56 protein-coding genes and 2 pseudogenes are annotated in these 55,604 nt (G+C 67.8%); 31 read left to right on the top strand and 27 right to left on the bottom strand.

Going from position 1 to position 55,604, the window contains the following annotated elements:
- The first annotated feature begins 384 nt into the window (after positions 1 to 384).
- The 5 genes from ACIBL3_RS39910 to ACIBL3_RS39890 all read left to right on the top strand — a co-directional run bounded on the left by ACIBL3_RS39910 (position 385) and on the right by ACIBL3_RS39890 (position 4,827).
- Complete coding sequence (locus ACIBL3_RS39910) at positions 385 to 1,158, top strand: hypothetical protein (RefSeq protein ID WP_396359176.1); 774 nt, start codon at positions 385 to 387, stop codon at positions 1,156 to 1,158.
- Positions 1,159 to 1,209: 51 nt separating this feature from the next.
- Complete coding sequence (locus ACIBL3_RS39905) at positions 1,210 to 2,184, top strand: alpha/beta fold hydrolase (protein WP_396359175.1); 975 nt, start codon at positions 1,210 to 1,212, stop codon at positions 2,182 to 2,184.
- 197 nt (positions 2,185 to 2,381) lie between these two features.
- Positions 2,382 to 3,011, top strand: coding sequence for a redoxin domain-containing protein (locus ACIBL3_RS39900; RefSeq protein ID WP_396359174.1), 630 nt, complete (start codon positions 2,382 to 2,384; stop codon positions 3,009 to 3,011).
- A gap of 15 nt (positions 3,012 to 3,026) precedes the next feature.
- Positions 3,027 to 3,923 carry a cytochrome c biogenesis CcdA family protein gene (locus ACIBL3_RS39895; protein ID WP_396359173.1) on the top strand — a complete coding sequence of 299 codons (897 nt, stop codon included), beginning with the start codon at positions 3,027 to 3,029 and terminating at the stop codon, positions 3,921 to 3,923.
- A gap of 94 nt (positions 3,924 to 4,017) precedes the next feature.
- Positions 4,018 to 4,827, top strand: coding sequence for an alpha/beta fold hydrolase (locus ACIBL3_RS39890; protein ID WP_396359172.1), 810 nt, complete (start codon positions 4,018 to 4,020; stop codon positions 4,825 to 4,827).
- A gap of 84 nt (positions 4,828 to 4,911) precedes the next feature.
- On the opposite strand, the gene ACIBL3_RS39885 is transcribed toward ACIBL3_RS39890, so the two are convergent.
- Positions 4,912 to 5,370 (bottom strand): SRPBCC family protein, encoded by a 459-nt coding sequence (locus ACIBL3_RS39885; protein WP_396359171.1) that lies wholly within the window; start codon positions 5,368 to 5,370, stop codon positions 4,912 to 4,914.
- A gap of 22 nt (positions 5,371 to 5,392) precedes the next feature.
- Complete coding sequence (locus tag ACIBL3_RS39880) at positions 5,393 to 5,824, bottom strand: SRPBCC domain-containing protein (RefSeq protein ID WP_396359170.1); 432 nt, start codon at positions 5,822 to 5,824, stop codon at positions 5,393 to 5,395.
- Between the two features lie 88 nt (positions 5,825 to 5,912).
- Here ACIBL3_RS39880 and ACIBL3_RS39875 point away from each other — a divergent pair, with 88 nt between their 5' ends.
- The 3 genes from ACIBL3_RS39875 (at position 5,913) to ACIBL3_RS39865 (ending at position 7,320) form a co-directional block, all read left to right on the top strand.
- Positions 5,913 to 6,239, top strand: a complete 327-nt coding sequence (locus ACIBL3_RS39875; protein ID WP_396359169.1) for an ArsR/SmtB family transcription factor — start codon at positions 5,913 to 5,915, stop codon at positions 6,237 to 6,239.
- Positions 6,236 to 6,685, top strand: a complete 450-nt coding sequence (locus tag ACIBL3_RS39870; RefSeq protein WP_396359168.1) for an SRPBCC domain-containing protein — start codon at positions 6,236 to 6,238, stop codon at positions 6,683 to 6,685. Before ACIBL3_RS39875 ends, ACIBL3_RS39870 begins: the two co-directional genes overlap by 4 nt.
- A 110-nt stretch (positions 6,686 to 6,795) precedes the next feature.
- Positions 6,796 to 7,320 (top strand): hypothetical protein, encoded by a 525-nt coding sequence (locus ACIBL3_RS39865; protein WP_396359167.1) that lies wholly within the window; start codon positions 6,796 to 6,798, stop codon positions 7,318 to 7,320.
- 277 nt (positions 7,321 to 7,597) lie between these two features.
- On the opposite strand, the gene ACIBL3_RS39860 is transcribed toward ACIBL3_RS39865, so the two are convergent.
- From ACIBL3_RS39860 to ACIBL3_RS39830, 7 genes are all read right to left on the bottom strand, one after another.
- A complete protein-coding gene (locus tag ACIBL3_RS39860; protein ID WP_396359166.1) occupies positions 7,598 to 8,200 on the bottom strand; it encodes a hypothetical protein in 603 nt (200 codons plus the stop codon).
- 337 nt (positions 8,201 to 8,537) lie between these two features.
- Positions 8,538 to 10,058, bottom strand: a complete 1,521-nt coding sequence (locus tag ACIBL3_RS39855; protein ID WP_396359165.1) for an ATP-binding cassette domain-containing protein — start codon at positions 10,056 to 10,058, stop codon at positions 8,538 to 8,540.
- On the bottom strand, positions 10,055 to 11,749 hold the full coding sequence (locus tag ACIBL3_RS39850; RefSeq protein ID WP_396359164.1) for an ATP-binding cassette domain-containing protein: 1,695 nt from the start codon (positions 11,747 to 11,749) through the stop codon (positions 10,055 to 10,057). Before ACIBL3_RS39850 ends, ACIBL3_RS39855 begins: the two co-directional genes overlap by 4 nt.
- Positions 11,739 to 11,972, bottom strand: coding sequence for a hypothetical protein (locus tag ACIBL3_RS39845; protein ID WP_396359163.1), 234 nt, complete (start codon positions 11,970 to 11,972; stop codon positions 11,739 to 11,741). Before ACIBL3_RS39845 ends, ACIBL3_RS39850 begins: the two co-directional genes overlap by 11 nt.
- Positions 11,969 to 12,961: a cytochrome d ubiquinol oxidase subunit II gene (locus ACIBL3_RS39840; protein ID WP_396359162.1), complete on the bottom strand. Its 993-nt coding sequence runs from the start codon at positions 12,959 to 12,961 to the stop codon at positions 11,969 to 11,971. Before ACIBL3_RS39840 ends, ACIBL3_RS39845 begins: the two co-directional genes overlap by 4 nt.
- Positions 12,961 to 14,337 (bottom strand): cytochrome ubiquinol oxidase subunit I, encoded by a 1,377-nt coding sequence (locus ACIBL3_RS39835; RefSeq protein ID WP_396359161.1) that lies wholly within the window; start codon positions 14,335 to 14,337, stop codon positions 12,961 to 12,963. Before ACIBL3_RS39835 ends, ACIBL3_RS39840 begins: the two co-directional genes overlap by 1 nt.
- Before the next feature lie 11 nt (positions 14,338 to 14,348).
- A complete protein-coding gene (locus ACIBL3_RS39830; RefSeq protein WP_396359160.1) occupies positions 14,349 to 15,818 on the bottom strand; it encodes an MFS transporter in 1,470 nt (489 codons plus the stop codon).
- A gap of 91 nt (positions 15,819 to 15,909) precedes the next feature.
- Here ACIBL3_RS39830 and ACIBL3_RS39825 point away from each other — a divergent pair, with 91 nt between their 5' ends.
- From ACIBL3_RS39825 to ACIBL3_RS39800, 6 genes are all read left to right on the top strand, one after another.
- Positions 15,910 to 16,422, top strand: a complete 513-nt coding sequence (locus ACIBL3_RS39825) for a MarR family winged helix-turn-helix transcriptional regulator (protein WP_396359159.1) — start codon at positions 15,910 to 15,912, stop codon at positions 16,420 to 16,422.
- Between the two features lie 124 nt (positions 16,423 to 16,546).
- On the top strand, positions 16,547 to 17,263 hold the full coding sequence (locus tag ACIBL3_RS39820) for a GntR family transcriptional regulator (RefSeq protein WP_396359158.1): 717 nt from the start codon (positions 16,547 to 16,549) through the stop codon (positions 17,261 to 17,263).
- 126 nt (positions 17,264 to 17,389) lie between these two features.
- A complete protein-coding gene (locus ACIBL3_RS39815; protein WP_396359157.1) occupies positions 17,390 to 18,859 on the top strand; it encodes an MFS transporter in 1,470 nt (489 codons plus the stop codon).
- Positions 18,856 to 20,292, top strand: a complete 1,437-nt coding sequence (locus ACIBL3_RS39810; RefSeq protein WP_396359156.1) for a four-carbon acid sugar kinase family protein — start codon at positions 18,856 to 18,858, stop codon at positions 20,290 to 20,292. Before ACIBL3_RS39815 ends, ACIBL3_RS39810 begins: the two co-directional genes overlap by 4 nt.
- The gene (locus ACIBL3_RS39805; RefSeq protein WP_396359155.1) at positions 20,292 to 21,137 is read left to right on the top strand and encodes a class II fructose-bisphosphate aldolase; all 846 of its coding nucleotides are present in this window, start codon (positions 20,292 to 20,294) and stop codon (positions 21,135 to 21,137) included. The genes ACIBL3_RS39810 and ACIBL3_RS39805 overlap by 1 nt, the downstream gene beginning before the upstream one ends.
- Complete coding sequence (locus ACIBL3_RS39800; RefSeq protein ID WP_396359154.1) at positions 21,134 to 22,009, top strand: NAD(P)-dependent oxidoreductase; 876 nt, start codon at positions 21,134 to 21,136, stop codon at positions 22,007 to 22,009. The genes ACIBL3_RS39805 and ACIBL3_RS39800 overlap by 4 nt, the downstream gene beginning before the upstream one ends.
- A gap of 116 nt (positions 22,010 to 22,125) precedes the next feature.
- On the opposite strand, the gene ACIBL3_RS39795 is transcribed toward ACIBL3_RS39800, so the two are convergent.
- The 3 genes from ACIBL3_RS39795 to ACIBL3_RS39785 form a co-directional block, all read right to left on the bottom strand.
- Positions 22,126 to 22,896, bottom strand: a complete 771-nt coding sequence (locus ACIBL3_RS39795; RefSeq protein ID WP_396359153.1) for an alpha/beta hydrolase family protein — start codon at positions 22,894 to 22,896, stop codon at positions 22,126 to 22,128.
- A gap of 181 nt (positions 22,897 to 23,077) precedes the next feature.
- A complete protein-coding gene (locus tag ACIBL3_RS39790) occupies positions 23,078 to 24,133 on the bottom strand; it encodes a molybdopterin-dependent oxidoreductase (protein WP_396359152.1) in 1,056 nt (351 codons plus the stop codon).
- Positions 24,134 to 24,235: 102 nt separating this feature from the next.
- Positions 24,236 to 24,841 (bottom strand): TetR/AcrR family transcriptional regulator, encoded by a 606-nt coding sequence (locus ACIBL3_RS39785; protein ID WP_396359151.1) that lies wholly within the window; start codon positions 24,839 to 24,841, stop codon positions 24,236 to 24,238.
- A 287-nt stretch (positions 24,842 to 25,128) separates the two neighbouring features.
- Between ACIBL3_RS39785 and ACIBL3_RS39780 the strand changes: the two genes are divergently transcribed.
- Positions 25,129 to 26,223: an alpha/beta hydrolase gene (locus tag ACIBL3_RS39780; protein ID WP_396359150.1), complete on the top strand. Its 1,095-nt coding sequence runs from the start codon at positions 25,129 to 25,131 to the stop codon at positions 26,221 to 26,223.
- Between the two features lie 528 nt (positions 26,224 to 26,751).
- On the opposite strand, the pseudogene ACIBL3_RS39775 reads toward ACIBL3_RS39780, so the two are convergent.
- Positions 26,752 to 27,078, bottom strand: a pseudogene (locus tag ACIBL3_RS39775) (aldehyde dehydrogenase family protein); the annotation flags it as partial.
- A 29-nt stretch (positions 27,079 to 27,107) separates the two neighbouring features.
- Between ACIBL3_RS39775 and ACIBL3_RS39770 the strand changes: the two are divergent.
- A complete protein-coding gene (locus tag ACIBL3_RS39770) occupies positions 27,108 to 27,818 on the top strand; it encodes a LysR substrate-binding domain-containing protein (protein ID WP_396359149.1) in 711 nt (236 codons plus the stop codon).
- Between the two features lie 33 nt (positions 27,819 to 27,851).
- Here the strand turns inward: ACIBL3_RS39770 and ACIBL3_RS39765 are convergent, their stop codons facing one another.
- Positions 27,852 to 29,276 carry an amidohydrolase family protein gene (locus tag ACIBL3_RS39765; protein WP_396359148.1) on the bottom strand — a complete coding sequence of 475 codons (1,425 nt, stop codon included), beginning with the start codon at positions 29,274 to 29,276 and terminating at the stop codon, positions 27,852 to 27,854.
- Between the two features lie 124 nt (positions 29,277 to 29,400).
- Between ACIBL3_RS39765 and ACIBL3_RS39760 the strand changes: the two genes are divergently transcribed.
- Both ACIBL3_RS39760 and ACIBL3_RS39755 read left to right on the top strand, forming a co-directional pair.
- Positions 29,401 to 30,294, top strand: coding sequence for a carboxymuconolactone decarboxylase family protein (locus ACIBL3_RS39760; protein WP_396359147.1), 894 nt, complete (start codon positions 29,401 to 29,403; stop codon positions 30,292 to 30,294).
- Between the two features lie 35 nt (positions 30,295 to 30,329).
- A complete protein-coding gene (locus ACIBL3_RS39755; RefSeq protein ID WP_396359146.1) occupies positions 30,330 to 31,406 on the top strand; it encodes an SDR family oxidoreductase in 1,077 nt (358 codons plus the stop codon).
- On the opposite strand, the gene ACIBL3_RS39750 is transcribed toward ACIBL3_RS39755, so the two are convergent.
- The 4 genes from ACIBL3_RS39750 to ACIBL3_RS39735 form a co-directional block, all read right to left on the bottom strand.
- A complete protein-coding gene (locus ACIBL3_RS39750) occupies positions 31,400 to 34,219 on the bottom strand; it encodes an FAD-binding and (Fe-S)-binding domain-containing protein (RefSeq protein WP_396359145.1) in 2,820 nt (939 codons plus the stop codon). The genes ACIBL3_RS39755 and ACIBL3_RS39750 overlap by 7 nt on opposite strands.
- Before the next feature lie 34 nt (positions 34,220 to 34,253).
- Positions 34,254 to 35,042 (bottom strand): IclR family transcriptional regulator, encoded by a 789-nt coding sequence (locus ACIBL3_RS39745; protein ID WP_396359144.1) that lies wholly within the window; start codon positions 35,040 to 35,042, stop codon positions 34,254 to 34,256.
- Between the two features lie 81 nt (positions 35,043 to 35,123).
- A complete protein-coding gene (locus ACIBL3_RS39740; RefSeq protein WP_396359143.1) occupies positions 35,124 to 36,017 on the bottom strand; it encodes a 3-keto-5-aminohexanoate cleavage protein in 894 nt (297 codons plus the stop codon).
- 82 nt (positions 36,018 to 36,099) lie between these two features.
- Positions 36,100 to 37,035, bottom strand: coding sequence for a fumarylacetoacetate hydrolase family protein (locus tag ACIBL3_RS39735; protein ID WP_396359142.1), 936 nt, complete (start codon positions 37,033 to 37,035; stop codon positions 36,100 to 36,102).
- A gap of 123 nt (positions 37,036 to 37,158) precedes the next feature.
- Between ACIBL3_RS39735 and ACIBL3_RS39730 the strand changes: the two genes are divergently transcribed.
- The 7 genes from ACIBL3_RS39730 to ACIBL3_RS39700 all read left to right on the top strand — a co-directional run bounded on the left by ACIBL3_RS39730 (position 37,159) and on the right by ACIBL3_RS39700 (position 42,654).
- Positions 37,159 to 38,253, top strand: a complete 1,095-nt coding sequence (locus ACIBL3_RS39730; protein ID WP_396359141.1) for an ABC transporter substrate-binding protein — start codon at positions 37,159 to 37,161, stop codon at positions 38,251 to 38,253.
- Positions 38,254 to 38,267: 14 nt separating this feature from the next.
- Complete coding sequence (locus ACIBL3_RS39725; protein ID WP_396359140.1) at positions 38,268 to 39,143, top strand: ABC transporter ATP-binding protein; 876 nt, start codon at positions 38,268 to 38,270, stop codon at positions 39,141 to 39,143.
- Complete coding sequence (locus ACIBL3_RS39720; RefSeq protein WP_396359139.1) at positions 39,140 to 39,973, top strand: ABC transporter permease; 834 nt, start codon at positions 39,140 to 39,142, stop codon at positions 39,971 to 39,973. Before ACIBL3_RS39725 ends, ACIBL3_RS39720 begins: the two co-directional genes overlap by 4 nt.
- A 14-nt stretch (positions 39,974 to 39,987) precedes the next feature.
- Positions 39,988 to 40,809, top strand: coding sequence for an ABC transporter permease (locus ACIBL3_RS39715; protein WP_396359138.1), 822 nt, complete (start codon positions 39,988 to 39,990; stop codon positions 40,807 to 40,809).
- A complete protein-coding gene (locus ACIBL3_RS39710) occupies positions 40,806 to 41,135 on the top strand; it encodes a hypothetical protein (protein ID WP_396359137.1) in 330 nt (109 codons plus the stop codon). The genes ACIBL3_RS39715 and ACIBL3_RS39710 overlap by 4 nt, the downstream gene beginning before the upstream one ends.
- Positions 41,129 to 42,121: a cyclase family protein gene (locus ACIBL3_RS39705; protein WP_396359136.1), complete on the top strand. Its 993-nt coding sequence runs from the start codon at positions 41,129 to 41,131 to the stop codon at positions 42,119 to 42,121. Before ACIBL3_RS39710 ends, ACIBL3_RS39705 begins: the two co-directional genes overlap by 7 nt.
- A gap of 284 nt (positions 42,122 to 42,405) precedes the next feature.
- The gene (locus ACIBL3_RS39700; RefSeq protein ID WP_396359135.1) at positions 42,406 to 42,654 is read left to right on the top strand and encodes a hypothetical protein; all 249 of its coding nucleotides are present in this window, start codon (positions 42,406 to 42,408) and stop codon (positions 42,652 to 42,654) included.
- A 211-nt stretch (positions 42,655 to 42,865) separates the two neighbouring features.
- Here ACIBL3_RS39700 and ACIBL3_RS39695 read toward each other — a convergent pair whose 3' ends face one another.
- Positions 42,866 to 43,426: a TIGR03086 family metal-binding protein gene (locus ACIBL3_RS39695; protein WP_396359134.1), complete on the bottom strand. Its 561-nt coding sequence runs from the start codon at positions 43,424 to 43,426 to the stop codon at positions 42,866 to 42,868.
- Positions 43,427 to 43,549: 123 nt separating this feature from the next.
- On the opposite strand from ACIBL3_RS39695, the gene ACIBL3_RS39690 reads away from it, so the two are divergent.
- Positions 43,550 to 44,293 carry a helix-turn-helix domain-containing protein gene (locus ACIBL3_RS39690; protein ID WP_396359133.1) on the top strand — a complete coding sequence of 248 codons (744 nt, stop codon included), beginning with the start codon at positions 43,550 to 43,552 and terminating at the stop codon, positions 44,291 to 44,293.
- A gap of 379 nt (positions 44,294 to 44,672) precedes the next feature.
- On the opposite strand, the gene ACIBL3_RS39685 is transcribed toward ACIBL3_RS39690, so the two are convergent.
- The gene (locus ACIBL3_RS39685) at positions 44,673 to 45,059 is read right to left on the bottom strand and encodes a VOC family protein (protein WP_396359132.1); all 387 of its coding nucleotides are present in this window, start codon (positions 45,057 to 45,059) and stop codon (positions 44,673 to 44,675) included.
- Positions 45,060 to 45,137: 78 nt separating this feature from the next.
- Between ACIBL3_RS39685 and ACIBL3_RS39680 the strand changes: the two genes are divergently transcribed.
- The 3 genes from ACIBL3_RS39680 to ACIBL3_RS39670 all read left to right on the top strand — a co-directional run bounded on the left by ACIBL3_RS39680 (position 45,138) and on the right by ACIBL3_RS39670 (position 46,482).
- Positions 45,138 to 45,494: a PadR family transcriptional regulator gene (locus ACIBL3_RS39680; RefSeq protein ID WP_396359131.1), complete on the top strand. Its 357-nt coding sequence runs from the start codon at positions 45,138 to 45,140 to the stop codon at positions 45,492 to 45,494.
- Positions 45,495 to 45,501: 7 nt separating this feature from the next.
- Entirely contained in the window at positions 45,502 to 45,936 is a 435-nt protein-coding gene (locus ACIBL3_RS39675) for a VOC family protein (RefSeq protein WP_396359130.1), read from the top strand.
- A gap of 345 nt (positions 45,937 to 46,281) precedes the next feature.
- Positions 46,282 to 46,482, top strand: coding sequence for a hypothetical protein (locus ACIBL3_RS39670; protein ID WP_396359129.1), 201 nt, complete (start codon positions 46,282 to 46,284; stop codon positions 46,480 to 46,482).
- Positions 46,483 to 46,624: 142 nt separating this feature from the next.
- Here the strand turns inward: ACIBL3_RS39670 and ACIBL3_RS39665 are convergent, their stop codons facing one another.
- The 5 genes and pseudogenes from ACIBL3_RS39665 to ACIBL3_RS39645 all read right to left on the bottom strand — a co-directional run bounded on the left by ACIBL3_RS39665 (position 46,625) and on the right by ACIBL3_RS39645 (position 51,866).
- Positions 46,625 to 48,796, bottom strand: a complete 2,172-nt coding sequence (locus ACIBL3_RS39665) for an MMPL family transporter (protein ID WP_396359128.1) — start codon at positions 48,794 to 48,796, stop codon at positions 46,625 to 46,627.
- 199 nt (positions 48,797 to 48,995) lie between these two features.
- Positions 48,996 to 49,877 (bottom strand): RNA polymerase sigma factor SigJ, encoded by an 882-nt coding sequence (sigJ, locus tag ACIBL3_RS39660; protein ID WP_396359127.1) that lies wholly within the window; start codon positions 49,875 to 49,877, stop codon positions 48,996 to 48,998.
- A 300-nt stretch (positions 49,878 to 50,177) separates the two neighbouring features.
- Positions 50,178 to 50,645, bottom strand: a complete 468-nt coding sequence (locus ACIBL3_RS39655; RefSeq protein WP_396359199.1) for a sigma factor-like helix-turn-helix DNA-binding protein — start codon at positions 50,643 to 50,645, stop codon at positions 50,178 to 50,180.
- Positions 50,646 to 50,877: 232 nt separating this feature from the next.
- Positions 50,878 to 50,955: pseudogene (locus ACIBL3_RS39650) on the bottom strand (hypothetical protein); the annotation flags it as partial.
- A complete protein-coding gene (locus tag ACIBL3_RS39645; protein WP_396359126.1) occupies positions 50,952 to 51,866 on the bottom strand; it encodes an NAD-dependent epimerase/dehydratase family protein in 915 nt (304 codons plus the stop codon). The gene ACIBL3_RS39645 and the pseudogene ACIBL3_RS39650, both read right to left, overlap by 4 nt.
- A gap of 364 nt (positions 51,867 to 52,230) precedes the next feature.
- Between ACIBL3_RS39645 and ACIBL3_RS39640 the strand changes: the two genes are divergently transcribed.
- Entirely contained in the window at positions 52,231 to 52,473 is a 243-nt protein-coding gene (locus tag ACIBL3_RS39640) for a hypothetical protein (protein ID WP_396359125.1), read from the top strand.
- A 92-nt stretch (positions 52,474 to 52,565) separates the two neighbouring features.
- Here ACIBL3_RS39640 and ACIBL3_RS39635 read toward each other — a convergent pair whose 3' ends face one another.
- Entirely contained in the window at positions 52,566 to 53,570 is a 1,005-nt protein-coding gene (locus ACIBL3_RS39635; RefSeq protein ID WP_396359123.1) for a sigma-70 family RNA polymerase sigma factor, read from the bottom strand.
- A gap of 165 nt (positions 53,571 to 53,735) precedes the next feature.
- On the opposite strand from ACIBL3_RS39635, the gene ACIBL3_RS39630 reads away from it, so the two are divergent.
- Positions 53,736 to 54,527, top strand: coding sequence for an SDR family NAD(P)-dependent oxidoreductase (locus ACIBL3_RS39630; RefSeq protein ID WP_396359122.1), 792 nt, complete (start codon positions 53,736 to 53,738; stop codon positions 54,525 to 54,527).
- Between the two features lie 477 nt (positions 54,528 to 55,004).
- Here ACIBL3_RS39630 and ACIBL3_RS39625 read toward each other — a convergent pair whose 3' ends face one another.
- Positions 55,005 to 55,592, bottom strand: coding sequence for a GNAT family N-acetyltransferase (locus ACIBL3_RS39625; RefSeq protein ID WP_396359121.1), 588 nt, complete (start codon positions 55,590 to 55,592; stop codon positions 55,005 to 55,007).
- Positions 55,593 to 55,604: the final 12 nt, after the last annotated feature.

Raw genomic sequence — 55,604 nt, 5'->3', positions numbered from 1 at the left:
TGTCGTCGGCGGCGAGCAGGGTCGTCACGGTCTCGTCCCGATTGATCGGGTCGAAGAGTTGGCCGATCCACCGGTTCACCGCCGACGTAACGAGGTCCTCACGGAGGTAGACCTGGGGTGGGTGTGCCAGCGCGGTAGCCGAACCGGGCACGAGGGTCACCTGACCACGCTCGCGCGTGGGCTGCATCCGCCGTAACACCCGCGTCGCCGGGACGATGTAGTCAATGCATGCGATCCTGGCGGTCCCCGAGCCGCCTGGATCGCGTGTTGTGGAGGTGCAGTGCCTGATGGCTCGGCATCCTCGCGTCAGCGATCCGTTGTTCTGGTGTGCCGGGAAGTCTGGTCGGCAACGCCTGACCCATGCCCGCACACCAGGAGAATCGCATGACCAAGTCCCTCCGTGCCGCCGCTTGCGTTGCTGTCGTGATGCTCGTGCTCAGCGCCTGCTCCGGCGGCTCTGACACTGCGACATCGGCACCCTCGACCGCGGCCTCGTCGACGCCGGCTCCGACCACCACGACCCCGTCGGCGACCACACCGAGCGCCGTACCATCGGCGCCGCCTGCCAAGCCGGCGCGGACGGCGGCGCAGCTCGCCAAGGCGCTGCTCGCGCTGGCCGATCTGCCGCCGGGATTCTCCGTCGAAAAGGACGAGGGCGGTGACGACTCCGATGTCACGGTCTCGTCGAAGGACGCCCGCTGCGCGAAGCTCGTCGCCTTCTCCAACGCGGACAACCCGCCCGGCTCGAAGGCGTCGGCCGGCCAGTCGTACTCCGGCGGCGCACAGGGCCCGTGGATCGACGAGAGCATCGACGCGATGGGGTCGCCCGCAGCCGTCCTGGCACTGCAGAAATCCTTCAAGCAAGCCGTCACCGCCTGCCGCACGATGACCCTGAAGGTCCCCGGCGAGGGCAGCTCGCCGATCAGCGTCCGCGAGGTTGCAGCCCCCGACGCCGGCACCGACCCCGTCGCCGTACGCTTCACCGCCACCGCCGGGCCCCTAGAGGGCTTCGAGGTCACCATGATCACCACCGGCGTCGACGACGTCGTCCTCGCCATCACAGTGATCAACGGCCTCCCCGAAGACATCGACGGCGCCACCGCCACCGCGGTCGAGAAAGCCCAAGACGCCCTCGGCGCCACCAAGTCCGGAACCTGACCAGCCATGGGCTTCGGGCAAAGCCCCTGCCGACGGGCATAGCCTGGGGTGGTGCAATACACCGACTGGGGTGAGCGCGCCGCTCGCTGGTCGGGAATTCGCAGCGAGACAGTGGATGTGCACGGCACGAAGGTGCACTACCTGGCAACTGATCAGAAGCGCACGTCGGAAGTGCCGGTTCACCTGCTCGTTCCCAACCCGGCCAACAGCGCCTCGAACTGGCTCGACGTGCTCGCGGAACTGCGACCATACGCGCACGCGATCGCGGTAGACCTGCCGGGCACGATCGCCGGGCACACCGCGTTGCCGAACCGGCGCGCGGCAAGCATCGAAGCGAACGCGCTGTGCCTGCGCGATTTCGCTGACGCGCTCGAGCTCGATCGGGTCACGGTTCACGGCTGGTCGGCGGGCGGGACGATTGCGTTGCTGTTCGCCGACCAGGCACCCGAACGCGTTGACAGGCTCGTGTTGGTGGCGCCGGCGCTTCCTCCCCCGCTGAGCGACGGTGAGGCGCGCAGGTGGCGAACCCTCGGCAGGGCGGGGTTGGCCATCGTCGCACCGGTCGCCCGCGTGCTGTTCCGAGTTTCGGGGCGGCGCATCGTTGCTGCGAAGCTGCGGGCCCTGGGCGATCCCGCGTCGGTTGCGGGCAGCAAGTGGAACTTCGGCGGTGACCTGACAAGAATGTCGCCGGAACTCGCCGGTCTGCTGCGGGACGAGATGTCGGCGGTCGAGTCGACGCGTTTGGGCAGCGCGGTCACGGTGTATGCCTCGCTGATATCGCTGATGTTCGTCCGGCGGCGACCCGTGCTCGACGCGATGCGCCAGGTCGCATCGCCGACTCTCTTTGTCTGCGGCGACGAGGATCGCCTCACTCCCCGTGCGTCGATCGATGACTGGATGGCGCGGCGGCCAGACTGGAACCTGGTGGTCCTCGACCACGTTGGCCACGCCCCGCCGTTCGAAGTCCCCGCCGAGTACGCTCGCACGGTCATCGACTGGTGTGGCCCACCGGTTCACGACCGGTAGAGCGACGCGGCACCGCATCCGGTGGCGTGCACGGCGGATCGACCGCGCTTTGAGGCTCTGTGACGGTCTGGCGCAGGCGGCCATGGATGGCGGGGATCGCTCAGTCCGGCGAAAAGGTTAGCGCACCGTAAGGCTGTTGGGGATCCACCCGGGGAGCGGCGAACTAGGGTGAGAATCCCCGCCTCCTGGAGTACTCGATGCCCGTACGACGACTCACGTCGGCCACCGCCCTTGTCGCTCTCCTCCCCCTGACCGCCTGTGGAGCCGACGCCGCGGAACCGTCCGGCCAGGCGGGACAGCCGGCCGCCACCAGCCCGAGCCGGGCCGGGCAGGCGTCTGCGACCACTCCGTCAGCAGTGGCGACCGCCTCCGTGCCGCGCTCCCCCGCCGGGTCGGCGTCGGCGTCGGCGTCGGCCGCCGTACCAGAAGCGCTGAGATTCAGCGGTACGACGTTGGACGGCATGACGTTCGACGGAGCGACGTTGGCGGGGAAGCCGGCCGTCTTGTGGTTCTGGGCGCCGTGGTGTCCCAAGTGCCGCGCTCAGGCCGCTGAGACCGCCAAGGTCGCGCAGGAATACCAGGGAAAGGCCACCATCGTCGGCGTCGCCGGACTTGACGACCCCGAGGCCATGCGGGGATTCGTCGTCGATCAGAACGTGGGCGGCTTCGCGCACCTGTCCGACGAGGCCGGCGACGTCTGGGAGCGGTTCGCGGTGACCGAGCAGAGCACGTACGTCGTTCTGGATGCTGCCGGCAACAAGGTCTTCGCCGGGAACCTGCCGGCCGGCAAGGGCCTGTCCGACAAGCTCGCCGAGTTGGTCGGCTGAGGGGTCCACGACCGGATGAGCGACGTACCCCTGGCGTTGGCACTCGCGGCGGGGATGCTCGCAGCAGTCAACCCGTGCGGATTCGCCATGCTTCCCGCCTACCTGACGCTGCTGGTGGTCGGCGACGACTCTCCGTCCCGGGGCGTCGCGATCGGCCGCGCCCTGGCGGCGACCGCCGCGATGACGGCCGGGTTCGCCGCGGTCTTCGGTGTCTTCGGCCTGGTCGTCGCACCCGCCGCCAGCCAGATTCAGCAGCACTTGCCCTGGGTCACCATCGTCCTCGGGCTCCTGCTGGCCGCCGCCGGCGGCTGGCTACTGGCAGGCCGCGAACTCCCCGCGCTGATCCCGAAGCTACGTCGCGGTCCGGCGGTCACCCGGTCGGCCTCCTCGATGGCACTGTTCGGCGGCGCCTACGCCATCGCCTCGCTCGGGTGCACGATCGGACCGTTCCTCGCCATCGTCGTCTCGGCCTTCCGCACCGACTCGACCGCAGCCGGAGTTGCCCTGTTCGGCGCCTACTCCGCCGGGATGGGCCTGATCGTAGGCGTCGCCGCCCTGGCTGTGGCCCTGGCACGTCGGGAGACGATCGGCCGAATCCGCCGACTCGGCGCCATTGCAGCACGCGCCGGCGGCGGATTGCTGCTCCTCGCCGGCGCCTATGTGGCCTACTACGGCTGGTACGAGATCCGCGTCTTCCGCGGAACGACCACCACCGACCCCGTCATCGATGCTGCCGGCAAACTGCAGACCCGCATCGCCGACACCCTCGGCAACCTCGGCGTGCCGACGATTGCTGTCCTCTTCGTAGTCCTACTGCTCATCGCGGCCATCACAATTCGCCGCGCAAGGCGCCTACGTCGGCTCACTGAGGAGCGCGCGGATTCCGCTGATACCGGCGGGTCGGCCGGTTGATGGGTAGTCCTACCGATGTGCGTTGCCTGGACGTCGAGTGACGGTGGAATCCACCGGCCGCGTCAGACGGCCTGCACTCGACAGGAGCTTGGGGATGGTTACGGCCACAGTCAACGGGCTCGGACTCCACCACACGGCTGTGGGATCGGGCCCCAGTGTCGTCCTGGTTCATGGCTCGTGGGGTGACGCGGGCAACTGGCTGCCTGTCGTACCGATGCTGGCCAGACATTGCACAGTCGTCTCCTACGACCGGCGGGGTCACAGCCGCAGTGAACGCCCGCCCACAGCGGGCTCGGTGCACGATCACGTCTCCGATCTCGCAGCGCTGATCGAGGCGCTCGACCTGGCCCCGGCCTATGTCTGCGGCAACTCGTACGGCGCGCTGATCACGCTCCGACTGGCTGTCGCGCAGCCCGATCTGATTCGGGGCATCGCCGTACATGAGCCGCCCGGCGTGCCGCTGCTGTCCGGCGATCCCGCGTTCGCAGCCGTCGTGGAAGCCTTCGGGCAACGCATCGCGCCGGTGCGCAGGCTGCTCGAGGCTGCGGACGATGCCGCCGCCGCGGAACTGTTCGTCGAAACCATCGCGCTCGGTCCAGGGCAGTGGGCGCAGCTCCCGGAACCGGTACGCCGTACATTCATCGCGAACGCACCGACGTACCTCGATGAACTCCGCGATCCCGACTGCCTCACGATCGACCGCAATGCCCTGGCGACGTACACGAAGCCGGTGCTGCTCACCCGGGGCGACCAGAGCCCACCGATGTTCGCACCGATCCTCGATCGCATCGCGACGGCGTTGCCGCACGCCGAGCGCCATGTATACGTCGGCGCAGGGCATGTACCTCACATGACACATCCCGACGACTACGCGCGGATCACCCTGGACCGCGCACTGCGCTGACAGGGCCCAGCCACCTGCCGCCGGCGACAAGCTCGGCCACCCGGTCTCGAGGCAGTTTGACGACCGACCCAGTGTGCCCGGCAGTCACTCCTGACGGTCGGACGGCCGAGCTTCGAGGATGCGCTTGATCGCCGCCAGATCCTTGGTGTTGGCCCGGCGCATCGCCGCGACCATGGCAGGCGCCGCGACCCGGGCGAAGCCGGCCGGTTCACCGCGGTTGCGCAGCGTCATCCGGGTGCTCGACTCGCCCAGCGCCTCCCAGCCGTACGTCGTCTCCATCGGGAACGGACCCTGCGCCGTACGCATCACCAATCGACGACCCGGCACCAGGTCCACGACCTCGTACTGGTACGCAAGCCGCCGCCCGAGGAAGTGCGCGACGAAGTCCATCCGCGACCCGACCCCGACCGGCGGCGGCGTCTGCCAGGTCACCGACTCGATGTTCGCGTACCACTCCGGCGCGTTCGACGGATCCGCCGCGTACGCCGCCACCTCGCCGACGGCACGATCGATCACCACAGCCGTCTCGACATCGACAGACATCAGCGTTCCCCTATGCCACGGATCAGAAGTTGAAGAAGGGCTTCCGGACGCCGGTCTCCAGGTACGCCTTGAGCGACAGCAGCATCTGCGCCCACCCGACCGTCACAATGCGGAACATGTCGTCGACGGCGGCGAATCCCTCGTGATCGAGCCGGACGACGACGCCCGTCTCATTCGCCTCGACATCCCACCGGACCCGAGTCGTTTCCCACCCGGGTGGGCCGCCGGCACACAACCACTCAAGCCGGAGCGGCTCGTCGACCTGTTCGATCCGCATGTCCCAGGTGATCGGCGCATCCGGGAAGCTCATCTTCAGCATGTCTCCGACCGCCGCCCCGGGCACGTCGGCCCGGCTGGTCCACCAAGCCGTGATGCCGTCCTGCGTGGTCAACGCCGAGTACGCCGCCGCGGCGTCAGCCTTCTCGACAGCGACGAGGTGATGCATGTCGGCCATGTCCTGCCCCTCCAACTTCTTTAGTAGTCACTAAAATTACCTGCGCGAGCGAACTCTGACAAGCTTTAGTCACTGCTAAACTTCTTCCGTGGCAAACACCGGAGTGCTGGCCGTGATCGCCGAGCCGCGCCGCCAGGCGATCCTGCGCCTGTGCTGGACCCAGGAACGGACCGCCGGTGAGCTCGCCGACGCCTTCGATGTCACGTTCGGGGCCGTCTCGCAACATCTGCGGATCCTGCGCGAGGCGGGACTCGTCACAGTGCGCCCGTCGGGGACCCGACGCTTCTACCAAGCCGACCGCGCAGCCCTCGGGCCGCTGTCCGCCTACCTGGAAGCACAGTGGGCGACCCAACTCGACGACCTCGCCACCCTCGCCGAAGAGGCCGAAGCCGCCGAAGCGGGTGATGACCAGTGAACGACGACCCCGCAGCTGTCATCGTCCGGCGAACCATCCGCGCCCGCCCGGACACTGTGTTCAGCTTCTTCACCGACCGCGACCGCTGGCTGTCCTGGCAGGGCATCACCGCCGAGATCGACGCCCGGCCCGGCGGCGTGTTCCGGATGAACGTCCGCGGCGACGGATTCGCGTCCGGACGGTTCGTCGTCGTCGAACCGCACCACCGGCTCGTGTTCACCTGGGGTTGGGAAGGCGACGGATCGCCGGTCCCACCCGGGTCGAGCACCGTCGAGATCACCTTGGTTGCCGACAGCAACGACAGTACCTTGCTGACGCTCGTGCACACCGGCCTGCCCTTCCCGGCCCTCGACGCCCACCGCAGCGGCTGGGACCACTACCTGGATCGCCTCACCACCCGCGCCACCGGCGGCGACCCAGGCCCGGACACCAGCGTCGACGCGTGACACCAACGAGGCGGACATCGCTTACGGTCCGCTGACGGAATCGGTCGGGTCGGCTGCGTGCGCAGTACAGTCGAAACCACCGGGTACGTCGTACATCGGAGCTGATCCAGATGCGGATAGTGGCCGTGCTGACAGTTTGCGGGCTCGCGCTGGCCGGCTGCGGAGGCGGCACCGAGGCGGGACCGGAGCCGACCACAACCCCTGCTCCCGCCCAGAGCTCGCCACCACAACCGACACCAACGGACCGCTCGACGCCACCTGGGACAGCTACCCCAACCGGGACCGGCATCCAGGTTGCCGCTAGCAACTTCGGCGAGGTTCTGTTCGACAGCACCGGACAGGCCATCTACCTGTTCGACAAGGAGAAGACAGCGACCTCGGAGTGCTACGACGCCTGCGCCGAGGCGTGGCCGCCGGTTCTGACAAAGGCGATGCCGAAGGCACTCGGCCGGGTCGAGCAGTCCTTGCTCGGCACAACCAGGAGAACTGACGGCACCACCCAGGTCACGTACGGCGGACACCCGCTGTACTTCTACGCCCACGAGGACAAGAACGAGGTCAAATGCCACAACATCCCCGGCTTCGGCGGCCTCTGGCTCGCCGTCACAGCCGCCGGCGAAGCGGCCCCGGTCTGATCACCGGCTAGGCCCGTGCGGAGCGGCCGCCGGGCGCAGTACGTCGACGGTCGAATAGCGCTCGCACGGCAGATCTGTCCCCTTCGACGTCGATGGAGGCCTCGTCGAAGGTGAGCGCACCTGCTGCCAGGCCTAGGACGACGGCGGCGTCGGCGAAGCACGGCTCGCTGACACTCCACACCACAGCCCCGCCCGACGTCGACGCACACATCTGCGCCGACAAGGACACGGGGTCAGGCGGACGACCGCCGCCACAAGCGTGAAGGAGTGAACGCACCTATTGCGGTGGGCCCTTCGGGGCTCCGAGGCCGCGCGCGACACGGCGAAGGGCCGCATTGTCGTCGGTCGAGCGCCAGCGCACTACTGCAGCACGCTCTCCGATGGTGGACCGTACGGCGGATTGCAAGTCATCGACCTCGTCGACGTTCGTGACAAGCAGTACCGCGACGGCATCCCGCGTGCCCACTACGTCCGACTCGACTGTGGACACGTCCAGGTGAACCGACCGGTCCGGCGCCCAGCGGATCACCACACGAAGCTGGAGCTCGTCGACCCAGTACGTCGGTCGTCGGGGATGCCAGTCCTTGTCGCGGCTCGGTGGGCTCAGTTCCGGCAGCGCTTCGCGGACAGCGCCGTACAACGCCTCTCGATAGGTCTGAGCACTGCGATCCTGAGCCCCGAAGGTCACACGCTGCAGGCCGACCTCGTTCGGAAGGCGACCACTGATCGCAGCCACACCGAGCACGGCGCCGACGATCAACGCTCCGAGCGACGTCAGGTCGCTGGCACCTCGGAAGGCGAGCAGGACCCCTACCGCGACGAGCACCAGCCCGCCGACTCCGAGACCGGCCCGAACACCGGGCCGCAGATCCGTCGCCACGACCTCACATCCCTACTTCACCTCCATGATCACTCTTCGCGGACACAAATTCACGCCTAGTGGCCAACTTCGTCGGACTGGTCCCCGATTTGTCACAACGGACGCCGAGCCCTCCGCTTGGAACTCTGGCGCCGGTTGCCCAAGGCCCACGGCTCGGTGCGGCGACCGACGCTTCGCGCAAAGTAGGTGGTCTTGATGTACGACGTCGTCGTGCTGGTCGAGGACGAGTTGAGCGGGCGGGATGCCGAGCGGGTGGCGCAGGAGGAGGCTCAACACGCGGTCGACGCCCAGGCGACCGCCGCACTGGACCGCAGCCTCGAGCGCCAGAGCCCGACCACTAGCGATACCCGAGTGACACCGTGGTCCAGTTGGGGCCGAGGAGTTGCGTATCCGCCGGCTGATGGTGCATCGCCAGGATGAGGACCGCTTGCGGCAGCCGACGACGTACGGCGTGGAGGACTTGTCCGGCTGTGTCGGCGTCAAGCCCGGTCGTCGGCTCGTCGATGAGGAGAACGTCGGGCTGGGTGGCGAGGGCACGGGCGAGGTGGAGTCGGCGCTGTTCGCCGCCGGACAGGTTGCGACCGCCGACGCCGAGGCTGGTCTGCGGTTCCACTCCGGCGCGGTCCAGGGCCATCGCTGCAAGCAGTTCGGCGAAGTCGGCGTCGTTTGCGGAGGGGTTGGCGAGGCGGAGATTGTCTGCAATCGTGCCGGTGAACAGATAGTCGTCGGCCAGTACGGCGGTGACGACGGGACCGGGTTGTCGCCGCAGTGTCGTCGCGATTGCGTTGACGAGCGTGGTCTTTCCACTGCCGGACGGGCCGGTGATGAGCAGCGTTTGGCCGGCGTCGACAGCGAATGCGATCTCGCGCGCGTCCCGCGTGGGTGTGTCGTGCAGTCGGTATCCGGAGACTGTGAGGCAGCGACCGTCGTACGTGGCCCGGAAGGTCCTGTCGGCCTCGGATCGGCGGGCCTCGTCCTCGCCCACCGACGCGAGCTGAGCCTCGGCGTGGCGAGATTGGACCCACGCGGCCGCGGCTGTCACCAGGCGCTCGGCGTTGGCCATGACACCGGCGGTGAGCAGACCGACGAAGACCACCGTCGCAGTCGTGGCACCGGACCGCGCTGTGTGCAGCACGGCGAGGAGCAGCGCGGCAGCCGTCAATGCTCGCGTGCCGCCCAGGGCACGCGCAGTCGTTGCCGCGTGGCGGTTCCGCCTGTCCTCGAAGGTTTCCAGGCGTTGCAGGGTGCGCCGCACCAACTGGTCGGTGACGCCCAGAGACGCCATCTCGGGCCATGCCTCGACCGCAGCCACCAGTTCGGTCCGCAGCAGACCACGGGTTCGGGTCGTGTCATCCATTCGTCGCGCGGAAGACACCGCGAGGACGGCGCAGGCGATCACGCCTGCCGCCAGTGTCAGCGCCGCGAGCGGACAGCCGGCGAGGACGAGTACGACGCAGCCGCCCGCGGTCGTCACACCGGCGACGACCACCGGTGTCGTGGCCTGCATGACCGCCATGCCGGTTGTGTCCGCGTCGGCCATGACGCGGTCCAGCGATTGTCCGGACCACCCGGCGCCTTCGGATCTGGCGGCCCGGTCGTACACAGCGAGCCTGGCAACGCCGATCCGGCGTAGCGCCGCGGCATGCAGGACGACCCGGTTGGCATAGCCGGCCGCGATCCTGCCCAGGGCGAACGCGCGCACCCCACCGCTGGGCGCGAGGTAGGAGAACGCACTGTAGGCGCCGGCCATGGCCGACGAGGCGATGAACCATCCGGAAAGTCCGAGCAGCCCGACGGAGCAGGCCTCTGCCAGAACTGCCAGCAGGAGGCCGATACCTGCGAGCTTCTTTGCGGTCATACTCGCGTCGCCTCCCGCACGGTGTGGACGGCCCCGTCCGCAACACCGAGGAGGATGTCGGCCGACCCGGCAAGGGCCGTCGAGTGCGTGGCCACCACTACCGTGCGACCCCGCGTGGCGTTGCGTAGCGCAACGATGATCTGAGCCTCCGCGTCCGCGTCGAGGTGCGCGGTCGGCTCGTCCAGGACCCACAGACCCGCGTCGCTCAGGAACGCCCGGGCGATCGCGATACGTCGCGCCTCGCCGGTCGACAGGCCCCAGCCGTCCTCCCCCAGCGGCGTGTCCAGTCCCCGCGGAAGTCCTTCGACGAGCTCCGCCAGCCCGGCCGCGGCGACCGCCCGCTCGACGTCTGCCCGGCCGGCATCCGGTCGCCCGATCCGGATGTTGTCACCGATCGACCCCGGAAGCAGGACGGTCTGCTGACCGATCCAGGCGCAGCCGCCGAGCCGCGGCGCCGAAGCTCCAGTCGGCGTCAGCCACCGGACGGACCCTCCACTCGGCTCGCGTACTCCGGCGATCAGCGACAACAATGTGGTCTTGCCGGCGCCGGACGGCCCGGCCACGGCTGTCCACCGACCCGCATGAACTGTCAGATTCACGCCGTTCAACGTCGGTTCGTCGGCTGCCGGGAAGCGGAGCGAGACGTTGTCCACGACCACGGTCGGACGGTCGCCCGAGGGCGGGACACGTTCAGAATTCGACGCGGGCTCGACCAGCAACCGCCTGACCGCCGGTACCGCCGCCAGCGCCCGTTCCCTGCTGTGGAAGGCGGCCGCCATGGCCCGCATCGGCTGGAAGTACATCGGGCAGATCAGCAGAGCGAGCAGACCACGGAACAGCGTCATGCCGGGCGCGGCACCGATCCGCACGTAGCCGAGCAGGGACAGACCGACGTACGTCGCATTGGCCGCGATGGAGAAGGTGATGACCACGTCCATCACCGCGCCGGAGAGCGAGGCCCGCCGGACCACGGCGATGGTGGTCGCGTTCAGATCGCCGCCCGCGCGGGCCAGCTCGGCACGGCGACGTTCCAGCGCCCCGATGTTCCGCAGCGTCGGCAGGCCCCGGAAGCTGTCGAGTACGACGGCTGCGAGCCTTGCGCCGGCCGCTGCCTGTGCGTCGGCGCCCTCTTTGGCGAACAAGCCAACGAGCCGCATGTTCAGCGGGATGAGCAGACTGGCCAGCAGCAGGATCACGGCAGCCGGCCACTCCACGAGCGTTGTGACGACGAGGATCAGCGCGATCGACACGGGAGCAGACAGTCGCTGCGGAAAGCTCTGCGCGTGAAAGTCCGCGATGTCGTCGGTCAACTCCACCGTTGCGACTGCAGCCGTCGCGGCGTCTGGCTCTGCGTGCCGCCGTCCGGCCGGCAGCAGCCCGGCGACCAGACGCCACCGAAGGACGTGAGCGATTCGTCGGCGGCCGGCTGCCTGGAATCGCGCCGTATTCCAGGCGGCTCCCGCCGCCAGGAGGCCACCGCCGAAGAGAGCGCCCGCACTCTGCCAGCTCGGCAGTGCGCCGTCGAGCACGTACTGCGCGACCCACGCCAGGCCCGTCCACTGGACGACGGTGAACGTCGTCTCGAGTGCCTGGCAGCCGGCGGCGGACAGCAGCGACCGACGGCCCGGCGACGCAGCCGCCGCGAGCCACCTGCGCGCCTCGACAGTTGCCCCGGGCTGGTCAGTCGTCATCTTGCATCCGGTGTTCGTCGATGATCCATGCGATCCCGCCGGTCAGGACGATGAGAATCATGCCGACGATGCTGAGCAGATGACTGTGGTACTTCGGATAGCCGGAGAACATGCCCTGGCAGACGCAGTAGAGCAGCCAGGCAACGACGACGAAGACGACGGTCAGCACCGTACGAGCGAGCAGCCGGCTCACCCTGCCTGCGACCTGGGATCCCCTGCTCATCGGTCGACTCCTGTCATTCCGTTGGAGAGGTGGTTGGCGGCGAGCTTGTCGCGAAAGGCATGGTGAGCGAACCAGTTGTAGAACAGGATCAGCGGCACATTGAGCCCGACTCCGACCGCAAGAAACGCCAGCGTGCCGGACGGAGCCGCTGTGTTCGTGAGCGTCAGATCAGGTGACGCGAGGACCGGATAGCGGGCCACCACCAGAGCGATGACCAGCGCCACCACGGCGGTGACCAGGCCCGCGAGAGGGATTCCGTCGTACGGCGAAGCGGAGCGCAGCGTCAGCAGACTCGTCACCATGCCGCCCGCGGCGAACAGCAGGAGCCCGGCGAACGCGATGCTCCGCGCCGGGCTGTCCAGCCTGAGCGGGGTTGCCGTGCCGCCGACCGCCAGGAGGCACGCAACAAGCAGCACTGATGCCAGTCCTGCGCTGACCGTTCCGCGCCGTCCTGCTCGGACACGGAGTTCCCCGGTTGCCTTCCACTTCATGTAGGCGTATCCGAGCGCCAGATAGCCACAGACGACGGTCACTGCGGACAGTCCGGAGAACCAACCGATCCCGCCGAACGCCGAACCTACGGTCAGGTCAGCTGTCAGGGTCGCAACGGCGACGCCCTGTGCGAGCGCCGCGACCAGCGAGGCAGCGCCGAAAGCTCGCTCCCAGCGAGGCGCGGGATGAGTCTGCGACGCCATCTCCACACTCACTCCGCGGACGATCAGCCCGAACAACATGACGATCACCGGCACGTAGGCGTGCGGCAGCATGACGCCGAAGGCTGCCGGGAACCCGGCCCACAGACTCACACCGAGCAGAACCAGCCAGGTCTCGTTGCCGTCCCAGGCCTGGGCGACCTGTTCGAGCATCTCGTGCCGGCAGCTGGCGTCCGGTTCGATCAAGGAGGCTATGCCGATCCCCAGGTCGTAGCCGTCCAGCACGACGTACATCACCACACACAGCAGGATGAGCAAGAACCAGATCGTGGCCATCAGTTCGCCCTCCCGCCGGCCAGGCCGGCCGTGAGTGCCGGGTCGAGGATCGGGTGACGTTCGCCGGGGTCGGCATGGTCGGGACCGATCCGCACCGTGTGCACGATGTAGGCGATGTACGCGACCAGCATCACGACATACAGCACGGAGAAGCCGACCACCGAGAACACGAGCTCACCAGGCGCCAGGTGCGAGACGGCATCGGAGGTGCGGAGCTGGCCGAACACCACCCAGGGCTGACGACCGGTCTCCGCGGTTGCCCATCCGCCGAGGATCGCGAGGATGCCTGCCGGTGTCGTCCAGAGCAGGAACTGGTGGAATCGTCTGGAGGTCCACAGTCTCCGGCGGAAGCGCAGGATCGTGGCGTAGCAGACGGTGCCGAACATCAGCAGCGCCGCGAGGAACATCACCCGGAAGCCCCAGAAGACCGGCGCCATGTCCGGCCGATCGGCCTGCGGTGTCAGATCAAGCCCTGGGATCGCGGTCTTGCAGGTAAGGTCCCGATTGACCGCACTTCCAAGACACGGGATGTTCAGTTCGACGAGGTTGCGCTGAGCCTGCTGGTCGGGGATCGCGAACAGAACGAATCCGGTGTTGCCTTCCGTCCAGTTGCCCTCCAACGCCTCCAGCTTCGACAACTGGGACGGCAGCACCGCGCCGGCAGTGTGATCCCCGACGAAGACCTGCACCGGCACCAGCAATGTCGCCACCCCGAGAGCGATCGACACCGATCGTCGAGCGAACGCTGACGCTCGTCCCTTGACCAGGTAGTAGGCGCCGATCCCGGCCACGAAGAACGCGGCCGAGATCAGTACGGCGAGCACCATGTGCGGCCACCGCCAGACGAACGAGTGGTTGAAGATCGCGTCCACCCAGTCGGTGGGTTCGAACCGGCCGTTGCGTACGACGAACCCGGCCGGCGTCTGCATCCACGAGTTCGCGGCGATGATCCAGGTCGACGACAAGAGCGTGCCGAGCGACACCATCACCGTCGAGACGAACATCGTTGCCTGCCGCACCCGGCCGTCGCCGTACAGCAGGACGCCGATGAAACCGGCCTCGACGAAGAACGCGGTGACGACCTCCATACCGATGATCGGGCCGATGATCGGGCCGGTCCTGGCCGCGTACCCGCCCCAGTTCAGCCCCATCTCGAAGGTGATCACGATGCCGGCCACGACACCGATCGCGAAGCCGACCGCGAACACGCGCCGCCAGAACCGGAACATCTGCAGGTACACGGCTTTGCCGGACTTCCAGTACATCCCGTACAGGACGCAGAGCAGGATCGACAGCCCGACCGTGATGGCCGGAAACGTCATGTGGAACATCACCGTGATGGCGAACTGCCACCGGGACAGATCGAGCAGACTCATCTCAACTCCGCTCAGGCATCGATGACAGGCATGTCGGCCGCGACCTTCGTGAAGCGCGGCAGCGCGGCAGCGCCGATGGCCAGCAGAGCGATGATGACCATCTGCACACACTCCACCACGGCGAAAGCCTGTGGTGTGTTTTGCTCAGCGCGCACCAGGTAGAGGGTGCCGAGGGTGGCCACGCCGAGGGCCAGGCCGCTTTGCTGCAAGGTGATCAGTACGCCGCTGCCCACACCACCGAGGTGAGTCGGTACGTCGGCGAGCACGCTGCGGAACAGTCCCGCGAACAGCATCGACCCACCGGCACCGGACAGCGCCAGCGGGACCGCCAGATCCCACAGCTCGACGTGCGGCCAGCGATCGACAACGACCGCAACCAGTGACGCGAGGCCGGCGAGCTGGATGACCGCACCGGCCGACAGCGCGGCCCGCCCGAAGCGGCCGATCAGCCGCGGCGCGAACACCGAGCCGAGGAAGAACATCGACGCCATCGGCAGGATCGCCAGGCCGCCATGCAGTGCGTCTTGGTGGAGACCGTCCTGGACGGTGAGCGCGAAGACGAACATGAACGCGCCGAACCCGATGCTGAACGCGAATAGCATCACGAGGCCACGCGACATCGACGGAAGTTTGAGCAGCGACGGCGGTAGCAACGGAATCCGGCCGCTCCGCTCCGCGCGGCGCTCGACCATGGCAGTGATGACTCCGAGGACGACGGCGAGGGCAATCATCGTCCACGTCCACCATGGCCATCCCAGCGAATGGCCCTCGGTGAGCGGAACCAGCAGAGCGGTGAGCGTGGCGGCGAACAACACCGTGCCAGGCAGGTCGACCCCGACCGGGTGATCCGAACGGGTGTCGGGCACGATGCGGGCGGCAACGACCAGCACCACCAGCCCGATCGGCACGTTGACCAGAAAGATCGGCCGCCACGATGCCCCGGCGATGTCCGCGCTGACCAGCAAGCCGCCGACCAACTGACCGACCACGGCCGCGATACCGGACGTCGCGCCATACAGGGCAAGAGCCCGTGCCTTGCGCTCGTGCTCGAGCGTGTGATGGAAGGTCGCAAGCACCTGCGGGACGAGCAGCGCGGCGGTCGCGCCCTGCACGATGCGGGCGGCGATCAGTACGGCGACAGTCGGAGCGAAACCGCAGACCGCCGAAGCCACGATGAAGCCGACGAGTGCGCCGAGGAAGACACGGTGGCGGCCGAAGCGGTCGCCCAGCCGGCCGCCGAGGACCAGGAGGGCGGCGTAGGCGACGCCGTACCCGGCGATCACCAGCTCGAGCTCTGACGCCGACGCGTTCAGCGACGCATCGATGCTCGGCAAGGCGACGTTGGTGATGAAGAAATCCATGATCGGCAGGAACGCGCCCGCGAGCAGGAACAACACGCCGACGGGGTGCAGCCCGCCGGCCAGCGCAACAGCACGGGGCGAGGCGCCCCCGGCCTGCCGGGGGGAAAGAGTGACGGCCATCGCTTCTCCAACTAACTATGAGGAGATAACTATCTGAACAGAATTAGTATGTCCCCATAACTATGGCCAGGCAATCAACTATGCTGCCGGTGTGACGAAGAACCCATCGCCGCGACGAAGCCCCCGGAGAGCCCGCAGATCAGCCGGGAAGGGCTGGGCCGACCTCGCCGACCTGGCGTTGGTCATCAGCCGGGAGATCCAGTACCGCGGCTACACCGACCCGGAGGCGGTCGGCCTGACCCAGTCCGAAGGCATGGTGATGCGCTACCTGCTCCAGGACGAAGCAGCAGCTGCGCCCAGCCAGATCGCCGCCGCCACCGGACTCCAGCGCACCAACCTCTCCACGACGCTGCGCACCCTGGAGCACAAGGGCATGATCCAGCGGCAGGCCAGCCCGGCCGACGGCCGCGGCGTCACCGTCAGCCCGACAGAACACGGCCGCGCCAACTCCGCCCTGGTGAGGCACGAATGGGCGACCGCCGTCAGCACTGCGGCCGGCGGCGACGACACGCACCTCGATGCCACCCTCACCCTGCTCACCACCATCAGGGACGGCTTGGCGAAGTCCCGCCCCCAGTCCCCCTCACGCCACCCACCCGCGTAACCAGCACGCCGGCCGTGTCCTGCGGCCCGTCCCCACCGAGCGATGCAACTGCACCTCGAGCCGGGCGGCGGCAGGTTAGGCTACGGATCGAGTATCGGTGCACATTTCGTGGAAGGGGGCAGCCGTGTCCTTGCCGGTGAGCCCGCTGGACGAGAGTGACCGGCTCGTCCTCAGCGACCGGGTCTACGAGGCGCTCATCGACCTGCTGATCAGCGGCAGGGTCGAGCCGGGACAGGCGCTGCGGATCGAGCATCTCGCCAGCTTGCTGAACGTGTCCCCCACACCGGTCCGTGAGGCGTTGGCCAGGATCGAGACGACCGGCCTGGTGACCCGCGTCGCGCAGAAGGGCTATCGGGTGGCCCCGCTGTTGGCCGAAGCTCAGATGTCGGAGCTCGTCGACGCGAGGGAGCTGCTGGAGCTCGGGGCGATGGAGTTGATCTCCGGCGAGCTGGACAACTTGGTTCGCCAGCTCGAGGCCGCTCAGGAGAAGCATGCGGCAGCGGCTCAGCGCCTGGCCGAGCTACCGGCCGGCGATCCGTCGGTGACGGCTCGGCAACGGGAGTACTTCGAGGCCGACTGGTCTTTCCACCTGGCGATCCTCCACCGGTCGAGCAACCGGTACGTCGTACAGATGGCCGAGGGACTGGGCGGGCACCTGCATCGGCGGCGCCAGGGGGTCGTGGTCGGCGTGAACGACTCGCAGTTCGCGGTCCGTGAGCACGCCGCGATTCTGGCTGCGTTCCAGCAGGGCGATCTGCCGGGCGCGATCGGCGCCATGCGCATCCACATGAACCAGATCCGCCAGCGCTCCCTGAAGGATCTGGCCGCCCAACCCCGGTAATTCCGTGTGACGCAGGTCACACAAACCTCGCTCTGGACCTCAAAATCTATTTTATATAGATTTTCGCCTCACCCGCTGAGCCTGCTGAGTCCGACGCCCAGGGCTCTGACGAATCGAGGTCCGACCATGCCATCCCCACGTACCGGTACAGCCGCACTCACCGGCGACGCCGCAGCGGCCACGCTGGGCTCGATCATGCGCAAGGTGCAGTGGCGCCTGGTGCCGGTCCTGCTGCTGATGTACACCCTGGCCTTCCTGGATCGGGTGAACATCGGTTTCGCCAAGACCGAGTACATGGCCGACACCGGCCTGACCGAGGCGGCGTACGCCCTCGGGGCCGGCATCTTCTTCGTCGCCTACGCCTTCTTCGAGGTTCCGTCGAACCTGCTCCTGCACAGGGTCGGCGCCAAGTTCTGGCTGGCCCGGATCATGGTGACCTGGGGCGTCATCTCCGCACTGATGGCGTTCGCGCACAACGAGTGGATCTTCTACGGCGTCCGCGTGCTGCTCGGTGTCGCGGAGGCCGGCCTGTTCCCGGGCGTCATCCTCTACATCACCTACTGGGCAGTGGCCGAGTATCGCTCGCGATTCACCGGGTTGTTCATGATGGGCATCCCGCTGGCCTATGTCCTCGGAGGACCCGTCTCCGGCGCCTTCCTCGACCTGCACGGCGTCCTCGGCCTGGCCGGCTGGCAGTGGATGTTCGGTCTCGAGGGTCTGCTCACCGTGATCTTCGGAGTGTGGGTCTACTTCTATCTGGACTCCAAGCCGGACGACGCGAAGTGGCTGAACGCCGAGGAGAAGAAGGTCCTGAACTCTGCCATCGCGCTCGACAACGAGGAGCGGGCCGCCGCCGGCCGCGGCCACCACGAGCCCTGGTACAAGCCGTTGACCAACCCCCGGCTGGTGTACATCGCGCTGTGTTCCTTCTCCGTCCAGATCTGCATGTACGGCTTCACGTTCTACCTGCCGAGCCAGGTCCAGGCACTCACCGGCCAGAAGGTCGGCTTCCTGGTCGGTGTCATCACCGCCATCCCCTGGGTGGTCGCGCTGGTGATCACCCGCTACACCACCCTGTTCTCCGACAAGACCGGCCAGCGCCGGTGGACGGCCGTCTTCGCCTACTCGCTGGCCGTGATCGGCCTCGCCGGATCGGTGCTGTTCAAGGCCGAACCAGTCGTCGCGATCGCCTTCCTCTGCCTCGTCGCAGGCTCGCTGGTCTCGGTCCAGCCGATCATGTGGACCTTCCCCGCCTCGATCCTGACCGGCGCCGCCGCGGCCGCCGGCATCGGCCTGATCAACTCGCTGGGCAACCTCGGCGGCTTCTTCGCGCCGAACATCCGGGCCGCCGTCCTGAACGCCTACGGCTTCGTCTCACCGCCGAAGACCGGCACCCTCGACGCCGCCCAACTGGCCGTCAACGCTCACGCCCAGGACATGGCGACGTACACCATCGCCGGGGTGGGCGTGATCGGGATGGTCCTGTTCGCCTGCATCACCTTCGTGGGCTACCAGGGCAAGATCGAGCCGGTCGGCCGCAAACTGAAGGTCACGCCCAGTTCCATCTCCACCTCGTCCGAGAAGGCCTTGGCATGACGACCTCCCCGACGCTGCCGGCCGTGCTCGAGATCCCCGGCGCCGCCGCCCGGATCCGGGAGCACAACCGGCGGACCGGCCACAGACTCGCCGTCCTGGACGACGACCCGACCGGGTCCCAGGCCGTCCACGGCGTCTCCGTCGTGACGGTGCTCGAGCCATCCGAGTACGCCGCCGGCCTGGCCGCCGCCGGAGACACCTGCTTCATCCTCACCAACACCCGGGCACTGGACGAAGGCCACGCCGTCGACCTCAACCGCACCGTCGCGTCCGACCTGTACACCCTCGCCGCCGGGTCCGGGGCAACCGTCGACATCATGTCTCGCAGCGACAGCACGCTGCGCGGTCATGTGCACGCCGAGATCGAGGCGATCGCTGCCGAGCACCTGACCGTCAGCGGCCGCCCGGTGGACGGCGTGCTGTTCTGCCCGGCCATGATCGAGGCAGGACGCTTCACCGTGGACGACGTCCATTTCGCTGTCGTCGACGGTGTGCCGACACCGGTCGGGGACACCGAGTTCGCCCGGGACAAGACCTTCGGGTACACCTCGTCGAACCTTCGGGACTTCATCGCCGAACGGTCCGGCGGAACAATCGCGGCGACGGACGTCCGAAGTCTGTCGCTCGACGACATCCGGATCGGCGGCCCGGAGCGGGTCGCCGAGATCCTCACCGAGGTGTCCGGGCTCGGCTGGGTGGTCGTCAACTGCGCGTCGTACGCCGATCTCGAAGTGGTCGCCCTCGGACGGCAACTTGCCCAGGACGCCGGCAAGACCTTCCTGACCCGGTCCGGGCCCTCGTTCGTCAGGGCGCTGGCCGGTATCGAGGCGAAGGATGTGCTCGGCCCGGCAGACATTGCCATCGACGCCGCCCGGACCCGGCACGGCCTCATCGCGGTCGGCAGCCACGTCGGGCTGACCACCCGGCAGGTGCACGAGGCCCGGCAGCGCGGCGGCCTCGTCGAGGTCGAACTCCAGGTTCCGGCCTTGCTCGACCCGTCGGTCGCGGCGACCCACATCGACGAGACCGCGGCGCGGATCGTCGCCGCCCTCGCCCGATCGGACGTGCTGATCTGCACCAGCCGCGATCTGGTGGCCGTGGACAACGACCCGGAAGCGAGTCTGGACATCGCCCGCACGGTGTCGACGGCGCTCGTCACCGTGGTCGAGAGGGCCCGCGCGGCCCGCCCCGCCTGGGTCATCGCCAAGGGCGGCATCACCTCCCACGACCTCGCCGTCCGTGGTCTGGGGATCCGGCGAGCCACCGTCGCCGGGCAGTTCCTGCCGGGCCAGATCTCGCTGTTCACCCCGGACGAGGCCCCGGCCGATGTCGTCGGCTGTCCGTACGTCGTCTTTCCCGGCAATGTGGGTGGAGTCGACGCGCTGGCGCAGGTCCTCGACCGGCTCCGGGCCGCGACCGAGGGAGTCCAGTGATGCTTGCCCGTGGCACCGATCTGCTCGCCGCCGAACAGGCCGCGGGCACCGCGATCGCCGCCTTCACCGTGTACACCCTCGAGTCGATCCGCGCGGTGGTCGACGCCGCCGAGAGCTGCGAGCGACCAGTGCTGATGAGTGTTGGAGCCAGCTCGTACCGCGTCACCGGCGCCCGCGAGCTCGCCGCCGCGGCACTGGCCGCCGCGGAGAGCGCGTCGGTGCAAGTAGGCGTCCATCTGGACCACTGCACCGACGAAGCCGAGATCACCCGAGCTGTTGAGCTCGGCTACAGCTCGGTGATGTACGACGGCTCGGCCCTCCCCTTCGACGAAAACGTGGAGCGGACCGCCGCAGTCGTGGCACGAGCCCACGCCGAAGGCGTCTGGGTCGAAGGAGAGCTGGGCGCGCTTGCCGGCGACGAGGACACATCCACCGGCGTCGCCGCCAGGGAGATGACCAATCCCCTGCAGGCTGCCGAATTCGCGCTCCGGACCGGTGTCGACGCGATGGCCGTCGCCGTCGGCACAGTGCACGGCCTCAGCGCCGTACCGATGCTCGTCGACCTCAACCGGTTGGCCGCGATCGCCGCCGGCACCAGCACCCCACTCGTACTGCACGGCGCGTCGGGCCTACCTGACAACAATCTGACGGCTGCGGTCGGGGCCGGTGTGGTCAAGGTCAACGTCAACGCCGAGCTGCGCAACGCCCACCGAGCAGCGCTGGCAGAGGCACTGAGTCAGGACGGCGACGACCTGCTGAGGATCCAGCGCACCGCCGTCGCGGCGATGACGACGGTCGCCGCCGAGAAGATCACCACCCTTTCCCGCGAGGAGCAACCGACATGACCACCATCGGATGGATCGGCCTGGGCGCCATGGGCGGCCCGATGGCCCAGTGCGTCGCCGCGGCCGGTCACCTCGTCACGGCGTACGACGTCTCGCCGGACCGGGCTCGATCACTCGCCGGCGAGGGCCTGACGGCCGTCGACTCGATCCGGGCAGCCGCGACGGCTGGGAAAGTCCTCGTCCTGATGGTGGCGACCCCCGACCAGGTCGAGGCGGTCCTCTTCGGCGATGGCGGCGCGGCCCATCACCTCGAGCCCGGAACAGTCGTCGTCGTGATGGCGACCGTCGGTCCAGGCCCTCTGGAGGACTGGGCCCGGCGCCTCGGCGAACTCGGCGTGGGCCTCGTCGACGCACCGGTCTCGGGCGGCGTGGCCCGGGCTGCCAAGGGAGAACTGCTGGTGATGGTGTCGGGATCCGCGCAGGACCTGGCCATATCCCGGCCGATCATCGACGCGCTGGCCGCGACCGCTCCAGTGGTCGGCCCGAACCCCGGCGACGGCCAGAAGGTCAAGGTGGTCAACCAACTGCTCTGCGGCGTCCACATCGCCGCGGCCGGCGAGGCACTGGCCCTGGCCGACTCGATGGGCCTCGACGTCGAGTCGACCTGGGAGGTGCTGAAGTCCGGGGCCGCCGGCTCCTTCATGTTCACCGACCGCGGTGGCCGGATGGTCGCCGGCGCCTTCGACGACGTCCGCAGCGCCCTTGACATCTTCGTCAAGGACATGGGCATCGTCACCGCCACCGCGAAGTCGGTCGAGCAGCCCACTCCACTTGCCGCCACAGCCGAACAGCTCTACCTCACCGGTCGCCGCAAGGGCCTCGGCCGCAAAGACGACTCCGTCGTCTACGACATCATCCGCGGTCGTGCCTGACACCCGAGGCCAGGTAGCTTTTGCGCATGGGTAGTGATCTCCCTGTCATCGTGTGGACTCGTTCTGCAGCGCGAGCGTGAGGGCATCGAGGTCGCGAGAGGTAGCGCGGCTGACTGTCACTGCCCGGCCAGGTAGGGATCGGCCCAGGCGCTGATGATGAGAGCCGCGCGCTTTGCCTGGTTGCGCCCGGTCAGCAGGTGATCGGCGCCCTCCAGCGACACGAAATTGCGCGGGTGCCGGGCCGCCCGGAAGATCTCGCTCGCATTCGCGATGCCGACGGTGTTGTCGGTCGGTGAATGCATCACCAGCAGCGCCCGGTGCAGCGTCCGGATCTGCTCGTGCAGGTCCGCCGCGCGCACGTCCTCGATGAAGTGTCGGCGGAGGGTGAGCGCCTTGCCGCCGATCAGGAATGGTGCCTCACCGTCGGCGAGGATCCGTTCCGCGAGCGCGTCGTAGTTGTGCTCGACGTGGCCGGGTTGGTAGGGCGCGCCTATGCTCACCACCGCGCGCACCGAGTCGACGTGGTGGGCCGCGGCGATGACTGCCGCGCCGCCGAAGGAGTGTCCCACGACCAGCCGCACCTCGCGACCCGACTCATTCATGAATCGCACCGCCTGGGCGGTGTCGGCGACCTTGTGGGAAAAGGACCCGTCGCCCCAGTCGCCCTCGGAATCGCCGAGCCCGAGATTGTCGAAGCGGAGCATCCCGATGCCCTCGCTGGCCAGCTGCTTGCAGATCCGGCTGGCGGCGGGGCACTCCTTGCCAAGGGTGAAGCCATGTGAGAACACGCCCCAGCCACGGATCGGGGCCGCCGGGTGGTCTACCAGACCAGCCAGCTTCGGCCCGCTCGTGCTCGGGAACCAGACACGCTCGGCCACGTTGGTCATCCTCCCAGACCGAGGACGGGTGCGTTGACCGGCTACGGCTCGGACAGCGGCTACGTGTTGACTTCGAGGAGATGAGTGCGCCGTCTGGCGGCGATTCGGACGGCATCCGTCAGGGGCGAGGCTGACCAATTCATCATGCACCTCGGCTACGCGGAGGAGACTGACTGATCAATCGGCCGAGTCACTGCAACGGGAACGGCGGCTGCCACCACCACGGCTGGGTGTCGACGACCACGCGTTCCAACCACTTGACCCACCAGAAGCCCCGTCGACCCGGCGCGACGAGCCGTGCCGGCGCACCATGCCCGACCGACAGCGGCCGGTCGCCGACATGCGTCGCGACGAGCAGGAACGGTACGTCCCGCAACGGCAGGCGCCGTGCGTACCCGGTGACCGAGACCACGACGACGCTGCGTGCGTCCGGCGGCAGCGATGCCGGCAGCAACCGGTCGAGCCGCACCCCGCGCCAGCGCTGGTCGGCGTACCAGCCGCCGGTGCAGTCGAGCACCACCTCCATTTCGTCGGTGGCGATGGCCAGCAACGCATCGCGGTCGAGCCCGGCCACCTGCCGCCCCGCCACCCCGACACGCAGCCGCCAGGTGGCCACGTCCACCCTGGGCACCGCATCCAGGGCCCACTGCGTCACCGGCATCGCCTCCGGACGATCCGAGCCGACCTCGAACGAGCCGGTCACCCGGCGGTCCTGCCCCGGCAACGAGAGCCCACGGGCGACCCCTTCCACCGCGACGTACGCCGCCGCCGCACCTCCGCCGAGCCAGAGCGCGCGGAGCAGGGTGCGCCGGGACAGGTCAGTACGCCGCGGCCGCTGCGGGTGCCGAAGCACGTGCAGGACAACGAACGGCACCGCAAGCACCGCGGCACCTACATGCACCTGCATCGGGGTGAGACCTGCGTAGGTCCGGAAGCCGCCGAGGACATGCACGACGCCCGCGAGAAGCGATACGGCGACGAGAACCCCAAGGACCAGGCCCTCGGCCGCACGCCAGGAATCCGACCGGAACGCCCTGCTCCGCCGCACGATCAGCGACTTCCACGGGACGAGCAGCACCAGCGCCAGACCCGCCGCGCCGTGCAGCACCGTCACGATCCAGCCGGGCGTTGCGGTACCTGTGCCGAACGCGGCCCAGCCGGTGGCGAACGCGAGCACGAGCAGCACCAGCAGGGCGACGTTGGTACGGCGCCCGGCACGTCGGCGGACCCGGCCTTCCCGGCCCATACATCAAGTGTGCAGCGTCGGCTCCGGAGGGCCTCGCCAGGAGGGGCCAGCCCCCGGCTACCTGGTGCTCCGCACTCATGCACATCGGCACGAGGGTGCACATCAGCGGCGTGAGCGTGTGTCGTTTTCGCTGCTTGCCTGCCCGCTGTCGCGGATGCGTGGATCGGGTCGGCGGAACGCGCGCAGGACGTGGTTCGCGGTGGCGGTGGTGAAGGCGTTGTCGAGGGGGAAGCCCGAGAGCAGCGCCCGGAGATATGCGGGGCCCACCAACAGCTCGAAGACCTGCTGCGGATCGGTGCCGGTGGCGAGTTCACCGCGGCTGATCGCTCGTTCGACGATCGCGGTGCCGGCGTCGAACCTGCCCCGCCAGAATTGGACCTTGATCGCGGAGATTTCTTGGTCAAACTCCGGTGGAATGCCCGCGAGAGCGCGAATCACGGCCAGTGACGGTGGATGGCTCAACAGGCCTACGACGTCGCCGAGGAGCGCGCGCAGATCCCCGGCGAGATTCCCGGTGTCGGGCGTCGCGATCGTCGACTCCGACAGCTGCCTGACCGCATCGGCCACCAGTTGCGCCCGTCCTCCCCAGCGCCGGTACACCGTGCTGGAATGCACGTCGGCGAGGTCGGCGACCCTGGGCACGGTCACTGCCGCGTAACCGTCGGCGGTCAATAACTCAAGCGTCGCCTCGAGCACCGCGTCGCGCACTCGGGCGCTGCGACCCCCCGGGCGCGACCGTCGAGCCAGCGCTTGCGTGTCGTCGTCGGGCACACAGGACAATGTGCCACGGATCACCTTTAACGCACAATTCTTCGCGTTAACCTGGAGATGCGGACAGCGGAAGCCCAGTGATCGGCGCTGCCCTTCCCCGCCCGGGTTGGAGAAGACATATGCACCCCGCGACCAGATTCCCCGTCGGCTATCACGAGCTTCACCAGGACCGCGCGCTGAACTTCCAGCTCAATCGATTCTGGAACTGGGTAGGTGATCCCGTCATGCTGGAGGACCTGCGTCGGATCGCCCCCGGGCTGACCTCGTACGACGCGTGGATAGAGCAACTGCTCGCCCTCGGGGAGCAGGCCCTCGAGCGGGACCGGACGTTGGCGGGGGCCTACCTGGTTCGCACGGGCGAGTTCTTCATGTCCGCCGACGACCCTCGCCAGCCGACGGCGAGGCGGACGTTCCTGCGCGCCGTTCTCACCGCACACGGCGTGACCACCGACCAGCATCACGACGTTCCCTACGACGGCGCGTTCCTGTCGGCCTACCGGTTCACCCCTGCGTCACCACGCGGCGCCATCGTGGTCTTCGGCGGCTTCGACAGCTACATCGAGGAATGGCTCCCGATGTTGCTGGCCTTACACGACGCCAGTCTCGACGTGGTTGGGTTTGACGGGCCAGGGCAGGGAGCGGCCTTGGATGCCGGGATGCCGATGACTGCCGACTGGCACCGCCCGGTCGCGGCGGTCCTGGACCACTTCGCCCTCGGCGACGTGACGCTGCTCGGCTTCTCCCTCGGCGGCTGCCTGGTCATGCGCGCCGCAGCCCATGAGCCGCGCGTACGAAGGGTCATCGCCGACGACATCCTCACGGAGTTCAACGCCTGCTACACGCGCCAGCTTTCCGGTGTCAGGAGAGCCCTCGTCGCCAACGCCGGACGCCTCCCGGCGCGACTGGTCGACCAGATGATCAACCGAGCTCGCGCCGGCAGCATGCTGGTGGACTGGGGCATCGGGAACACCGAGCGCGTCTTCGGCGTCGACACCCCGTCAAAGGCGCTTGCTGCGGTACGGCGCCTCCGCACTGCGGACGTCTCGCCAATGATCGCTCAAGACGTGCTGCTCATGGCTGGAGCCGAGGACCATTACGTGCCGATCACGCAACTCGGCGATCAGCTCCGCACCCTGACCAACGCCCGTTCGCTGACCGCCCGGGTCTTCACCCGGGACGAACAGGCCCAGAACCATTGCCAGGTCGGCAATCTCGGACTTGCCCTGCAGGTGATTCTCACCTGGCTCGACGACCACGGCGGCAGGAACGCCGTTCCCGACGACCGCACTCCGAGAGCGGTTGCCGACACGGCACCGTGACCCGTCGATAGACCAGTCGGCCCGCGAAGGTAGTCGCGGGTTCAGTGAATGTGACCGCCCCACTTCACCTCGTAACGAGCTCCGCCCCGGCAAACCGTGCTCGCCTGGCAACTGCTCAACCGCCCGGGCGAGCCAACTGCGCACCGACTCCGTTGCCATCGGCAATCGCATGGTGCACGACCAAGAGCATGGCCGTCCGAACCGGTGCGCTCGAGAAGCGGCTGAGCCGAGCGCTCCCCGCTGTTGGAGAGCAGCATGATCGCCACATCGGGCGATCGCAGGACATCGGTGTCTCGGCGACGAGCCCCACAGACCGGCCCGGCTGTCCGACGTACGGCGCGTACTCGGCAACAACGTCGGCGGCGGCTACGAATGGACCGCGACTGACAGCCCGGTGGCCCGCGGCCTCACTCCGCCCGGGCGGAGTGAGGGGCTTCATCGCCCCGGGCGCCACTGCCGCTTGATCGTCGGCACTCCCCTGCGGTTGGGCATCAGTTCCTTCGCTTTCGGTCTCCGCGGGTCGCTGTGCTAGTCGTTCTGGGGGAAGCCGAGATTCAGACCTCCGTGGCTTGGGTCGAGCCACCGCGAGGTGACGACCTTGCCACGTGTGAAGAACTGCACGCCCTCGGCCCCGTGGGCGTGGCTGTCACCGAAGAGGCTGTTCTTCCAGCCGCCGAACGAGTAGTAGGACACCGGCACCGGGATCGGCACGTTGACGCCGACCATCCCGACCTCGACCTCGTTCTGGAAGCGGCGCGCGGCTCCTCCGTCGTTGGTGAAGATCGCGGTGCCGTTGCCGTAGGGGTTGGCGTTGATGAGCTCCAGCCCGTCGTCGTACGTCGCGACCCGGACGACCCGCCGACGGCGTGCAGCCGACAGCGCGGATGCTCGCGATCTGGCCCGAGCTCCATCGTTCACTGGCGGTGATCCGCGCCTCGATCGCACCCCAGCAGTTCGATCCGCACACGCATCCCACCAGTTTCCGAATCGCGGTCACCGACAGCCTGGCGACGGAAGCGGTCTGCGGCATCACGTCAAGGCTGAGGGCTAGCTCGCCCTATGCCCGCATCGCGTTCTCGTTCCACACCAATGCCAGCTCCCTGGACGGGATCGAACGGGGCACACTGGACTGCGCGGTCGGCATGTTTCCGGCGCTTCCTCGTGCCATCCATGTGCGGGGCCTTCGCACAGATCAGTTCGTGTGCGTGATGCGACGCGGACACACGCTGTCGCGAGAGCTGACCTTGGAGCAGTTCGCGGCGGCTTCCCACGTGCTGGCGACCCCGTCAGGCACGGAACTGGGCGTGGTCGACGGGTGGCTCAACCTAGGTGGTCGCACCAGGACGATCGTCGCAGTCGTCAATCACTTCGCTCACGCGTTGCGGATCGTCGGGGAGAGCGACTTGCTGACCTGTGTGCCGAGCGGCTTCCTCGAGGGGCCGGGCCGGACGCTCGTCGAGCAGCACGACTTGGTGGCCCGCGACCTGCCCTTCGAGACCGAGAAGCTGATCTACAAGCTCGTCTGGCATGAGCGGCTGCATGTGCACCCCGCTCACCAGTGGTTCCGCTCGCTCGTTGCCGACGTCTGCGGATAGCCGACCGGCACGGCGGTGCCAGGCGCTAGGCCCTCAGGCGAACATGGCCCACTTGTCGACGTGCGGCTTCTTGAGTGTGGACAGATCGGTCTCGGCAAGGATATGAGCGCGGCTCCGTTCGGCGGCTTCGACAACGGCGTTCACATCCGGGAACTCGAGAGCTCCTCCGGACTTCACCACCTCGCCGTTGATGATGACTGTGTCCACGTTGCCCGGATGAGCCGACGTCACGACGTTGGCGATCGGGTTGTTGAGAAGCGTGAGGTTGAACGGGTCGGACTTCAGCAGGACGATGTCGGCCCGCTTGCCCGGTTCGAGCGATCCGATCGTGTCGCCGAGGCCGCAGGCCGCAGCGCTCGACTGCGTTGCCGATCGGAAGACATCCTCCGACGTGATGTCCCAGGACCAGACGGCCTCGCCCGAGCGGTACGCGGCATCGGAGATGCCGCCCCGTGTCGCGGCGAGCAGGCTGCGCATCGCACCGAACATGTCGCCGCTGACCGCCACCAGGCTGTCGGTCGACAGCGCCGGCTCGAGGTCGTGATGCCGCATCCTGATCGTGGCTGGGAGGCCGTGACCGCAGAGCATCTCATGGTCGGGAGAGATGGAGACATGCGTCCCGGTCTCGGCGATCAGAGCGAAATCGGAATCGGTCAGATTGTTGCAGTGGACAAGCGTCAGGTGTGGCCCGAGCTGCCCGATCTTCTGGATGTCCTCGATCGGGACAAGTCCGTCGTCGCCCCAGCGGGCACCGGTCCAGCAGCCACCCCCGAGGCCGCCGTCCATCGCGACCTGCAGATCGAGTTCCCGCGCGAGTTCGAAGTCGTAGCGCAGCACGTCCGGCGTGACCAGGAACGGCGGTCGCACCTTCATGCCCAACGTCACGCGGGCATCATCGTCGCGCAGGACATCGTCTCGCAGCCGACGGACGTCGTCGGGGTGCTTGCGGCTGCTGTTGTGATACCAGGCGTCGACCTCGAGGTCGTTCGGCTCTCCATGGCAGAACAGGACCCGCAGTCCGCTGTCCACATGAGCCTGGATCGCCGCGTCGGCATGCTCAGGTGAGTTCATGATGTGGGCGAGGTCGGAGATCGCGGTCACGCCGCCGTTGATGGCCTCCAGATCCGACAGCAGGATCGCGGCGTAGACGTCTTCCGGGCGGTAGCGCGCCGCGAGGCGTCCTCTGGCCAAGGAGCGATACTCGACCACGGTCTGATCGGTGCTGACACACCGCATCAGCGCCTGCCACGGGTGCCGGTGCGAGTCGACCATGCCCGGCATCACCACCATCGAACTGGCATCGATGACGACCTCGTCCCCCACGGGCTCCAGGTCGTGACCGACCTCGGTGATCCAGCCCCCGGAACTGAAGCGGACATCCAGGTGATCAACCGTCGCCGCTGCTGTGCCGGCCGAAATCACCAGACCCCCGCGGATTGTCGTCACCTGGTTCGCCATCGTCACTCCTGCTCTCGACTGGACCGACATGCTGTAGAGTTCCGTCCCGATTAGTGGGACACTGTCCCAGTGTGTTGCAGGCCCTTCGAAGGCGTCAAGAGATCCATCAGAGAGGAACTGCCCGATGACGCAACCAGCACAGGTGACGGACGAGTCCGCCGAGGAGTGCTCGGCCCAACTGGCAGTCGTCGCCCGGTACCAGCCCGGAATCCGGGCCCGATTCGAGCAGCGTGCTCGCCTCGATCCGGCCTTCGCACATGCCTGGCTCCGCTATGCGGCCCGGCTTCTCGGCCGTCCAACCCTGGATCCGCGAACCCGGCTACTGGTGATGACCGGGCAGTTCACGATGTCGCGCCGGTACGAACGCCTCCGGGAGACGGTCCAGGCCGCGATCGCCGAGTCCGTCGACCTCAAGGAGGTTCTCGAGGTCATCTTCCAGTGCGCGATCTACGGCGGCGAGCCGCTGGTCGACGAAGCGTTGTCGATCTTCACCGACGAACTCGAAAAGGCTGACCGGCTGGACGAGTTGTGCAGTCGCGGTCTCCAGGTCGGACAGCGCGCCTCCGAGCGTGATCTCGACGAGGAGCGCTCACGGTGGCACCCCGAGGACGCTGCTGACCCACGAGCCGACGCGCTCCTCGCGAAGTACGGCTGGCAAGGAATCAGCAGCGCCCTGGTGCTGCGACCGCGGCACACTCTCGACAACGCGGAGTTCCTGGGCAGCCTCGATGAGGGATTCACCAAAGCGTTCTACGACCTCGGGTACGACGACATGTACGGCCGGCTCGTCCTGGACCACCGCACGCGTCTGTTGTGCATGGTCGGGAACACCCTCGCGATCGGTGAGATCGTCCAGACCCGCCATCACATGCGAACCGCGATCCGTCAGGGAGCCTCACCGCGAGAGGTGCTCGAGGTGCTCTTCCAATCGGTGCTTCTCGTCGGCCACCCGAACGTCGTGCCAGAGCGTATTCGCGATCTCGTCGCGATCGTCGAGGACGAGGGTGCGAGCTTCTGAGCTGCAACGAAGCCGTCGAGGAGGGAGACAGGAACATGCAGGGACGGATCCTGGTCGTGGGCGCGACCGGACTTGTCGGTGCAGCGGCGACAGAACACTTTGCCGCCCGACCTGGCTGGGAAGTGGTGACACTGTCCCGACGGCCCCCGACTGGCTGGACGGGAGCTCACCTACAAGTCGATCTCACCGACCGGGACGCCTGCGCAGCGGCGTTTCGTCATGGACCGCCGATCACCCATGTGCTGTACGCAGCTCTGCAGGAAGAGGAAGATCTGGAGGCAGGCTGGCGCAGCGATCAACAACAGCAGACCAACCTGGCAATGCTCCGTCACGTGCTCGACGGCGTTGAACGACACGGAGCCTTGGAGCACGTCACCGTCCTCCAGGGCGGGAAGGCCTACGGCTCACATCTCGGCCGCGTCCCGGTGCCGGCCAAAGAGCGCTGGCCCCGGATGTCGCACCGGATCTTCTACTGGCAGCAGGAGGACCTGCTCCGCGAGCGTGCCGCCGCAGGGCGATGGTCGTTCAACATCCTGCGCCCACAACTGATCCTGGGCCGCGCGACGTCGAGCCCGATGAACGTCATCTCGGCGATCGGCGTCTACGCCGCCGTACTGCGGGAGATCGGCCGGCCCCTCGACTTCCCCGGCGGCGGGATCTACGTGACCGCGTGCAGTGACAGCCGCCTCATCGCCCAGGCCGTGGAATTCTGCGCGACAACGGACGCGGCGGCGGGCGAGACCTACAACGTGGTGAACGGCGACGCCATCGTGTGGCGCGACCTGTGGCCCTCGATAGCGGCCCACTTCGACATGCCCGCCGGTGCGCACGTGCCGATGCGCTTGGCCGAGGAGATGCCACGCCAAGCCGCCGTCTGGGACGACATCGTGGCCAAACACGACCTGCAACAGCGGACCATGCACGATGTGGTCGGCTCCTCGTGGCAGACCGCGGACCTGACGTTCGGCTTCGGCAAAGAGCGTCCCTTCGACCGCCTCATGAGCCCGGTCAAACTGCGCCAGGCAGGATTCCCAGGCTGCATGGACACCGAGGACGCAGTCCTGTACTGGCTGCGCCGTCTCCAGGCGGAGCGAGTCATCCCGACCTACTGAGGTGCCGCCAAGCGCTGCGCGATGAACTGCGCCAGGTGCACGGCCGGGCGATGTGCCAGGTCGTGCACCTGAGTGCGGCACGAGAAACCATCGGCCAGCACGACCGCGCCCGGCCCCGATCGATCGATGGCGGGCAAGAGTTGCTGTCCCGCAACGGCCACCGATACGTCGTAATGACCTCGCTCCATACCGAAGTTTCCGGCGAGCCCGCAGCACCCTCCCACCCGTTCGACGTGGACGCCGGCCCGCGCCAGTAATGCGGCGTCGGCTTCCCAGCCCATCACCGCGTGGTGATGGCAGTGTGGCTGTGCCACCACTTGCAGGTCGGACATGTCCGGAGGTGTCCATGACGGGTGATCAGCCAAGAGTTCGGCGAGTGTTACGACCCGTGCGGCGACCTCGCGCGTGACATCGCCGGGGACAAGACGGACCGCGTCGTGCCGCAGCGCGGCGGTGCACGACGGTTCGATGCCTACGATCGGCAGCGCGCCGGTGCTCCGACTGAGCGAGTCGATCGTGCGACCCAGGATCTTCTTCGCCTGATCGAGCTGTCCGGTCGAGATCCAGGTCAGGCCGCAACACGCTTCGCGTGGGGTAAGACCCACGCGATACCCCGCGGCCTCCAGAACCGTCACCATCGCCTTGCCGACCTCCGGCGTGAACAGGTCGGTGAAGCTGTCGACATACAGGAACACCTCGGCCGCTCCCCCGTTCCGATCACGGTTTTCGAACCAGCTGCGGAACGTCTCGGCCGGGAAGTCGGGCGCGCTCCGATGCGCATCGATACCTGCGACCGCGAACAGGAGCCGCTGGAGCCCGGGCACACGGCTGAGGCGGTTCACCACCGCGGGCGCACGACTCGCCATCCTCGCCCATCGGGGCAGTCGACCGAGCGAGTAGTGACTGAGCGGTCGCAGGCGTCGCCGGTAGGTCTGGTGCAGAACCTCCGACTTCCAGGTCGCCATGTCGACGCCGGTCGGACAGTCCGTGGCGCAGCCCTTGCAGGAAAGGCACAAATCCAGGGCTTCGTGGACCGCGGGACTATGCCAGCCGTCGATCAGCTGTCCGTTCACCATTTCCTGCAGGACGCGCGCTCGGCCCCGGGTCGAGTCCTTCTCCTCCCGGGTGGCGACGTACGAGGGGCACATCACGGTGCCGCCCGAACTTGCTGTCACCCGGCATTTCCCGACTCCGGTACAGCGGTGCACTGCCTCGGCGAAGTCACCTCCGTCCTCGGGATACGCGAAGCCGACTTGCCGGAGCAGCGGCAGCGACGATGTCATCCTGAGTGCGCCGACGAGCGGAGCCGGTTCGACGAGAACGCCCGGGTTGAGTACGCCGTCGGGATCGAACACGTGCTTGACCGCCGCCATGGTCCGAAGCGCCTCGGCCGAGTACATGATCGGCAGCAGCTCGCTTCGCGCCCGCCCGTCGCCGTGCTCGCCCGACAGTGAACCGCCGTACCGGACGACCAGCCCGGCCGCCTCGACAAGGAAGTCACGCATGCTGTCCACGCCGCCCTCGTTCCTGAGTGCGAAGTCGAGTCGGGTGTGCACGCAGCCGTCGCCGAAGTGACCGAACGGCATATGGGTCAATCCGTTCCGGCGCACGAGCTCCTCGAACTCCTTGAGATACGCGGCCAGAGCGGTCGGCGGCACGGCCGCGTCCTCCCAGCCGGCCCACGCGGGAGCACCCGAAGGAGCCCGGCCCGCCAACCCCGCGCCGTCCTCCCTGATCCGCCACAGCGCGGCGCTCTGCTCGATGTCATCGATCACCCGTGCTTCGAGGGCATCGACGGACGCGGCCAGCTCGCGCGCACGGTCGAGTAGTTCCGGGCGGGATTCGCCAGGCAGTTCCACGAGGAGCCAGGCCGCACCCTGCGGCAGGTTCGGTACGGCGGCCGCACCTCGCCGCCGCCGGACCACGTCGACGATCCGGGCATCGAGCCCCTCGCACGCAGTCGGACCGTACTCGAGAACCGTCGGCGTGGCTTCCGCCGCGGCGATGATGTCGTCGAAGCCGAGCGCTACCAGGACCCGCTCGGCGGGCTCTGCCACCAAGCGCACGGTCACCTCGGTGAGCACGCCCAGCGTCCCCTCCGAACCGACCAGCGCCCGGGTGAGATCGAACCCGTTCTCGGGTAGCAGGTTGTGCAGCGCGTACCCGGAGACCTGGCGCCCGAACCGGCCGAACTCGGTACGCAGGACGGCGAGGCTGTCCCCCACGACCGACCGCAAATCGGCGACACCGGCGGCGAAGCCATCGGTCTGGGGTCCGCCGGCGCCACGACTGGCGAACAGCTCGTCACCGGTGCCGGTGACGAGCCGCAGTGCTTCCACGTTGTCGGCTGTCCGGCCGTAGCCGAGCGCGCGGGAGCCGCACGCGTCGTTCCCGACCATTCCGCCGATCGTGCAGCGGCTGTGCGTGGAGGGATCAGGACCGAACCGCAGGCCGTGAACGCGTGCGGCTCGCTGAAGGTCTGCCAGCACGACGCCGGGCTGCACTCGGGCGAGACGGGCGGCCGGGTCGACGTCGAGAATGCCGTGCAGATGGCGGCTGAGGTCGAGGACGAGGCCGGGCCCGATGGCGTTGCCGGCCACCGAGGTGCCGGCGCCACGGGCGGTGACCGGCACTCCGAGCTCACGGGCCGCGCCGACCGCCAGTGCGACCTCGGCCGCCGAGGCCGGGAATGCGACGGCCTCGGGGACGACGCGGTACAACGAGGCGTCGGCCGAGTAGGCGGCCCGGGTGGTGTTGTCGTCTCGGACGTCGCGGAGTCCGGCCGCACGCAGTCGTGCTGCGATCGAGGACACACGTAAACCTTTCTCGATTCACGCGCGCCCGCGGCTAGATGTGCTTGGCCCCCATCGCTGTGAGAGCCGACGACAGCTCGTGCGCTCGTTCGCGCACGATGGCCCCGATGGCTTCGAAACCGCCTTCGGGAGCGCGTGATGTGGGTATGGCGACGGTGAGACCGCCGACGATGGTGTCACCGGAGATGAGCGGAGCGGCTACGCCGTCGACACCGACGACTCGCTCCTCGAACGACGTCGCGTACCCGAGTTGCCGCGCCGACTCGACGTCCTTCTTGAGCGCGGCCACGGTGGTCGGCGTCCGGGGGGTGAACTTGGTCAGTTCGAGACTGTCGAGGTCGATGTCGGTCGCGGACAGAATCGCTTTGCCCACAGCGCCGGCGTGCAGCGGGAGCCTCGTTCCGAGGGCCTGCACATGCCTGACCGAGTGGTTGCTTTCGACCCGGTGGACGAATGTCGCGAAGGTCTCTCCCTCGTTGTACATCGCCAGGTAGCAGGTCTCCCCGACCTGGTCCACGAGTGCGGTCATGATCTCGTCCACGATCTTGAGCACCGGGACCACGCCGAAGACCCGGGCCGCGAGCTCGATCAATCGCCGGCCGACCGTGTACCCGCCGTCCTCGCGTTGCTCGGCGTACTGACTGTCCGCCAGCGCCTGCAGGATCCGGTGGGTGGAGCTCCGGCTGTTCCCGGTGGCTTCGGCGATCGTGCGGACGCTGAGCACTCCGGAACTCTGCGTCAGTGCGAACAAGGTGTCGGTGACACGCTGGGAGATGGGGACCGACTGGCCACCCTTCTCCTCGCCGTTCTGGTCGATCGTCATTGGCTGTCCTTGCTCCTCGAGTGCTCTCCCCAGAGCGCGCACTTCGGCCGCCAGCCGGCGCGTCGGTGATCACGTTCTGCCTCATACTGGCACGCGACTGTGCAGGCCGATGATCTCCCGCGCCTCGTCGGGCGACGCGATCTCCCGGCCGAGCAAGGTGGCGAGCTGCACCGCCTTGTCGACCAGGCGCGCGTTGCTGTCCGCCAGCTCCCCCGGACTCAGGTACGGGTTGTCCTCGTAGCCGACCCGGATGTGTCCGCCCATGCCGATCGCCATGGCCAGGATGTTCCAGTGCCGCTCAGGGCTCATCACGCTGACGTTCCAGTTCACTCCGGCAGGCAGCGAGTCGACCATGAACTGCAGCGCTCGTTCCTCCGGAGGTGTCCACGACCCACCGTCCCAGTCGACGAAGAGGGTGGTCCAGACCGGCTCGGGCAGCAGGCCTTCGCCTTGGAGGCGGCGAAGGTTCCACAACGCGCCGGTGTGGAAGGACTCGACCTCGATCTTCACGCCGTGCTCGGCGGTCACCTTTGTGTACTCGCGCAACTCCTCCAGCGGGTGCAGCGAGTAGATGGCGTTGGGCGGGTACGACGGGTCGGGCTGGAAGTACTCGTCATGGGAGTTGAACGCCACCGACATCATGTCCGGCCCGAGCTTCATCAGCGGGACGCGATCCTCGAGCCGGGCGCCGGCGATGCCGTACTGGATGATGCCGTCCGTCCGGTCGCGGATGGACTGTGTCATCTCCTGCCAGCCCGCGACGTCCAGGCGGCTGAGCTTCTTCCCGTCCTCCTGGATCTCGGCCTCGAGCGCCCTGATGCCGTGAAGATGCGCGATGGAAGCCCCCGCGTCGAGACACCGAACGTACTCGTCCGCGATGGCCACGGCGTTCTCGCGCGTCGAGGGCAGACAGTAGTGGTTCGCCGGATACGAGACCCGCGAGTCACAGGCGGCGGTGATGATCAGCTTGTCCATGGGTTCCTTCTGTCCTCTGCTGGCTCTCGCAAGATGTCCCGCTCAGTGGGACATTGTCCCAAGAACGTACTTCGATGATCGGCTACTCGTCAATCCCCCGGATGTCGTTCACACCTGGCGCAGCGGCGTACGACGTCCTGAGCTCACCAAGACCGTCGACGAACACGGTCACGGAATCGCCGTCGGCGACCGCCACACCTCGAGCCTTGCCGACTCCGGCCGGCGTGCCGGTGAGGATGACATCTCCCGGCAGCAGACCCACGACACCGGAGACGAAGGCGAGCAGATCCTCGATCGAGTGGTGCATCGACGAGGTGACGTCGTCCTGGACGAGCTCACCGTTGTGTGTGGTGCGGATACGGAGCCGCCCTGGTTCCCGAACGTCCGATCGCCGCACCACACCCGGCCCGAGCGCCGAGCCGCGGTCGAACGCTTTGGCGGCGAACCAGTCCACCTGGAAGCGGTCGGCCAGGACAGACGGCTGGAGATCACGCGCGGACCCGTCGTTTCCGATCGTGTACCCAGCGATGTACGAACCGGCAGCTTCCGGCCTGATGGACCGGCCGGACTTGCCGACGACGACGGCGAGCTCGCCCTCATAGTCGAAGAAGCTCGAAATCGCCGGCAGGTCGACCGTCGACAGGTGTCCCACAAAAGCCGACGGAGGCTTGAGAAAGATCGCCGGACGCGGCGGGCTCGCACCGCCCGCCTCGGCAGCATGGGCCGGGTAGTTCTGCGCGACACAGAACACTCGCGCACTGTCGGTGATCGGCGGCAGCAGCGACGCGCGCTCGACGGGTATCGGAGCGCCCTCGGCGGGCAACTCCGCGTCACCGGCCCCCCAGCGTTCCACACACTCGACCCAGCTCGCGTCGCTTAGGCCGGTCGGCACGACCTGACCTTGATCGAGAACACCGATCTCCGGTTGCCCGGAGCCGGCGAAACGCACCAGCGCCAACCCCATGTAGCCCACCTCTCCGCCTTTCTCGAGGTCCGGGCGGACCCCTCTGACAGCCACGTAACGACCTCTTGACAGCCGTGTGACCCGAACCATACGTTGTGGGACAGCGTCCCGGCAATCGGGACACCGGGGGCAAGAGTCGGGGAACTGTCCCCCACGGTCTTGGAAGGAACGACGACAATGGTCCGATCTCGCTGGGCGCGCGTCGCCGGCGTACTTGTCGCGGTGGCGGTGGCAGCCAGTGGTTGCAGCCAGCCGACCAAGCCGGCAGCTCAGAGCAGCGCTGCCAATCTCGTCAAGGTGCGGGGCCTCTTCGCGAGCGCCTCGAACAATGTGCCGATGATGGTGGCCGCCGAGAACGGCTACTGGCGCGAGCAGGGCCTGGACGTGAGCGTCCAGGTGCTCGACACCGGCTCCGCGATCGCCACCGCCCTCGTCACGGGCGCAGCCGACATCGGCGCCGGCAACGCCACCTCCAGCATCCCGCTGTCGCGTGCCGCCGGGAACGATTTCGTGCTGGTCGGGCCGTACCACAACAACCCGCTGGTGGTCGCGGGCACCGAGCGGGTGGCCATCATCGCGGGGAAGGACTCCGGCGTCCGCGCCGGCGATCCGCGCTCGCTGATCGGCAAGTCCGTCGCCGTCACCGAGGGAAACACGAACGAGAACTTCTTGCGGGCCTACCTCAAGGCGCACGGGATGTCGATGAAGGACGTCAAACCCGTGAACATGGCATATCAGGACATGCCGACGGCTCTCTCGCAGGGCAACGTCGACGTGATCGTCCCGATGGAGCCGGGAGTCAGCGAGGCAATCCGCAAGCTGGGCGACGACGCGATCGTCCTGCAGCGAGGTGGGCCGTACGGGTCGAGCGTCGTCGGTGTGATGGTCACCGACAAGTACCTGTCCGAGCATCGGGACGTGGTCGAGAAGTACGTCCTCGGGGTCTGGGAAGGTGTCAAGTTCACCCGGGAGCACCCCGACCAGGCGGCGGCACTCGCGCAGCGGTACATCTCCGGAGTCAACGTCGAGGACGTCACCTCGGGACTCGAGCAGATGCGCTCCGAGTTCGACCCACGCATCTCGCCCTGCACGGAGAAGGCCGTCATGGGTGAGGAGGAGAGGTTGATCGCGGACCGCAGCATGAAGGTCGCCAAGCCCCTGCCGTACGACGACATCGTGGCCGCGGACTTCATCAACGGCGTGCTCGCGGACAACGAGGCCCTCACCGAGGGACTGGCGCCGCTGCCCACCGACGTGTCCGAGTGCAAGTGAGCGGGGGTACGGCGATGACGCGACAGACGAGTCTGGTGGCGCCGGCCAGGCAGGAGGGGGCCGACATGGTGCCGACGTCCGATTCCGCGCGGAAACCGCTACTCGAGGCCATTGGTCTGAGCCACGAGTACGTAGTACGCGGCTCCAAGGTCACCGCGCTGGATGACGTCAACCTGACCATCCGCGAAGGCGACTTCGTCACCATCGTCGGCCCGAGCGGATGCGGCAAGTCCACCCTGGCCGGCATGTTCGCGGGACTCATCAAGCCGAGCCGGGGCCAGGTGCTGTACGACGGGAAACCGATCGACGGCCCGTCCCGCGAGCGCGGGATGGTCTTCCAGGAACTCGCCGTACTCCCCTGGCGGACCGTGACCGACAACATCGCTCACGGACTCCAGATCGCCGGCGTACCGAAAGCCGAGCGCAATCGGCGGGTCGCCGAGCTCATCAAGCTGATCGGGCTCGAAGGCTTCGAGAGCAAGTACCCGCGCGAGCTGTCGGGAGGCATGCGCCAGCGGGTGGCGGTCGCCCGGACCTGGGCGCCCGAGCCACCGGTGATCCTCATGGACGAACCGTTCGCGGCCGTCGACGCGATCACCCGCCTCACCCTTCAGGAAGAGTTGATCAGGCTCGCCAAGACGACGCAGCGCACAGTCGTCTTCATCACGCACAGCGTGGACGAGGCCGTCTTCCTGGGCGACTACGTCGTGGCGATGACCGCGCGGCCCGGGCGCGTACTGGAGATCGTCCCGGTGAACCACCCGCCCGGTCAGCGGACCTGGGAGGCCATGGCCACCGACACCCGGCTCCAGGAGATCGTCTCCCACGTCTTCGAACTCGTGCGTGGCCGGGCTGCCCCGCCCGAGACTGGGAAGCAGGCTCAGCGATGACCGTGACGACCGCACCTCTGACCACGCGGGGCGACGGTGGGCAGCGGGCAGCGTTGCACCGGTTCCGTGTGTCGGGCCGACCGCGCGTCTGGCTCTTGCAGGCCATCCCGTTCGCCGTTCTGCTCCCGCTGTGGCAGTTGACCGCCGAGAGGATCGACGACGACACCATCGTGCCCGGCCCGGCCCGGGTCGCCGATGCCGCGGCCGAGTTGGTCACCCGGGGAATCCTTCCCGCCGCCGCGCAGAGCAGCTTCACGACGTTGCTCATCGGCACCGGAATCACCGTCGCAGTGGTGTTGCCCTTGGCAATCCTGCTCGCCTTGAACACCACAGCCGCGGGGCTGATCCAGCCGATGGTCCGGTTCATCAGCAACGTCCCCGCCATCGCCCTCATCCCGTTGTTCATCGTCTGGCTCGGATTCACCGAGAAGGCGGTGTACGCGACCCTCGTCTACACCGCGGCGATCCCACTGCTGTTCTCCGCCATGACCGGCGTACAGAAGATCCCGCAGGTGTACGTGAACGGCCTGAAGCCGCTGGGCGCGGGCACCCTGCACACGATCCGCGCTGTCTACCTGCCTGGCGCGACACCCGGCATCGTCGTCGGCATCAGGCTCGCGTTCAGCTACGGCTGGCGCTCCGTCGTCGCCGGCGAACTCATCATCGGCAGCGGCGGCCTGGGCGAACTGCTGTCCCGTGCACGCTCGACCAACCAGATCGACGAGATCGTCGCGGTGATGATCGTCATCAGCATCCTCTTCCTGGTCATCGATCGACTGTTCCTCTTCCCCTGGGAGCAGATCGTCGCCGGCCGATGGTCATCGCTCTGAGGGGGCACGACACCATGAGTACGACGACTCTCGTGAACGTCTCATCGGCCGTCAGACGGTCGGCCTGGACGAAGACCGCGGCATCACTGCTGATCATGCTGGGCCTGTGGATCCTGGCCACCACCGTGCTGGGAGTTCCGGCCTTCACTCTGCCGTCGCCCGCAGCGGTGACGAGTGCGTGGTGGGAAGCGGCCTCTGGTGGTGGCCTCTTCTCCGACATCCTCGTCAGCGCAACCCGGTTGCTGCTCGGCGGCGGCGCGGGCATCGCGACCGGGATCGTCCTCGGCGTCCTGGCCGGGCTCAGCGGCGCCGTGCGGGTGTCGCTCGAGCCGCTGGTCAACGCGATGTCGGGAATCGCCGGCATCGCCTGGATCCCGCTCGCGCTGGCCTGGTTCGGAACCGGCCTCGCGATGTCGACCTTCGTCATCTGGAACGGAGTCTTCTTCGTGGTGTTCGCCAACGCCGCGCTGGGTGTGTCCAGAGTGCAGCCGTCGTTGGCGCAATCGGTGCGGACGATGGGCGGCGGACGATGGGAGGTCCTGCGGACTGTGATCCTCCCCGGTGCGCTGCCGGACATACTCACCGGCGTCCGCGTCGGTCTGAGCTTCGCCTGGCGCGCACTGATCGCCGCCGAGCTCCTCGGCGCGCCCCAGGGATTGGGACAGTGGATCAACCGGGCTGCCCTCAACCAGCGGTCGGACCAGATCCTCGCCGGCTGCATCACGGTCGCCGTACTGGGAGTCTTCCTGGAACGCGTGACGGTGTCCCTGATCGCCAAGCACACCGTGGTCAAGTGGGGCACCATCACCGACGCGAGCGGAAGGGGCGGTCGATGACCAGGCGAATGGCGCTGTCCCGCATCATTTTCGGGATCCTGCTCCTGGCGCTCCTGTACGGCGGTCCGCACCTCTACGGCCGCGCGACGGCGGCCGACAAGCTCGCTGGCTGCCTCGTCGGCACCACGAGTCCGCAGAACGTCGTCGTGCAGCTTTCCTACGTCCCAGGACCGACACAGCTCGAGGACCTCCAGCGCTACGGCCGATACGGCGGCAGCCACGGCAACCTCCAAACCGTCGTACTCCTCGACGTCCCGCCGCAGAACGTGACCCTGCTCTCCCAGCTCTACTGGGTCGACCGAGTCGACGCGGAGAACGGATGCTGACTTCCGTGGACGCCATGTCCCTTCCGACCTACTCCCAACTGCTCGATCGACAGGACGGGCAGCCGCCAGGGTCGTCGTGGGGTGTTTTCGGCCCGGACGACCACCTGGGATCGTTGAACCTGCTCGGCCAGGACGAGGCCCGGGCCGCGGCAGGTCTGGTCCGTCGAGGAACGGTCTTCAGCCTGGACTACGAGGCGAACGCGTTCACACCGCCCGTGTCTCCCAACCGGCGGCCGGTCCAGCACACCATGCTCTCCCGCCACGACGGCTGTGTCCGCGACGACCGGCTCGACGACTACTACCTGCAGGTCAGCTCTCAGATCGACGGCCTCCGGCACCATCGGCATCCCGTCCACGGTTTCTACGGAGGTGTGACCGACGACTCGATCGCAGTCGGCTCACCGGCACTCGGAATCCAGCACGCCGCCGCGAAGGGAATCGTCGGTCGGGGCGTCCTCCTGGACGTCGCACGCCACCTCGCCGCCATCGGGCAGCCGCTCGATCTGCGCAGCGCCGAAGCGATCGACACAAGGACCCTCGACGATGTCGCGGCCGCGCAGAACGTCGACCTGCAGGCCGGCGACATCCTCCTGATCCACACCGGCTGGGCCCGGCACGCAATCGAAGAGCTGACCACCGAGGAGAAATCCGCGCTCTCGACCACCCGCCAGTTCTGCGGCCTGCGACAGTCCTCCGAGACGCTCGCCTGGATCTGGGACCACCACTTCTCGATGGTGGCGACCGACACCGTCGCGGTCGAAGTGATGCCGAGCGTCCCCGACTCCCCCTTCCACGGCAACGTCGGCCGGATGATTCACCCCGAACTCATCGCCCTCCTCGGCATCCACCTCGGCGAACTCTGGAGACTGCACGAGCTGGCCGCGGACTGCGCCGCCGACGGCGTCTACGAGTTCCTCCTGACCGCAAAACCACTCAACATCCTCGGCGGCGTCGGCTCCCCACCCAACGCCCTGGCCATCAAGTGACGCCCGCCCGGTACAGCGCACCTGATACCCGGCGACGCACACAACCCTCACACACCAAACCCGCTCAACCGTTCAACCTCAAACGTGTGGCCAAGGTGTGTGTTCCTCGTCGGACACGCACCTCAGCCACACGGTCGGCGATCGGGTCGACCTCCACATCGACAGTCTTCTCAGCCGAGCCTTCGCGGCCGCGGCCGCGTTGCACTGCTCACGCAGTTCCGCCGGTTCATCGAGCCCTTCCGCTTCCGACGCTCGGCTGCCTTGGCTTGATCGCTCCCTCGCCCATGGGCTCGCCAACCGCCGCCGTCGATCCGGAGGGAGTGGAGCTGATCCTGGAATCCAACGCGGATCCGGCGGGGAAGGCGTACCAGGAAGCGCTGTACAACCAGGGCCAGCCCGCCACTCAGTTCCTGGTCAGCGACGCCCCGGCGGAGCACGATCGCTTGACCGCACAAGGCGTGAAGTTCACGGTGCGGTCACATCCGCCACCGGCTCCGTCATCGCCGTCCTTGACGATGCCTGCGGCAACCTGATTCAGCTCACCCATCTCACCTGGGGCTGAGGCACCTACTGCTCGACGCTGGTCAGATCGAGCCAGGCGACGCCGACGGAGACCGCGACAGATGGATGAGCCCGATCCGCATGGCCGCTGACAGGAGTTCACCGTGGCCCATTCGCGGGGAGCTCATCGCTCCTTAACGGCGGCGGACTCACCCACCCCGACCTGAAGTAAGGAGAGCCGGATTAGCCCCAAGCCGGGTCGCGACCGGTCAGGCCGAGGATCCGGTCGAGCATCGGTGCCGAGTCCGGTACGGCGACTTCTGGTCCATAGACACCCATCTGCCGACCAGACCCCGCCTGCTTCGCCGTCTCGTCGTACAGATAGATCAGCAGTTCCTCGTCGAAGGACAGCTCCTGACCGGTCGCCCGGGCGAGATCCCACCCGTGGACGACGAGCTCGACCAGCACCATCCCACCCACCAGCGCACCTGGCAGCTCTTGCCCACCCATCTGTGTCACGCCCTGCCACGCCTCGGGCTCACTCCATGCTGCCGCGGTCCGGCTCAGCGCCTCGAGATCGTTCCCGATCAGATCCACCTCCGACTCGGCAGCTACGGGCGGCAGCACGGACTGCTTGCGCGCGGCCCCTTCCAGCGACGGAGCCCAGAACAACAGGTGATTCATCAGCCGTTGTACGTCGTACTCCGCACACGGGGTCCGCGCACTGAGCTGATCAGGCTTGATACTGCGAACGATCGCAGTGAAGGGCGCCGCCGCGCGGGCCATGAGCTCAACCTCAGACATGCCCCGACAGTAGGGCGGTCGCCCACGCGACGTCTTGAACAAACGCGACATCGGTGACCGCCGTTGACCGGCAAGGCTGGTCCACGACAGTGTGATCTGTGGATGGGCGAATAGCCTGCCGGTGTGTCCCGGGATCCGCGTGAGCTGAGGAGTGCGTGGACGACGTACCAGCGCCACGCCTACCCGCAGCCGTCGCCGGACCTGGCCGCCTATGTGCAGCGATACTGGATCGTCACCTGGGACTACGCCGAGCCGTATCGGCAGCTGATCGTTCCCTACCCAGTCGTGCACCTGACGTTTCTGGAAGGGCGCGCGACCGTGAATGGCGTCTGCAGCAAGCATCAGGTGAAGGTGCTGAAGGGGTGTAGTGGAGTGTTCGGCGTCGAGTTCCGTCCGGGGTGCTTCCGGCCGTTCCTCGATGCCGCTGTTTCGACGATCACGGACCGGGTGATCGATGCCCGTGAGGTGTTCGGACCCTGGTTGCCGGATCCTGTCGACGTACCCTCTGTCGAGGCGTTCCTGCGGGCGCACCTCCCCGAGCCGGATCCGCGGGCTCAGGAGGTGGCCGACATCGTAGTGCGGGTGGCGGCGAAGCCCGAGATCACCAGGGTCGACGAACTCGCCCGCAGTTCCGGCCTCAGCGTCCGGCAGTTACAGCGGCTGTTCGCCGAGTACGTCGGGATCGGGCCGAAGTGGGTGATCCGCCGCTACCGGCTGCACGAGGTGACCGAGCGCCTGGCCGCCGGCGGCGAAGTGGACTGGGCCGACCTGGCGTGCCAGCTCGGCTACGCCGACCAGGCCCACTTCACCCGCGACTTCAAGTCGATGTTCGGCGAGTCCCCAGCTCGCTACGCGGAACGCTACTGACGACACCTGAATCAGGAACCGATCGCCCGGCTGTCCTTCCCGGAGCCGAGTGAGAACACCACCTGGCTCGAGCTGTTGGGTCGCGGGCCGGTGGGTGCTGGATCGGCGGTCGTCGGCCGTGGAGTCGGGGTGGTACGAACTGCGGACACCGGTGCTGTGGGGTCGCAGTACTGCCGGGCGTCTGTGGTGTCGTACATGCCAGCGTTCAGCATGTCGAAGAACCGGTCAACTGGAGCCCGAATCCGACGGAATCCCCCAGCGACGGGTAGTACTGTTTCGGCGGATTAAACGCCTGCGGCGTACTCGTGCTGCCCGCCCGGCCACTTCCGGCGAGTCGCAGGCGCGACTCGACATTGCGAAGTCGAACGACTGAGCTTGGTCAGTCCTGGTGGAGGTTGATCAGGTTGCCGCACGTGTCGTCGAAGACCGCATCCGTACCCCCATAGTCCCTCGCAGCGGGTTCGGCGACGAACGCCACGCCGTTGGCCTTGAGCCGTTCGGCTTCCCGCCGGCAGTCGTCGGTGCGCAGCGACATCATGGGCCGGCCGATTGCCCGGCTGGCCCGCTGGAACGCCCGCGCCGGGTCGTCGGCCAGGTGCAGCGCCAACTCGAATCCGTCGGGGTCCTCGGGTGAGACCACCGTGAGCCAGCGCTCATGGGGGCCGTAGGGCGCGTTGGTCTTGACCTGGAGGCCGACCACCTCGGTGTAGAACCGCTCGGCCTTGTCCTGCTCGTCGACGTAAATGCTCGTCAGCCCGATGCGCATCGGTCCTCCTCCTTCGGAGAGTCTCGCCTCGGATATATCTGACTTGGGTATATCTAAATGGGACTGTATGCTGTTCCCGTGAGTTCTGTCAACCCCGTTCCGTCGCTCACTCAGGCCGGGTTTCTGGTGCTCCTGGCCCTCGCCTCAGGCGAGGCCCACGGCTATGCCGTCATGCGGTTCGCGGAGCAGACCACTGACGGCAGGATCCGATTGCCGCCAGGCACGCTGTACCGGACGATCTCCCGGTTGGCGGCCGACGGACTCGTGGAAGAGGTAGAGGGACAGGACGCCGACGCTCCCCACGACGCCAGACGCCGCTACTATCGGCTCACCGAACTCGGCCAGCGTGCCGCAGAGGCGGAAGCCGAGCTCATCTCGCGGCTCGCCCGAGCGGCCTCAAGTGTGGGACTGGCGAAGAGAGGCACAGGGACGTGAGCAAAGCATGGGACCGATCGCTCTGACACCCCACCTCTTCGTCCAGCACACAGACGATGCAGTGGGCTTCTACGAGCGAGCTTTCGGCGCGGTCGAACTGTTCCGCAACACCTTGCCCGATGGCACAGTCCTGTTCGTCGAGCTGGCCGTCGGGGCGGGCCGAGTTCTCATCAGCGAGGAGACACCTTCGCTGAACGCCCTCGCCCCACCGACGATCGGCGGGTCTCCGGTGCTGCTCCACCTCGACGTCGACGACGTCGACGCGGTGGCAGAGCGCGCGATCGATGCCGGAGCGGTCGTCGAGATACCCGTGCAGGAGATGTTCTGGGGAGAGCGATACGGCGTCCTCGCAGATCCCTTCGGACACCGATGGGCAATCTCCACCGCCCGCGAAGAATTCACCCCCGACGACATCACCTCGCGCACGCCACCCCAGGTCTAGCGACTGGCTCGCGCGGCCGGGCCCTCTCAACCAACCAGGACTCTCCGACTCGCGGCGGTTCGACCGGTCTCACTGGCTTGTCGGCCGGCGCTCGGATGGGCCCTCGAACGCGCTGAGGCCGACTCGTCAGCACCCACTTCGTCTGAAGGCGGGGTCACGACGGCAGGGCGAGCCTGGACTGGCCGCGAACGCGACGGGCTGGGCCCGGTCGGTCGGGCGAGCAGGTCGACGCAGACCTCACCGTGCAAGTGGCCGCCGTGCTCGCCCAGGCACTCGCAGCGCAGACTGCAGACGTGACCTGGTTGGCCGCTTGACCTGTTGCGGCCCAGGAAGAGGAGAACAATCGTGTTCGCGACCCTGCGACTCAACACCTACGACCCCGAGAAGTTGGCCGCCGCCAACCAGATGGCAGAGTTCGACCGGGTGCACGCCGCCCAGCCAGGTTTCGAAGGCAGTGTGAGCATCGACCTCGGTCAGGGGCGCCGCTTCGTCGTCAACCTCTGGGAAACGAGGAGGCCATCCGGGCGGGACAGCAGGTGCTCGTGAATCATGCCCAGCGGATGCTGATCCCGCTCATGTCTGCCCCGTCACAGTTCGTCGGGGCGGGGCCGGTCGGGTCGACCAGGTGCGCGTCCTCGCACCGGACCGCTGGCTCCCTCGGGCAGCCGGCGAGCTTGGGCTCGATGGATCAGACCTTCTCGGGCTCGAGCTCCGACTCGAGCGTGGCGTCCGGGCCCTCCTGGTGAAAGAGCGCGCTGGGCCACCACATGAATCGTCCGACGTCCAGCGTGAGCGAGGTGACCAACACCGAGCGCACGATCAGTGTGTCGAGCAGCACGCCCAGTGCAACCGTGATGCCGAGCTCGGCCGCGAAGACCAGAGGCAGCGTGGCCAGCACCAGGAACGTGCCCGCCAGCACCATGCCAGCCGCTGTGATCACGCCGCCGGTCGCGCGCAGGCCGATCAGGGCACCACTACGCGTGCCGGACCGTTTGCTCTCCTCGTGGACCCGCGTCATCAGGAAGATGTTGTAGTCGATACCAAGCGCCACGAGGAACACGAACGACCACAGCGGGTACGACGGGTCGGCGCCGTCGAAGCCGAACACATGGACGAACAGCAGCGAGCTGATCCCGAGTGCGGCGAAGAACGAGAGTACGACGGTGCCGAGCAGCAGCAGCGGGGCGATCAGAGCCCGGAGTAGGACACAAAGGACCAGGAAGACGACGAGCAGCACGAGCGGGATGACCCGCTTGTTGTCGGTCGACGCCGCCTCGAGCATGTCTAGTGTCTGCGCCGAGTTGCCGCTGACCAGTGCCGATCCGTCGACCGCGTGCACGGCATTGCGGATCTCCTCGACCGTGTCGCGGGCCTCGTCCGTGTCGCCGCCGGCGGTCAGGTTGGCCAGCAGCATCACGGTGCCGTCGGCGAGCTTGGGCTGCCCGTTGGCAGGGTCGAGGAAAGGATAGACCTGCGGATCGACACCGGGGACCCCGGCGATCGCGGTCGTCACCGGCTCCGCCTTGGTGGAGTCAGCGAAGACGATGACCGGGCTGCCGGTGCCGGCGTCGAAGTGGCGGGCGAGGGTCTTCTGGCCCTGGACCGACTCCGGCTTGTTGATGAAGGCGGCCTCGTTGGTGAGCCCCGTGGCGTTGAGGCTCAGTACGCCGAATGCGAGCGCACCGAGGGCGAGCGCCGTACCGACCCAGATCTTCCGCGGACGCCGCGCGAGAGCCGTGCCCACGCGGGCCCAGATGGAGTCCTGGGTGTGGTCGGCGGAGCCGAAGCCGGGGCGCGCCGGCCAGAACACCCCGCGACCGAAGATCAACAGCAGCGACGGCAGCAGCGTGAGCATCGCGGCCAAGCCGACGAGCACGCCGATTGCGCAGACCGGACCGAGGCTGGCGGTCGGCGTCATCGTGGCCACCACCAGGCAGAGCAGGCCGATGCACACCGTCACGCCGCTCGCGAAGACGGCCGGACCGGCGCGGTGGAGAGCGATGGCCATCGCCTCGTGCTTGTCCGGGTGGCGGCGCAACTCTTCCCTGTAGCGGGCGACGAGCAGCAGCGCATAGTCGGTCGCGGCGCCGAAGACGAGCACCGGGAGGATGAACAGGGTCTGGCCGTTGACGGTGACCCAGTCGAGGGCGACCAGGCCACGCACCAGAGCCATGGCAACCGTCATGGCGAAGACTGCGGACAGCACCGGGAACAGCCACAGCACCGGGCTGCGATACGTGAAAAGCAGCGCGACGATGACGACCAGGCCCGCGATGAGCATCACCCAGACGTCCCCGCCGCTGAAGGCCGCCATGAAGTCGGCGCCGGTGCCTCCGGGGCCGGTCACCTGCATCCCGAGGCCATCAGGCAGGTCGCCACGCGCGGCCCGCATCTGCTTGACGACGTCGAGCAGCGTCTCCCACCCGCCCGTGCCGGGGTCGATGTTGATCGTGGCCGTCGCGGCCTGACCGTCCCTGGACAGCTGGTAGTCCGCCAGCGCGCCAGTCGTCGGATCTGCGATCGGCTCGACGTTGTTGACGTGCTCGAGCTTCCTGAAGCTGTCAATGGTGGCCTGGATGGCCTGCCTGTCGGCGTCGGTGATCCCCGACGTACGCTCGTAGACGAGCACCGTCGGCGCCTGGTCGGGCGGGAAGAACTTGCCCGTCGCGTCGATCGCCCTGGTCGACTCCGCGTTGCCCGGTAGCCAGGCCGCGACATCATTCTCCTGCACCTTCGACAGCTGGCCGGCGAACGAGCCACAGCCCACCAACAGCACCACCCAGGCGGCGACGATGACCCACTTGGCCGTGGGATGCGTGACCAGTCGAGCCAACGGCCCGGGGATGCCCGACTCACTCATGATCAAATCCCTCCGCGTCGCAGATGTCTTCCTGCATGTACGACGTTTCAGACCTGCGTTGCGTGACATTGACAGCGGCCATTGCCGGCCGACAAACCCCTCCCGTCCCACGCGGCGCGCAACATCCGTGCAACATCTCGCGGAGGCCTGCGGGAGTGGGCGGCGGCTCTCCGCAGGCCCGACGGGGTGGAGCGGCGCGTCATTCCGTTGCCCAGGAACGGAGCTTCTCGGGATTGCGCACGGCCCAGATATGGGTGATCCGGTCGCCCGCGACACCGAACGCCAGCACCACCACGGTGACGCCGTCTTGCTGCACGACCAGGCCGGGCTGGCCGTTGACCCTACGCTCCAGGAACGTCAGGTTGCCGGGCGCCCGGCCGGCGACATCGACGGCCAAGCGCGCGATCTGCTCGCCGCCTTGGATCGGGCGGAGCGCGGCGGTGACGAGGCCGCCGCCGTCGCCGATTGCGGTCGCGTCGGGGTCGAGCAGGCCGATGAGGGCGTCGATATCTCCCGCCTCCCAGGCCTGTTTGAAGGCCCTGACGAGGTCGGCGCGCCGGGCTCCCGAAGTCGCCGGAGTCTGCGACACGCGGAGCCGGCGGCGGGCCGACACGGCCAGCTGGCGACATGCCGCCGGCGTACGGCCGACGATCTCGGCAACCTCGGCGAAGGGGTAGCGGAATACGTCGTGGAGGATGAAGGCGACCCGCTCGGCCGGGGTCATCGATTCGAGCACGACGAGGAAGGCCATGCTGACCGACTCGTCGAGGGTGACTCGGTCGGCCGGGTCCGCCGTGATGCCGCCCGGCCGGCCGCTGATCCACTCCGTAGGTTCGGGCAGCGGCTCGGGGAGCCATTCGCCCACGTAGCGCTCCCGCCGGGCGCGTGCCGAGCTCAGCAGGTCGAGGCAGATGCGACTGGCGACCTTCGTCAGCCAGCCGCCGGGCGATCCGATGGCCGTCTGCTGCTCGCGGGACAGGGCGTACCAGCGTGCGTACGCCTCCTGCACGGCATCCTCAGCCTCGGCCAGCGAGCCGAGGAGCCGGTAGGTGAGGTTGATCAGCCGACGATGCTCGCTCATGATCACGCTCAGACCTGGATCGGCCAGGCCGCCTCCTGGCCCGGATTGGGTGGTCATGGTCTCGCCGGCTTCCCTTTAGTCGCAGCTGCCCTCACCAGTTCGACGAGACAGCGCACCGAAATGTGAGGCCGGCGCTTGACCATGTTGGTGATCCGGGCCAGGGTCGACGGCGCGAGGGTGGCTCCGGCGATGCCCATCAGCCCCCGAGCGGCGATGGGCGTCTGTGGGCTGGTGGAGTAGGCAGCGAGCACGAGGCGATGCCGAAGAGGGCACCCCCGATCAGCAGCAGCTTGCGGCACCCTATCTGACGCCGCAACGTCCGACCTCGAGGACGCGCATCACAGCGGTGCACGCAGGTACCGCAGGCCGGCAACCTGACCAACTGGTGCGTTGGCACCAGTCAGAACCACGCCGGTAGGCCGGTTCGCGGGACCACGTACGAAGGTGATCGTGCATCCAGGCAGCGCCACTCCGACGGTGTCCTGGCTGACCTCGGAGACGGAGAGTCCGAGTACACCCGCCAACCCAATCCCGGAGCGCAGCGAAGAACCGCGCCGCCAGCTCCTGGCGTTCCCGGCGGTCCGCCTCGAAGCGAGGCCGCCCGACGTCCATGTGGCGTCGCGCGCGAACTGCGAGTTGGCGGCAGGCTGCCTCCGAACGGCCGACGGCATCTGCGACCTCCGGAAGGCCGAACCCGAACACCTCCCGCAGCACGAAGACCGCCCGTTCGAGCGGGGTCAGCCGCTCGAGCAGCAACAGGGCCGCCATCGACACCGAGTCCGCCAGCTCCGCCGACCGCGCCGGATCGTCGTACGGGTCGTTCAGCAGCGGTTCGGGGAACCACTCCCCCACGTACTCCTCCCGCCGGGAGCGCGCCGAGCGCAGTACGTCGATCGAGACGCGCGTGACCGCGGCCGCGAGGAAGGCCTTGGTCGACCTGGTTTGCGTCCGGGGAGGCCTCGAAGCGCAGCCAGGCGTCCTGCACCGCGTCCTTGGCCTCGCCCACGCTGCCCAGAATCCGGTAGGCGATCGCGAACAGCAGCGGCCGCAGCTCCTCGAACTCGTCGGTCCGGGTCACCCCAACTCTTTCTCGAAGCCCTGGCGCCACGATGGGTAGCGCAGTTGCCAGCCGAGCTCCCGTTTGGCCTTGGCATTGGAGAAGCCACGCCCCTCGGTCATCATGCCCACGACCATCTCGCCGGCGAGCAGTCGGGCCAGCCACTTGGGGACCCGCCGCGGCGGTTTGGCCCCGGCGCACTTGGCGAGGTAGGGCAGCCACTCGCTGACCGGTGCCGGTTCGTCGTCGACGATATTGAACACACCCCTCGCCCGCTGCTCCACCGCGAGGACGGTGGCGCTTGCAGCGTCGTCGAGGTGCACCCACGAGACGTAGCCGGTGCCGCCCCCGACGAGGGGATACAGGCGCTTTCGCACGAGCTCGACCTGGTCGTCAGTGGCGCCGGGTCCGTAGAACGCGCCGTACCGCAGGACCGCTCCGCCGGCGTTGACCACCACGTCCTCGAGGTGGCTGATCGCCTTCGTTCCCTCGATCACCTCGAGCGGGTCCTCCTCGGTCTTGACCCATCCGCCTGTGCGGATTCCGTTCATGCTGGCGTGGCCCTGCGCGACGACGTGGGAGACGCCGGTCGCCTCAGCCGCGGCCAGCAAGTGGTCGATCCCTTCGCTGCGTAGCCGGTTGGTACCAGCGAAGAAGCGGTCGGCCTTCCTCAAGTTGGGCTTGCCGGCGTGCGCCACGGAAAGCGCCGTCATCTGATTCACAATCGCGTCCGGCCGAGCCGCGGCCACCGCCTCACCAACCGATGCCGCATCCAGTCCGTCCATCACGACCCCATGCGCGCCCAGTTGGGCCAGCAGCCCCAGCTTGCCCGCGCTCGTCGTCGTCGCCGTGACCTGGTGGCCACGCGCCACCAACTGCGGTACCAATCGCCGCCCCAGAGCCCCGCTCCCGCCTGCCACGAACACTCGCACGGCTATCACCTCTCCCTCTTCCACAGTCTGTCTCTGACACCGAGACGACATACCCGCCGCCATCTGTGACATGCGGAGCGAAGAACGTGGGAGAAGCTCCCTGGCGACTGATGGCCGGATACCAGTACCAATCGCCATGTCACATTCCGGCGGACTGCATCGTCGTACCAGTGAGAGCAACCACACCAGCCGGCACCTTTGCCGTACAGCAGCAAACTCGAAGGAGGTGAATCCAATGCACCAGGTCCTGATTCGGCCGAAGCCGATTCGAACGCTCAGGCGCAGGCGCCCGGACGGCCTCGATCTTCGTACACCGTCGGGTCGGCTACTTCCGTTCTGATTTCACCTGGACAAGCACACGACCATGAATCTCCGACTACACATCCATCACGTCCTCACCGGTGGCTGGTGCGCCGACATCGACGACGACCACGACCGCCAACCCGACGATCCTTACTGGTGCGTCGACCATTGGCCAACGGTGCAGGAGGCGATCACCGCGGGGTGCCACCAGCTGGCCAGACTGTCCGCCACCCTCCAGTCCACCCACCGGCTGGCGCGCATGAGCGATCGACACGACCTGCTTGAAGGATGCCCACCGATCTGATCCCCCGATGGCTGATCGTTCGAGTTCATCCTTCGCCGTACGCCGGTGCTCACGCGCTTCGCAGCAGCCCTGTGGACGCACCGGCGGTGCCGCTAACGGCTCGGGAGCGATCGTGGTAGCCCGAACCAGGGGAGCACGCTCTTGTCGAAATGGGTCATCGCGTAGATCCGGTCGCCGGTGAGGGTGAGGACGTAGAGGCCGGTCCCATGGCGCATGCCGCTCGGGGCGCGCAGGTAGGCTCCGAACGCCGGCTGACCGTTGGCGCGCGTCCGTACGAGGTCGAACCGGCGCCCCGAGTCGAAGATGCTGGCGCAGAAGCGCTCGGCGGCATCTCGGCCCTCGTACTCGAAGGGCATCGGCGGCATCGAGATGAAGGCGTCGTCGGTGAGGAGGGCCACCAGCGCGTCGAGATCGGCGGACTCCCACGCGCTGACGAACCGCGCCACGAGCACATCCTCGGCCGGCGAGTCGGCGCCGGGCGGCGGTTCATGCTCGGCCGCCGGCCAGGAACGCTGCAGGCCGGCGCGCGCCCGTTTGAGGGCGCTGGTGACCGATTCGACGGTCGAGTCCAGCATCTCGGCCACCTCGTTGGCGTGGAATCCAAGGACGTCGCGCAGTATCAGCACGGCGAGTTGGCGAGGCGGCAGAGTCTGAAGGGCAGTCACGAAAGCGAGGGAGATGGTCTCGGTCTGCTCATAGCGGGCCTCCGGGCCGAGCGGTACGGCGGTCGCACCCTCGAGCAGGGCGTCGGGGAACGGCTCCAGCCAGACGATCTCGCCGAGCCGGGTCGGCTCGGGCGGTTCAACTTTGGGCACGTTCCACTCCTTGGCGGGTCGCCGGCCGGCGGAGCGACGCTCGTTCAGGCAGCGGTTGGTGGCGATCCGGTACAGCCAGGTGCGGACCGAGGAGCGGCCCTCGAAGTTGCCGAAAGCTTGCCAGGCGGCCAGCAGCGTTTCCTGCAGGATGTCCTCGGCGTCCTGGATGGAGCCGAGCATCCGGTAGCAGTGCACCTGCAGCTCGCGGCGGTACGGCTCGGTCAGCTCCCGGAACGCGTCGCCGTCCCCGGCCCGCGCCCTTGAGATCAGTTCGGCTGTCACGCGCTCACCTTCTCCTCGCATCTGGTCGTACTTCCATCCTGTACAGACACCGGCACAGCAGCGAACTGGGCGCTTGAGGTGCGCCCAGTTTCCCGCGCCGCGGTGTCTGCATCATCGACGGTTCGGACGACCGGGCCGTCCGACGGTTGGCGAAAGGACCCAGAGATGATGCTGAAGGACAAAGTTGCGGTGGTCTACGGGGCCGGCGGCGGGATCGGCGGTGCGGTGGCGCGCGCCTTCGCGCAGGAGGGCGCCAAGCTCTTTCTCACCGGGCGCGACCTGGCAGCGGTCGAGACAGTTGCCAAGGACATCGTTTCCGCCGGCGGATCCGCAGCGGCGGCAGAGGTTGACGCTCTCGACGAGCAGGCCGTGGAGACGCATCTGCAGTCGGTGATCGACACGGCGGGCCGGATCGACATCTCGTTCAACGCGATCGGAATCCCGAATGCGCGGATCGTCGGTCTGCCCTTGACCGAGCTGGATGCCGAGCGCTTCTCCCTTGCGGTCACGACCTACCTCACGTCGTACTTCCTGACCGCACGACTGGCGGCGCGGCGAATGATTCCGAACGAATCCGGGGTGGTCATGACCGTCACCGCGCTCCACTCGCGGACGGGCATCCCCCTGGTCGGAGGCTACGGTCCGGCCCAGGCCGCCAAGGAGGCACTCACTCGTCAACTGTCCGCCGAGCTCGCACCGCACGGCATTCGCGTGGTTGGCCTGCGACCACAGGGCATGCCGGAAACACGCACGATCAAGGACGCCTACGAGCCTCGCGCGAAGGCATCAGGCATGACCTGGGATCAGTGGCAGGAGCTGCTCGCAGCCAGAACGCACCCGCGACGCCTGATGACGCTCGAGGAGATGGCGGCCGTGGCGGTCTTCATGGCATCCGACAAAGCAAGCGGGATGACCGGAACCACGGTCAATCTGACCATGGGCAGCCTGGACGACTGACGGAGACCGCTGTGTCCACCAGAACACACACGAGCAAAGCAATCGTTCTCCTCCTGTCCAACACGGCGCATTTCATGGTCGTGCTCGATGTTCGCGACCGTGCACGTCGCCCCCTCGATCCAGCAGGATCTTGGCGTCGGGCAGCGCCCCTGCAATGGATCGTCATCGCGTACGGTCTCATGCTCGGCGGATTTCAGCTCCTCGGCGGCAGGTTGGCCGACCTACTGGGCCCTCCAGGGGCTCGGGGCGGCGCTCATACCGCCGGCCGTCCTGACTATCCTCGCGGTGACATTCCAGGAGGGCGCCGAACACAATCGCGCGCTACGGACCGTCGGCGCCGTTGCTGGGATCTCGGGCGTCGGTCAGAGTAATCGCAAGTGGTCTGCTCACTACGCGCAATCGTGGAGAAGCCAAGCGACTCGTAGGGACGGCGCGGTGCCGGGTAGCCGTCTTCTCCGCGTGGAGCGCTGGACCGGTTCAGCCGCGCTTGCTCGGGGCGACCTCGCGCACCATCACGCAGTTGCCCAGACCCTTGGGCCGGTCGTAGGTGAAGCCCTCGCGCTCGTACATCGTGCGGGTGCCGTTGTAGAGGAACGACGAGTTCTTCTTCCGGACCCCGCCGGTGTCGTGCGGGTAGCCCTCGACCAGGCCGCCGCCGGCCTGCGCGATCAGCTCGACGGCACCGCGCAGGGCGATCGCCGCCAGGCCCTGACCACGAAGGCCGCGCTCGACCAGGATGCAGGTCACCCGGTAGTCGGGCAGTCGCTCCGCAGTGGCCAGGTATTCCTTGCGGTGCTGGATGTTGGGCAGCTCCTCGGGTGATCCGTACTCCGCCCAGGCGACGGCCCGATCGCCGTCGTAGACCAGCGCCGCGTGCGCGATCCCATCGGCCACCAGACGTTGCTTGAGCGCCCGATTTCCCTCGGCGCTCTGGCCCTTCTCCGCGCAGGCGGGATGGAAATGCGTGCACCAGCAGCTGGCGAACATGCCCTTGTTCCGCTCGACGAGAGCGGCGAAGTCGTCGAACGTCTCCGGCGTGAGCGCCTTGATCCTGAAGTCGGACATACTCGCAACGTA

The organism is Kribbella sp. NPDC050124, assembly GCF_044460355.1.
Taxonomy (GTDB): Bacteria; Actinomycetota; Actinomycetes; order Propionibacteriales; family Kribbellaceae; genus Kribbella.
The sequence above is the reverse complement of the archived record's forward strand: the minus strand, read 5'-3'. Positions and strand labels throughout refer to the sequence as shown.

Bases quoted from the DNA above. Each gene is read 5' to 3' on its own strand.
- ACIBL3_RS39910 (WP_396359176.1), top strand. From the start codon at position 385: ATGACCAAGTCCCTCCGTGCCGCCGCTTGCGTTGCTGTCGTGATGCTC.
- ACIBL3_RS39900 (WP_396359174.1), top strand. From the start codon at position 2,382: ATGCCCGTACGACGACTCACGTCGGCCACCGCCCTTGTCGCTCTCCTC.
- ACIBL3_RS39895 (WP_396359173.1), top strand. From the start codon at position 3,027: ATGAGCGACGTACCCCTGGCGTTGGCACTCGCGGCGGGGATGCTCGCA.
- ACIBL3_RS39890 (WP_396359172.1), top strand. From the start codon at position 4,018: ATGGTTACGGCCACAGTCAACGGGCTCGGACTCCACCACACGGCTGTG.
- ACIBL3_RS39885 (WP_396359171.1), bottom strand. From the start codon at position 5,370: ATGTCTGTCGATGTCGAGACGGCTGTGGTGATCGATCGTGCCGTCGGC.
- ACIBL3_RS39880 (WP_396359170.1), bottom strand. From the start codon at position 5,824: ATGGCCGACATGCATCACCTCGTCGCTGTCGAGAAGGCTGACGCCGCG.
- ACIBL3_RS39865 (WP_396359167.1), top strand. From the start codon at position 6,796: ATGCGGATAGTGGCCGTGCTGACAGTTTGCGGGCTCGCGCTGGCCGGC.
- ACIBL3_RS39855 (WP_396359165.1), bottom strand. From the start codon at position 10,058: ATGACCGCAAAGAAGCTCGCAGGTATCGGCCTCCTGCTGGCAGTTCTG.
- ACIBL3_RS39850 (WP_396359164.1), bottom strand. From the start codon at position 11,749: ATGACGACTGACCAGCCCGGGGCAACTGTCGAGGCGCGCAGGTGGCTC.
- ACIBL3_RS39845 (WP_396359163.1), bottom strand. From the start codon at position 11,972: ATGAGCAGGGGATCCCAGGTCGCAGGCAGGGTGAGCCGGCTGCTCGCT.
- ACIBL3_RS39840 (WP_396359162.1), bottom strand. From the start codon at position 12,961: ATGGCCACGATCTGGTTCTTGCTCATCCTGCTGTGTGTGGTGATGTAC.
- ACIBL3_RS39835 (WP_396359161.1), bottom strand. From the start codon at position 14,337: ATGAGTCTGCTCGATCTGTCCCGGTGGCAGTTCGCCATCACGGTGATG.
- ACIBL3_RS39830 (WP_396359160.1), bottom strand. From the start codon at position 15,818: ATGGCCGTCACTCTTTCCCCCCGGCAGGCCGGGGGCGCCTCGCCCCGT.
- ACIBL3_RS39815 (WP_396359157.1), top strand. From the start codon at position 17,390: ATGCCATCCCCACGTACCGGTACAGCCGCACTCACCGGCGACGCCGCA.
- ACIBL3_RS39810 (WP_396359156.1), top strand. From the start codon at position 18,856: ATGACGACCTCCCCGACGCTGCCGGCCGTGCTCGAGATCCCCGGCGCC.
- ACIBL3_RS39805 (WP_396359155.1), top strand. From the start codon at position 20,292: ATGCTTGCCCGTGGCACCGATCTGCTCGCCGCCGAACAGGCCGCGGGC.
- ACIBL3_RS39800 (WP_396359154.1), top strand. From the start codon at position 21,134: ATGACCACCATCGGATGGATCGGCCTGGGCGCCATGGGCGGCCCGATG.
- ACIBL3_RS39795 (WP_396359153.1), bottom strand. From the start codon at position 22,896: ATGACCAACGTGGCCGAGCGTGTCTGGTTCCCGAGCACGAGCGGGCCG.
- ACIBL3_RS39790 (WP_396359152.1), bottom strand. From the start codon at position 24,133: ATGGGCCGGGAAGGCCGGGTCCGCCGACGTGCCGGGCGCCGTACCAAC.
- ACIBL3_RS39780 (WP_396359150.1), top strand. From the start codon at position 25,129: ATGCTGGAGGACCTGCGTCGGATCGCCCCCGGGCTGACCTCGTACGAC.
- ACIBL3_RS39770 (WP_396359149.1), top strand. From the start codon at position 27,108: ATGCTCGCGATCTGGCCCGAGCTCCATCGTTCACTGGCGGTGATCCGC.
- ACIBL3_RS39765 (WP_396359148.1), bottom strand. From the start codon at position 29,276: ATGGCGAACCAGGTGACGACAATCCGCGGGGGTCTGGTGATTTCGGCC.
- ACIBL3_RS39760 (WP_396359147.1), top strand. From the start codon at position 29,401: ATGACGCAACCAGCACAGGTGACGGACGAGTCCGCCGAGGAGTGCTCG.
- ACIBL3_RS39755 (WP_396359146.1), top strand. From the start codon at position 30,330: ATGCAGGGACGGATCCTGGTCGTGGGCGCGACCGGACTTGTCGGTGCA.
- ACIBL3_RS39745 (WP_396359144.1), bottom strand. From the start codon at position 35,042: ATGACGATCGACCAGAACGGCGAGGAGAAGGGTGGCCAGTCGGTCCCC.
- ACIBL3_RS39740 (WP_396359143.1), bottom strand. From the start codon at position 36,017: ATGGACAAGCTGATCATCACCGCCGCCTGTGACTCGCGGGTCTCGTAT.
- ACIBL3_RS39730 (WP_396359141.1), top strand. From the start codon at position 37,159: ATGGTCCGATCTCGCTGGGCGCGCGTCGCCGGCGTACTTGTCGCGGTG.
- ACIBL3_RS39725 (WP_396359140.1), top strand. From the start codon at position 38,268: ATGACGCGACAGACGAGTCTGGTGGCGCCGGCCAGGCAGGAGGGGGCC.
- ACIBL3_RS39720 (WP_396359139.1), top strand. From the start codon at position 39,140: ATGACCGTGACGACCGCACCTCTGACCACGCGGGGCGACGGTGGGCAG.
- ACIBL3_RS39715 (WP_396359138.1), top strand. From the start codon at position 39,988: ATGAGTACGACGACTCTCGTGAACGTCTCATCGGCCGTCAGACGGTCG.
- ACIBL3_RS39710 (WP_396359137.1), top strand. From the start codon at position 40,806: ATGACCAGGCGAATGGCGCTGTCCCGCATCATTTTCGGGATCCTGCTC.
- ACIBL3_RS39705 (WP_396359136.1), top strand. From the start codon at position 41,129: ATGCTGACTTCCGTGGACGCCATGTCCCTTCCGACCTACTCCCAACTG.
- ACIBL3_RS39700 (WP_396359135.1), top strand. From the start codon at position 42,406: ATGGGCTCGCCAACCGCCGCCGTCGATCCGGAGGGAGTGGAGCTGATC.
- ACIBL3_RS39695 (WP_396359134.1), bottom strand. From the start codon at position 43,426: ATGTCTGAGGTTGAGCTCATGGCCCGCGCGGCGGCGCCCTTCACTGCG.
- ACIBL3_RS39685 (WP_396359132.1), bottom strand. From the start codon at position 45,059: ATGCGCATCGGGCTGACGAGCATTTACGTCGACGAGCAGGACAAGGCC.
- ACIBL3_RS39675 (WP_396359130.1), top strand. From the start codon at position 45,502: ATGGGACCGATCGCTCTGACACCCCACCTCTTCGTCCAGCACACAGAC.
- ACIBL3_RS39665 (WP_396359128.1), bottom strand. From the start codon at position 48,796: ATGAGTGAGTCGGGCATCCCCGGGCCGTTGGCTCGACTGGTCACGCAT.
- sigJ (WP_396359127.1), bottom strand. From the start codon at position 49,877: ATGAGCGAGCATCGTCGGCTGATCAACCTCACCTACCGGCTCCTCGGC.
- ACIBL3_RS39655 (WP_396359199.1), bottom strand. From the start codon at position 50,645: ATGGCGGCCCTGTTGCTGCTCGAGCGGCTGACCCCGCTCGAACGGGCG.
- ACIBL3_RS39640 (WP_396359125.1), top strand. From the start codon at position 52,231: ATGAATCTCCGACTACACATCCATCACGTCCTCACCGGTGGCTGGTGC.
- ACIBL3_RS39630 (WP_396359122.1), top strand. From the start codon at position 53,736: ATGATGCTGAAGGACAAAGTTGCGGTGGTCTACGGGGCCGGCGGCGGG.
- ACIBL3_RS39625 (WP_396359121.1), bottom strand. From the start codon at position 55,592: ATGTCCGACTTCAGGATCAAGGCGCTCACGCCGGAGACGTTCGACGAC.